Annotated in this window: 46 protein-coding genes and 3 pseudogenes; 26 read left to right on the top strand and 23 right to left on the bottom strand. The window is 71.4% G+C overall.

Features of this window, described 5'->3' with window-relative positions; translation table 11 throughout:
• The first annotated feature begins 63 nt into the window (after window positions 1–63).
• Window positions 64–459 (top strand): SgcJ/EcaC family oxidoreductase, encoded by a 396-nt coding sequence (locus JHN45_RS13095; RefSeq protein ID WP_200710290.1) that lies wholly within the window; start codon window positions 64–66, stop codon window positions 457–459.
• Between the two features lie 59 nt (window positions 460–518).
• Window positions 519–1,607 carry a hypothetical protein gene (locus JHN45_RS13090; protein ID WP_201049145.1) on the top strand — a complete coding sequence of 363 codons (1,089 nt, stop codon included), beginning with the start codon at window positions 519–521 and terminating at the stop codon, window positions 1,605–1,607.
• A gap of 6 nt (window positions 1,608–1,613) precedes the next feature.
• On the opposite strand, the gene JHN45_RS13085 is transcribed toward JHN45_RS13090, so the two are convergent.
• On the bottom strand, window positions 1,614–2,492 hold the full coding sequence (locus JHN45_RS13085) for an LLM class flavin-dependent oxidoreductase (protein WP_201049144.1): 879 nt from the start codon (window positions 2,490–2,492) through the stop codon (window positions 1,614–1,616).
• 196 nt (window positions 2,493–2,688) lie between these two features.
• Between JHN45_RS13085 and JHN45_RS13080 the strand changes: the two genes are divergently transcribed.
• Window positions 2,689–3,279: a TetR/AcrR family transcriptional regulator gene (locus JHN45_RS13080; RefSeq protein ID WP_200710293.1), complete on the top strand. Its 591-nt coding sequence runs from the start codon at window positions 2,689–2,691 to the stop codon at window positions 3,277–3,279.
• 41 nt (window positions 3,280–3,320) lie between these two features.
• Here JHN45_RS13080 and JHN45_RS13075 read toward each other — a convergent pair whose 3' ends face one another.
• Window positions 3,321–4,943, bottom strand: a complete 1,623-nt coding sequence (locus JHN45_RS13075; protein ID WP_201049143.1) for an alpha/beta fold hydrolase — start codon at window positions 4,941–4,943, stop codon at window positions 3,321–3,323.
• Between the two features lie 27 nt (window positions 4,944–4,970).
• On the bottom strand, window positions 4,971–5,354 hold the full coding sequence (locus tag JHN45_RS13070) for a DUF5997 family protein (RefSeq protein WP_201049142.1): 384 nt from the start codon (window positions 5,352–5,354) through the stop codon (window positions 4,971–4,973).
• A gap of 58 nt (window positions 5,355–5,412) precedes the next feature.
• On the opposite strand from JHN45_RS13070, the gene JHN45_RS13065 reads away from it, so the two are divergent.
• Window positions 5,413–6,195, top strand: coding sequence for a LysR family transcriptional regulator substrate-binding protein (locus JHN45_RS13065; RefSeq protein WP_201049141.1), 783 nt, complete (start codon window positions 5,413–5,415; stop codon window positions 6,193–6,195).
• Between the two features lie 93 nt (window positions 6,196–6,288).
• Entirely contained in the window at window positions 6,289–6,504 is a 216-nt protein-coding gene (locus JHN45_RS13060) for a hypothetical protein (RefSeq protein WP_201049140.1), read from the top strand.
• Between the two features lie 132 nt (window positions 6,505–6,636).
• Here the strand turns inward: JHN45_RS13060 and JHN45_RS13055 are convergent, their stop codons facing one another.
• Window positions 6,637–6,783, bottom strand: coding sequence for a hypothetical protein (locus JHN45_RS13055; RefSeq protein WP_200710297.1), 147 nt, complete (start codon window positions 6,781–6,783; stop codon window positions 6,637–6,639).
• 104 nt (window positions 6,784–6,887) lie between these two features.
• On the bottom strand, window positions 6,888–7,271 hold the full coding sequence (locus JHN45_RS13050; protein ID WP_201049139.1) for a BlaI/MecI/CopY family transcriptional regulator: 384 nt from the start codon (window positions 7,269–7,271) through the stop codon (window positions 6,888–6,890).
• 362 nt (window positions 7,272–7,633) lie between these two features.
• On the opposite strand from JHN45_RS13050, the gene JHN45_RS13045 reads away from it, so the two are divergent.
• The 3 genes from JHN45_RS13045 to JHN45_RS13035 all read left to right on the top strand — a co-directional run bounded on the left by JHN45_RS13045 (window position 7,634) and on the right by JHN45_RS13035 (window position 9,173).
• The gene (locus JHN45_RS13045) at window positions 7,634–7,984 is read left to right on the top strand and encodes a hypothetical protein (RefSeq protein ID WP_201049138.1); all 351 of its coding nucleotides are present in this window, start codon (window positions 7,634–7,636) and stop codon (window positions 7,982–7,984) included.
• 65 nt (window positions 7,985–8,049) lie between these two features.
• Entirely contained in the window at window positions 8,050–8,370 is a 321-nt protein-coding gene (locus JHN45_RS13040) for a hypothetical protein (protein WP_236583637.1), read from the top strand.
• Window positions 8,371–8,645: 275 nt separating this feature from the next.
• Entirely contained in the window at window positions 8,646–9,173 is a 528-nt protein-coding gene (locus JHN45_RS13035; protein WP_201049137.1) for a 2'-5' RNA ligase family protein, read from the top strand.
• Between the two features lie 100 nt (window positions 9,174–9,273).
• Here JHN45_RS13035 and JHN45_RS54000 read toward each other — a convergent pair whose 3' ends face one another.
• Window positions 9,274–9,738, bottom strand: coding sequence for an MEKHLA domain-containing protein (locus JHN45_RS54000; RefSeq protein ID WP_200710301.1), 465 nt, complete (start codon window positions 9,736–9,738; stop codon window positions 9,274–9,276).
• A gap of 447 nt (window positions 9,739–10,185) precedes the next feature.
• Between JHN45_RS54000 and JHN45_RS13025 the strand changes: the two genes are divergently transcribed.
• From JHN45_RS13025 to JHN45_RS12995, 7 genes and pseudogenes are all read left to right on the top strand, one after another.
• Window positions 10,186–11,472 carry an RICIN domain-containing protein gene (locus tag JHN45_RS13025; RefSeq protein WP_307783097.1) on the top strand — a complete coding sequence of 429 codons (1,287 nt, stop codon included), beginning with the start codon at window positions 10,186–10,188 and terminating at the stop codon, window positions 11,470–11,472.
• Between the two features lie 357 nt (window positions 11,473–11,829).
• Window positions 11,830–13,320, top strand: coding sequence for a hypothetical protein (locus JHN45_RS13020; RefSeq protein ID WP_200710302.1), 1,491 nt, complete (start codon window positions 11,830–11,832; stop codon window positions 13,318–13,320).
• Window positions 13,317–14,270 carry a lysylphosphatidylglycerol synthase domain-containing protein gene (locus JHN45_RS13015; protein WP_200710303.1) on the top strand — a complete coding sequence of 318 codons (954 nt, stop codon included), beginning with the start codon at window positions 13,317–13,319 and terminating at the stop codon, window positions 14,268–14,270. Before JHN45_RS13020 ends, JHN45_RS13015 begins: the two co-directional genes overlap by 4 nt.
• Before the next feature lie 73 nt (window positions 14,271–14,343).
• Complete coding sequence (prcB, locus tag JHN45_RS13010) at window positions 14,344–15,198, top strand: proteasome subunit beta (RefSeq protein WP_201049136.1); 855 nt, start codon at window positions 14,344–14,346, stop codon at window positions 15,196–15,198.
• Window positions 15,199–15,526: 328 nt separating this feature from the next.
• Window positions 15,527–17,833, top strand: a complete 2,307-nt coding sequence (locus JHN45_RS13005) for a LuxR C-terminal-related transcriptional regulator (protein ID WP_307783096.1) — start codon at window positions 15,527–15,529, stop codon at window positions 17,831–17,833.
• Between the two features lie 24 nt (window positions 17,834–17,857).
• On the top strand, window positions 17,858–18,874 hold the full coding sequence (locus JHN45_RS13000) for an MEDS domain-containing protein (protein ID WP_201049134.1): 1,017 nt from the start codon (window positions 17,858–17,860) through the stop codon (window positions 18,872–18,874).
• 58 nt (window positions 18,875–18,932) lie between these two features.
• A pseudogene (locus JHN45_RS12995) lies at window positions 18,933–19,442 on the top strand (ATP-binding protein); the annotation flags it as partial.
• A 110-nt stretch (window positions 19,443–19,552) separates the two neighbouring features.
• On the opposite strand, the gene JHN45_RS12990 reads toward JHN45_RS12995, so the two are convergent.
• The 3 genes from JHN45_RS12990 to JHN45_RS12980 are packed head-to-tail and all read right to left on the bottom strand — an operon-like array spanning window position 19,553 to window position 21,545.
• Window positions 19,553–20,269: a phosphatase PAP2 family protein gene (locus JHN45_RS12990; protein WP_201049133.1), complete on the bottom strand. Its 717-nt coding sequence runs from the start codon at window positions 20,267–20,269 to the stop codon at window positions 19,553–19,555.
• Window positions 20,266–20,871 carry a phosphatase PAP2 family protein gene (locus tag JHN45_RS12985; protein ID WP_236583636.1) on the bottom strand — a complete coding sequence of 202 codons (606 nt, stop codon included), beginning with the start codon at window positions 20,869–20,871 and terminating at the stop codon, window positions 20,266–20,268. Before JHN45_RS12985 ends, JHN45_RS12990 begins: the two co-directional genes overlap by 4 nt.
• Window positions 20,868–21,545, bottom strand: coding sequence for a DedA family protein (locus tag JHN45_RS12980; protein ID WP_201049132.1), 678 nt, complete (start codon window positions 21,543–21,545; stop codon window positions 20,868–20,870). Before JHN45_RS12980 ends, JHN45_RS12985 begins: the two co-directional genes overlap by 4 nt.
• Before the next feature lie 219 nt (window positions 21,546–21,764).
• Here JHN45_RS12980 and efeU point away from each other — a divergent pair, with 219 nt between their 5' ends.
• The 3 genes from efeU (at window position 21,765) to JHN45_RS12965 (ending at window position 26,418) form a co-directional block, all read left to right on the top strand.
• Complete coding sequence (gene efeU, locus JHN45_RS12975) at window positions 21,765–23,798, top strand: iron uptake transporter permease EfeU (protein ID WP_201049131.1); 2,034 nt, start codon at window positions 21,765–21,767, stop codon at window positions 23,796–23,798.
• A 50-nt stretch (window positions 23,799–23,848) separates the two neighbouring features.
• Complete coding sequence (gene efeB, locus JHN45_RS12970; protein ID WP_201049130.1) at window positions 23,849–25,120, top strand: iron uptake transporter deferrochelatase/peroxidase subunit; 1,272 nt, start codon at window positions 23,849–23,851, stop codon at window positions 25,118–25,120.
• Between the two features lie 134 nt (window positions 25,121–25,254).
• Window positions 25,255–26,418: a HoxN/HupN/NixA family nickel/cobalt transporter gene (locus JHN45_RS12965; RefSeq protein ID WP_200710311.1), complete on the top strand. Its 1,164-nt coding sequence runs from the start codon at window positions 25,255–25,257 to the stop codon at window positions 26,416–26,418.
• A gap of 4 nt (window positions 26,419–26,422) precedes the next feature.
• On the opposite strand, the gene JHN45_RS12960 is transcribed toward JHN45_RS12965, so the two are convergent.
• The 4 genes from JHN45_RS12960 to JHN45_RS12945 all read right to left on the bottom strand — a co-directional run bounded on the left by JHN45_RS12960 (window position 26,423) and on the right by JHN45_RS12945 (window position 30,781).
• Window positions 26,423–27,382 (bottom strand): hypothetical protein, encoded by a 960-nt coding sequence (locus JHN45_RS12960; RefSeq protein ID WP_200710312.1) that lies wholly within the window; start codon window positions 27,380–27,382, stop codon window positions 26,423–26,425.
• An 11-nt stretch (window positions 27,383–27,393) separates the two neighbouring features.
• Window positions 27,394–28,866: an APC family permease gene (locus JHN45_RS12955; RefSeq protein WP_201049129.1), complete on the bottom strand. Its 1,473-nt coding sequence runs from the start codon at window positions 28,864–28,866 to the stop codon at window positions 27,394–27,396.
• A gap of 223 nt (window positions 28,867–29,089) precedes the next feature.
• Window positions 29,090–30,493 carry a Si-specific NAD(P)(+) transhydrogenase gene (gene sthA / locus JHN45_RS12950; protein ID WP_019067933.1) on the bottom strand — a complete coding sequence of 468 codons (1,404 nt, stop codon included), beginning with the start codon at window positions 30,491–30,493 and terminating at the stop codon, window positions 29,090–29,092.
• 99 nt (window positions 30,494–30,592) lie between these two features.
• Window positions 30,593–30,781, bottom strand: coding sequence for a hypothetical protein (locus tag JHN45_RS12945; protein WP_201049128.1), 189 nt, complete (start codon window positions 30,779–30,781; stop codon window positions 30,593–30,595).
• 155 nt (window positions 30,782–30,936) lie between these two features.
• Here JHN45_RS12945 and JHN45_RS12940 point away from each other — a divergent pair, with 155 nt between their 5' ends.
• The 3 genes from JHN45_RS12940 to JHN45_RS12930 all read left to right on the top strand — a co-directional run bounded on the left by JHN45_RS12940 (window position 30,937) and on the right by JHN45_RS12930 (window position 34,845).
• Complete coding sequence (locus JHN45_RS12940; protein ID WP_200710316.1) at window positions 30,937–32,772, top strand: glycoside hydrolase family 15 protein; 1,836 nt, start codon at window positions 30,937–30,939, stop codon at window positions 32,770–32,772.
• A gap of 134 nt (window positions 32,773–32,906) precedes the next feature.
• The gene (locus JHN45_RS12935; protein WP_201049127.1) at window positions 32,907–34,394 is read left to right on the top strand and encodes an FG-GAP-like repeat-containing protein; all 1,488 of its coding nucleotides are present in this window, start codon (window positions 32,907–32,909) and stop codon (window positions 34,392–34,394) included.
• Between the two features lie 61 nt (window positions 34,395–34,455).
• Window positions 34,456–34,845 carry a hypothetical protein gene (locus JHN45_RS12930; RefSeq protein ID WP_201049126.1) on the top strand — a complete coding sequence of 130 codons (390 nt, stop codon included), beginning with the start codon at window positions 34,456–34,458 and terminating at the stop codon, window positions 34,843–34,845.
• A 2-nt stretch (window positions 34,846–34,847) separates the two neighbouring features.
• Here JHN45_RS12930 and JHN45_RS12925 read toward each other — a convergent pair whose 3' ends face one another.
• Both JHN45_RS12925 and JHN45_RS12920 read right to left on the bottom strand, forming a co-directional pair.
• Window positions 34,848–37,574 carry a SpoIIE family protein phosphatase/ATP-binding protein gene (locus tag JHN45_RS12925; protein ID WP_201049125.1) on the bottom strand — a complete coding sequence of 909 codons (2,727 nt, stop codon included), beginning with the start codon at window positions 37,572–37,574 and terminating at the stop codon, window positions 34,848–34,850.
• 76 nt (window positions 37,575–37,650) lie between these two features.
• Complete coding sequence (locus tag JHN45_RS12920; RefSeq protein ID WP_201049124.1) at window positions 37,651–40,194, bottom strand: SpoIIE family protein phosphatase; 2,544 nt, start codon at window positions 40,192–40,194, stop codon at window positions 37,651–37,653.
• A gap of 507 nt (window positions 40,195–40,701) precedes the next feature.
• On the opposite strand from JHN45_RS12920, the gene JHN45_RS12915 reads away from it, so the two are divergent.
• Entirely contained in the window at window positions 40,702–41,880 is a 1,179-nt protein-coding gene (locus JHN45_RS12915; protein WP_201049123.1) for a cytochrome P450, read from the top strand.
• Window positions 41,881–41,897: 17 nt separating this feature from the next.
• On the opposite strand, the gene JHN45_RS12910 is transcribed toward JHN45_RS12915, so the two are convergent.
• The gene (locus JHN45_RS12910) at window positions 41,898–42,392 is read right to left on the bottom strand and encodes a MarR family winged helix-turn-helix transcriptional regulator (protein WP_200710321.1); all 495 of its coding nucleotides are present in this window, start codon (window positions 42,390–42,392) and stop codon (window positions 41,898–41,900) included.
• A 97-nt stretch (window positions 42,393–42,489) separates the two neighbouring features.
• Here JHN45_RS12910 and JHN45_RS12905 point away from each other — a divergent pair, with 97 nt between their 5' ends.
• Window positions 42,490–43,761, top strand: coding sequence for a multidrug effflux MFS transporter (locus tag JHN45_RS12905; protein WP_201049122.1), 1,272 nt, complete (start codon window positions 42,490–42,492; stop codon window positions 43,759–43,761).
• Between the two features lie 99 nt (window positions 43,762–43,860).
• Window positions 43,861–44,517, top strand: a complete 657-nt coding sequence (locus JHN45_RS12900; RefSeq protein ID WP_201049121.1) for a GNAT family N-acetyltransferase — start codon at window positions 43,861–43,863, stop codon at window positions 44,515–44,517.
• A 32-nt stretch (window positions 44,518–44,549) separates the two neighbouring features.
• On the opposite strand, the gene JHN45_RS12895 is transcribed toward JHN45_RS12900, so the two are convergent.
• From JHN45_RS12895 to JHN45_RS12885, 3 genes and pseudogenes are all read right to left on the bottom strand, one after another.
• Window positions 44,550–44,906, bottom strand: coding sequence for a hypothetical protein (locus JHN45_RS12895; RefSeq protein WP_201049120.1), 357 nt, complete (start codon window positions 44,904–44,906; stop codon window positions 44,550–44,552).
• Window positions 44,903–45,508 (bottom strand): annotated as a pseudogene (locus JHN45_RS12890) (DUF6232 family protein). Before JHN45_RS12890 ends, JHN45_RS12895 begins: the two are co-directional and overlap by 4 nt.
• A gap of 120 nt (window positions 45,509–45,628) precedes the next feature.
• Window positions 45,629–46,849 carry a transposase gene (locus JHN45_RS12885; RefSeq protein WP_201049119.1) on the bottom strand — a complete coding sequence of 407 codons (1,221 nt, stop codon included), beginning with the start codon at window positions 46,847–46,849 and terminating at the stop codon, window positions 45,629–45,631.
• Window positions 46,850–47,113: 264 nt separating this feature from the next.
• On the opposite strand from JHN45_RS12885, the gene JHN45_RS12880 reads away from it, so the two are divergent.
• The gene (locus JHN45_RS12880; protein ID WP_201049118.1) at window positions 47,114–47,962 is read left to right on the top strand and encodes an SDR family oxidoreductase; all 849 of its coding nucleotides are present in this window, start codon (window positions 47,114–47,116) and stop codon (window positions 47,960–47,962) included.
• Between the two features lie 10 nt (window positions 47,963–47,972).
• Here JHN45_RS12880 and JHN45_RS12875 read toward each other — a convergent pair whose 3' ends face one another.
• The 4 genes and pseudogenes from JHN45_RS12875 to ccrA all read right to left on the bottom strand — a co-directional run bounded on the left by JHN45_RS12875 (window position 47,973) and on the right by ccrA (window position 52,238).
• Entirely contained in the window at window positions 47,973–49,010 is a 1,038-nt protein-coding gene (locus JHN45_RS12875; protein ID WP_201049117.1) for a beta-ketoacyl-ACP synthase III, read from the bottom strand.
• Complete coding sequence (locus JHN45_RS12870; RefSeq protein WP_307783094.1) at window positions 49,007–50,194, bottom strand: fatty acyl-AMP ligase; 1,188 nt, start codon at window positions 50,192–50,194, stop codon at window positions 49,007–49,009. The genes JHN45_RS12875 and JHN45_RS12870 overlap by 4 nt, the downstream gene beginning before the upstream one ends.
• Before the next feature lie 79 nt (window positions 50,195–50,273).
• Window positions 50,274–50,789, bottom strand: a pseudogene (locus tag JHN45_RS53995) (AMP-binding protein); the annotation flags it as partial.
• A 99-nt stretch (window positions 50,790–50,888) separates the two neighbouring features.
• Window positions 50,889–52,238, bottom strand: coding sequence for a crotonyl-CoA carboxylase/reductase (gene ccrA / locus JHN45_RS12865; protein ID WP_200710391.1), 1,350 nt, complete (start codon window positions 52,236–52,238; stop codon window positions 50,889–50,891).
• A gap of 306 nt (window positions 52,239–52,544) precedes the next feature.
• Between ccrA and JHN45_RS12860 the strand changes: the two genes are divergently transcribed.
• Window positions 52,545–57,025: type I polyketide synthase (locus JHN45_RS12860; RefSeq protein ID WP_201049116.1), on the top strand; the 4,481-nt coding region annotated here is incomplete at its 3' end.

Genomic DNA, 57,025 nt, shown 5'->3' with positions numbered 1-57,025 from the left:
CGAAGATCGGGGATTCGGTCAGCAGAGAGACCATGGAGTGGGGGACAGGAACAGGAGCCGCCCATGTCCGACGACGCGACACAGATCCGAGCCCTCATCACCGACTGGGCCGCGGCCGTCCACCGCGGCGACCTCGACGGCGTACTGGCGGACCACACGGACGACCTCGTCATGTACGACGTCCCGCCGCCCCACGCCGGCATCCATGGTCTCGCCGCCTACAGCGCCAGCTGGCCGCCGTTCTTCGCATGGCAGGCACAGGGCGCCCGATTCGACATCGACACCCTCGACATCACGGCCGGTACGGATGTCGCCTACGCCCATGCCCTGCTCCGCTGCGGCACCCCGGAGGAGCTCGCCGAAGACCCCACCCTGCGCCTGCGGCTCACCTTCGGCCTGCGCAAGGAGCACGGCCGTTGGCGGGTCGCGCACGAGCACCACTCGTTCCCGCACGACTGATCCTTTCAGGACGCTTCGGGATCTACCGGCCGTTACCTGGGCCCGACACAATCGCCCGTATGACGATCACCACGGGCCCGCCGCCCAAGGCCAACACTCCCGTCGCCCTCGCGCGGGGGTTTCTGACGGGCGGTGTCATCGGGACGTCGCTGACCGCCTTCGTCGCCGGCTGCGTCATCGAGAGTGTGCCGCTGTGTGTCGCGGGTGTGGGCCTGCCCGTGGTCCACAGTCTGCTGTTGTTCCTCACCGGTGCGCCGAGGCGGGCCCGGGAGGCGGCTGTCCCCATGCGCACGGCCCTCGCGATGATCGAGAGTCTGCGGGCCGTCGGGGGTGAGTCGAGCGATGTACCGGTGCGGTTCGGTCTCACGGTCGCGCCGGACGACGCGCCGGCGTTCCGCGTCGGAATCACCCAGGACATCAACCTCGTCGACCTGCCCGAGTACCGGCCGCGCCGCATCGTGGTGGTCCAGTACCCGCAGGACCGGCCGTGGCGGGCGAAGATCGTGCACCGGCCGACGACGGATTGGAGGGACCGGGCCGCCGCGGCCGGCGTCGACTCGGCGCCCCTGTCCACCATGGTGAGCAAACCGTCCGGCGGCTGTGTGGTCGGCTTCGTCGGGCTCCTCGGTCTGCTGCTCGGCACGGCCGGTGTGCTCCTGCTGTTCCGCGCCGACCTGTTCGACCGGGACACGACAGCGCGGCAGCCCGCCGCCGGGCCCTCCGTCTCCTCCACGTCGTCGACCACGGTCGTGTCGTCGGCGTCCGGCACGGTCGCCCTCGGCCCCGGCCAGTCGTTTCTCGACAAGGGCGAACTGCGCCGCGCCGTCGACTCACTCACCAAGGGCAGGACCACGGACCAGGCCCTCACCGTCGTCGTACGGGAACGCCTGCTGTCGGTGGTGTTCGCCCCCACCGGGACGGAGGCCCTGCGGTTCGACCCGGGCTCCCTGCCCTACGAACGCTTTCCCGCCCTGGTCGAGGAGGCCAGAACCTCCCTCGGCGTCCGCTCCCCACAGAGCTGGCAGATCACGGCCGAACGGCTCACCGGTTCCGTCACCGTCCGGGTCGGCGTGACCGGCACCGAAGGCGCCGCCTCATTGGAGGCGAACGGCGACGGCGAGGTCGTGCGGCGCACCCCGGCCCACTGACCGACCTCACCGCAGGGGGATCTGCGTCAACTCGTCGGCGACCCAGCGTGCGACACCGGCGGGGTAGGGCGCCGAAAGGCCGAGCACGATGTGCTGGAAGCCCGCGTCGACGGCCTCGCGGATCGCGTCCCGGGTGAGTTCGGGCCTGTCGTAGGACACGGAGAGGTGGATCGAGCGCGTGACGGACGCGGGGTCGCGGCCGATGTCGGCGCAGTAGCGGTCGAGGAGCGCGCTGCGGGCGACGGCGTCCTCGATGTCGCCGCCGGGGATGTTCCACAGGTCGGCGTGCTCGGCGACCACGCGGAGTGTCGCGGCCGAGCGTCCGCCGATGAGGATCGGCGGGTGGGGCCGCTGGACGGGTTTGGGGTTGCCGAACGCTCCGGTGAGGTGGTGGTGGGTGCCCTGGAAGTCGAAGGGCTGCTCCTCGGTCCACAGCCGCCGGATCACCGTGCAGGCCTCGGCGAGGCTCGCCACCGCGTGGGCGGAGTCGTGGAAGGGGAGACCGTGGGCCGCGTACTCGCGCCGGGCCAGCGGATGGTCCGGGCGTGAGCCGACACCGATGCCGAAGTCGAGCCGGCCGCCGGAGACGATGTCGACGGTGGTGGCGATCTTGGCCAGCAGTGCGGGCGGCCGGAAACGGTTGCTGGTCACCATCACACCGAGCCGCAGCCGGCGGGTCTGCGCGGCGAGCGCCGAGAGGAGTGTCCAGCCCTCGTAGGCCGGTCCGTCCGGATCGCCGCCGATCGGCATGAGGTGGTCGAACAGCCAGGCGTGCTCGATCTCCGGGACGGTGTCCGCCTCGCGCCAGACGCGCAGGAGGTCGGGATAGTCGACCTGCATGGGGGCGGTCATGATGCCGAAGCTGGGTCGCGGGGTGTGGGGCATGGTGCCGTCCGTCCTTCGACAAGGCGTGGTGGTGGGATGGGGGCGCGGCTTGGTCGCCCGGCCGGGCTCCGGCATGACATCATGACCAAACGGAACCTCGTTCCGGAACGATACGGAACGGCGTTCCGTTTAGCAAGCCCTGCTTGGCCGCGGTCGGCCTCGCTCGGTGAGTCCTGAGGTGTGGAGGAAGAGCGCGGTGAGTGAGAACGGCGCGAATGCCGGAAGTGCGGGCCAGCCCAAGCGGGCGGACGCCCGGCGCAACAAGGAGACCCTGCTCGACGCCGCCGCCAAGGTCTTCGTCGCGTCGGGCGTGGACGCTCCGGTACGCGACATCGCGCGCGAGGCCGGCGTCGGACTCGGCACGATCTACCGCCACTTCCCGACCCGGGCGGACCTCGTCATCGCCGTCTATCGGCACCAGGTCGAGGCCTGCGCCGAGGCGGGTCCGACGCTGCTGGCGAGCAGCGCCACCCCGTACGCCGCGCTACGGGAGTGGGTCGGCCTCTTCGTCGACTTCCTGGTCACCAAGCACGGACTCGCCGCGGTGCTGAGGTCCGACAGCGCCGGTTTCGAGTCGCTGCACTCCTACTTCCTCGACCGCCTCCTGCCCGTGTGCGCCGAACTGTTCGACGCGGCGGCCGCGGCCGGTGAGGTCCGGTCCGACCTCACCGCCTACGAACTCATGCGCGGCGTCGGCAACTTGTGCGCCGGCGCGGAGGGCGACGACCGCTACGACGCGCTCCGGCTGGTCGACGTCCTCGTCGAGGGCCTGCGCCTGCCGCGCTGAGGGCGGTCCGGTTCCCACGCGGCCACGTTCCCCGTGTCCGATCAGCTGTATCGCTGCAACAGGCCGTCCACGTACGCCTCCAGCCGTGCCCCGAGCACCCCGGACGTCAGATCGTCCCGCCCCAAGTCACGCCAGGGACCGGCCAGTTTCGCCCCGTCGGGGCAGTAGTGCAGGGCGTCCAGCAGCCGCCAGTACAGATGATCGGGGTCGTCGGCGAGGGCGCGACCGCCGTGTGCCTCGTACCGCTCACGGAAGTCCAGCCCGTACGCCGGCCCGTGCAACAGCGCGAGCGCGGTCGAGCAGTGCGCCACATCCAGGTCGGCGGGCCCCCACGAGGTCTCGACCCAGTCGACGACACCGGTGATCCGCAGCCCCGGCCCGGCTCCGGTGAAGAGCACGTTCCCGGGGTGGAAGTCCCGGTGCAGGAAGCGGCCTTCGTACGACGGCGGATCGCGGCGGATCACCTCCACGGCGCGCTCCCACAGCGGTCCGCCCGGGGTCCGGACGCGCTCCGGGGACGTCCACGCCTGGTACGTGCGTGGCCTCTCGGCCGGTACGACGTCATGGACGCGGACGAGTTGGGCCGCGAGCAGATCCAGGCGCCGGTCGAGGTCGTCCCCGTCCACGCGGACGCGGCCGGGCAACGCGGACATCAACAGAGTCGGGTGGTCACAGTGTTCGGCCGTTGCGTCCACGGCGACGAGCCCGGGAGCCGGGATGCCCTCCTGCCCGGCGAGCAGCGCCAGGACCGACGCCTCACGGGCCAGCAGTCCGGGCCCGTGATGCCGGAAGAACGGCTTCACGAAGGTCCGTTGCACCAGCTCCGCGCCGTCGTCGAGCGTGAGCCGACGCATCTGGGAACTCCAACCACCGGCCAGCAGGCGCGCGTTGGCCACCGAGCGGCCGTCGCCGAGCTGCTTGGCCACCCACTCGCGCGTGGCCGTCCAGCCGCGATCGTCGACGCCGGTCAGCACCGCCGCCACGAACTCCCGCCGGTCCGCGCCATGTTCGCGGAACCACATTCCCAACTGGTGCTGCGCGTCCGGAAGATCGAACCGCGTGTACTGGGCGCGCGCGGCCAGCGCATCCTGCACGGCCTCGGTCACGGCCGACGGGATCACCGCGTCCGTGCCCGGCACGGCGAGCACCGCCCTGCCCTCGTAGGCCCGCAGCACCTCGAGCGCGGGCGCCTGCCGCCAGCTGTCCGGTTGCCGGATGATCTCGCTGAACCGGCCGTTCCCGTCCCCGAAGGGCACGTCCCAGGCCTCGGCCGTGTACACGGCGGGCGCGCACAGCCCCAGCGCCGCCACCCGGTCCCCATAGTGCCGGACGAGATCCGCCACCGTCTGCCCGCTCATGCTGAAGCCCACCAGGACCAGCGGCCCGTCCGCCGCCGCGTACGCGTCGATCACCGCGACGGCCTGCTCGAACCGTCGCCGCAGGCTCAACTCGCCCAGTTCGCCGGTGCTTCGGCCGTGCCCGGAGAAGTCCAGGGCGACCGCTCGACAACCGTGGGTGACGAACTCCCGTACCAGCGGAAGCAATCGCTCCGTGCTGCTGGTGCCCGCGCCGTGCAGCACTACGGCGGTGACCCCGGACCGATCACCGCCGTACACACCGCTGAGCCGTTCACCGTCGTGGTCGTGCGTGAAGTCGGAGAGCATGCCCTCCATTCACTCACGCCACGGCCGTCAGTCGTTGTCGGCGTTCTTCTTGTTCTTGATCCGGTCGGCTTCCTTGCGGACCTCGGCCTGGGTGGCGCGCTCCTTCTCCAGCCACTCGGGGCCGTCCTTCTTCAGCGCGTCGATCTGCTCGGTGGTGAGGGGCTCGGTGACCCCGCCGCGGGCGAGACCGGCGATGGAGACCCCGAGCTTGGCCGCGACGACCGGACGCGGGTGCGGACCGTTGGCGCGCAGCTCGCGCAGCCACTCGGGCGGATCGGCCTGCAACTCGTTCAGCTCGGCGCGGGAGACGTCACCCTCCTGGAACTCGGCGGGCGTGGCCTCTAGGTACACACCCAGCTTCTTCGCCGCCGTGGCGGGCTTCATGGTCTGGGTGGTCTGGTGCGACTTCATACCGTCAAGAGTATCGACCGCGTTCGAGCCCGCCGACCACGGCGGGTAACCTTGCGGGGTGACAGGCTCGGAAGCATCCCCCACGTTCCGGCTCGCGTACGTCCCCGGGGTGACGCCCGCCAAGTGGGTGCGGATCTGGAACGAGCGCCGGCCCGACGTTCCCCTGACCCTCGTACCGGTCCAGGCCGCGGAGGCGTCCGACGTCCTGCGGCGCGGCGAGGCCGACGCGGGACTGGTCCGGCTGCCGGTCGACCGTACGGTCCTCAGCGCGATCCCCCTCTACACCGAGGCGACCGTGGTCGTGGCCCCCAAGGACCACGTCGTGACGGCGGCGGAAGAGGTGTCCCTCGACGAACTCGCCGACGAGGTGGTCCTGCACCCCCTCGACGACGTCCTCGGCTGGGAGCAGCCGCCCGGGGAGCCCGCGTTCGAGCGCCCCGCGACCACCGAGGACGCGATCGACCACGTGGCGTCGGGCATCGGCATCCTCTACGTCCCCCAGTCCCTGGCCCGGCTGCACCACCGCAAGGACCTCACCTACCGGACCGTCCTGGACGCCCCCCAGTCGGACGTCGCCCTCTCCTGGCCCGAGGACGCGACCACCGACTTCGTGGAGGACTTCATCGGCATCGTCCGGGGCCGTACGGTCAACAGCACCCGGGGCCGTACCCCGCCACCGGCCCAGCCGAAGACGAAGGGGAAGCGCACCGAAGCGGCTTCGGCACGCCGCAAGCCTGTCGCCGGCAAGGCGACCGGCAAGACGGGCGCGACGGGCAAGAACCCGCGCGGCTCCTCCGGCGGGGCCAAGGGCACGAAGCGGGGCAAGCCCCGAGGCCGCTGACGCCGACGACCTCCTGTTCGGACCGAGGCAGGCACCTGGCTGCCGCCGCGTGACCGCACAGTCGGTGACGCCCAACGCGCAGGCGGGGCGCGGGTGTTCGGCGCTCAGGACGGCACGGGCCAGGGCGCGGGCCGTGGTGGCACGGCCGCCGACTGCGCCCGCCGCCCGCTCGTCGGCCCACCGTTCCACCGGGAACGCGACCGTGCCCCGTACGGTCCGCAGCAGCGGGTCGGCCGCGCGCGGACGGTGACCAGGATCCGGCCCGGTGCGCCGGGGATGGCGAAGGCCTGCGGCTCGGGGAGACGGTGACGATCAGCTCGGTGTCCGTCGCGTGGCCCGCGCACAGTCGCCGCAGCGCGCGTCGCGTACGACGGTCGGCGCTCACGGTGTCGTGGCCGGACACGAGGAGCACGGTGAGGGCGACACCGGCCGCGATCCCGATCACCGCGGGTACGGGTTCGGCCGGCGGTACCCGTCCTGCCGGGCCTCGGCGACGACCGGCGGAGCGTCACCGACGAGCGTCGCCGTCAGCAGGAACAGGGACCAGCAGGTGGCCGCCGCGGTGACCACGGCGGCGGCCATCAGCACCCGTCAGCATCCGTGTGTCCGGCGCCGTAGCCACCCGGCTGCCGATCGCCGGGCTGATCACCGCGAGCAGCACCGACAGCGGCAAGGCGTGTGGACGTCGAACCTCATTCCGCGCCCCCGGCCAGCAGGTCGCGCAGCGCCTGCTCCTCCTCCGGCTGCAGACCGCTCACGAACTGCTGGAGCGCGGCGATCGGATCCGGGCCCCGGTCCAGCGCCTCGTGCATCGCCTCGGCGGTCAACTCGGCCGCGTTCTTCGCCGGCCGGTACGCCCCACGCCGCCCGTCCGCGTCGCGCAGGACGAGCCCCTTGTCGTAGAGCCGCTTCAGGATGGTGTGCACGGTGTTGTAGGCGAGCGGGCCGTCGATCTCGGCCTGGATCTCGGCCGGTGTGAGGGGTCGGTCGGTCGCCCAGAGCGCGGCAAGGACGGCGCTCTCCAGCTCACCGGCGCTGCGCCGTTCCGCCCGGGCCCGCGGGCCTGTGCCAGCCATGGCCGCCACCTTACAGCGTGTAGGGCGTAGCTTGCCTACCGTTGCCGCGCTGACCTGGCTCTTTCGGCTGCGGTGAAGCCGTCGGGAGGGGAGACTATGTCGTCGAAGGCGCCGGACGGCTTTTGCGGGGTGCCGGGCATGCAGGGCGCTGCGGAGCAAAGACGGCTATTCCGGGTATGTCAACTCCAACTCGAAGTGGCGCGGCTACGTCGCCCCGGGTACCTACTTCGGGCTGGTGAAGGGCAACACCCAGAACGAATCAGGTGGCGTGGCCGTCCGGGGCGTCGGACTCAAGGGGACCTCCACGTGGTTTCCCCCACGCGCAGGTCGGAAAGTCGTACCGATTCGCGTTCCCGCCGTTCGTGAACGGCACGGGCACAGAACCCGTCGCCGAGAGCGTGAGGCTCACCCAAGTACCCAAAGGCGCCCGGGTGATCGGCTACCCGGTCTATTCCGTCGACGAAACCGACGGATACATGCTGGACAGTCAGGTCGGGCTCAAGTACCCGCGCGACATGACCAAAGTGCCCGATCACGCGGGCAAGCCCATGACGGTCGAACCGCACAAGAGAAGCGACTTCTACGCCATGGTCGAGGTCCACGTGACAGGCCGGGTCCAACACCACCTGGGAGGCTGCCAGATCACCTCTTCACAGAAAGGGAAGAAATACCGGCAGACCCTGCGCTGCGACGTCGCACTCGACATGAAGTGACCACGAACCCAGTCTTCGGGCACTGGCACTGGTCACGGACATGGCCCGTGCAGGACCCTGGGCGCATGCCTCGTCGTCTCATGTTCGTGCAGTTGAAGTCCGGTTACAGCACCGACCTAGGACCCTCGTGGATCGGGTGGGTGGACTTCTCGAAGACCTGGAGCACCGCGTATTTCCACGGGAGGACACTGCGTCGGGCAGGAGGGATGCCCGATGCGAACTTCTACGACGTGCAGACCGACGAGGAGTTCTGGGTCTCCGGACCGAAGCGGGACCGCACCGACACTCGCTACGGCCCGTCCAACGCCGTAGTCGAGCCGGACGCCGCCGAGACTTATCACGCCTTCCTGAAGGGCGCGCCCTTGCCGGGCCGCGAAAACGGCTGACCTCGCGCGGTCGTACGCGTCGGTCCGCGTCCCGGGCGGTGGCGCTGCGGTCGTCTCGCAGGCCGCCGGGGTGCTGCTGATGGAGAAGGCCGTCCGTAGAGCGGGGTTGGACGCGGCGGTATCGGCGGCGTTGACAGCACCGAACTCATCGCCCAGGTCCGGCAGTCGGCCGAGCGGTTGCTGACACAGCCCCACCTACGCGCACGACGGGCTCTTGACCAGTGCTGCCACGATGCCTGTGCCTGCGCACACCTGGGGAAGGACACCGCCACGGGATGACTCCGCTACTGACACCGCACCCGGACGCATTTCCCACGAGCCCTCCTCCCGACCTTGACGACCCGCGCGTCATCGCCGAGCGCGACTGGGCGGCGTTCGGCGCTGTCAGCGAGATGCGTGATCACTGGCAACGTCCGGGATCGTCGGCCAACACCCGCGCGTACTACTGGCTGTTGGAAATCGCCGACCCGCTCACCGGGTCCCGCGGTGCCCTGCGCTACAGCGTGGCACCCTGGACCCCCATCGTCGATCTCCACCAACGGCTCGTTGCCGCGTCCGTGGCATCCGGACTGCCCGCGATGAAGCCGAGCAGCCGCCTCCGGCCCCACATCGGCATCGGATACTGCAACCGACCGACCCCGACTGGCCCAATGCGGGCCGCTGTTGAGTCACTACGACTGCTCGCCTCCCTCCAACTGCGTGTCGACCGCGTCCAATTGGCCGAGCTGAGGCGTGAGGCCGCCGCCTACACCTGGCGGGTCATCCACGCAATTCACCTCCCCACCACGGGAGTCGGCCGGTGAAGGTGGACACGTGGTCGATTGCCGTGCGGCAAGCGTGAGTTGAGCGGGTGGGTGTGCCGAAGCCTGGCGTACGCGGAAAGTGCCTTCCTGTTGAGGTGACCTAGAGGTCGTACCAGGACGGGAAGACGGCGGCCTGTCCATGGCGGGTTCCGTGGGAGTCGATCAGGTCCCACATCGTCACGTCCGTTATCCAGAACCTGCGGCCGGACTTGGCGATGCGGACCCCGCGGTAACCGGTGGCGTAGCCGTCGCGCGTGACCGACCGTATGAAGGCGTCCCGGTTCGGCTGGGCGTCGGGTGCGGCGGACAGGCGGGAGGGGAGGGCGACGAACTCGTCCCAGGTGTACTCGAAGCATCTCTGGGCGGTCCGGTTGGCGTAGATGAAGGTCGGGTCGTCCGTGGTGTCGTGGGCGAGAAGGCCGAAGGGCGCGTCCTCGTAGAGCCATTCGGCCGCCGCGTCCGCGGAGGTGAGGAGCGGTGGGCCCAACTCCTTTCCCGTCAGGCGGTGGTGGCTGTCGAGGAGGAGGGCGCAGAACTGTCGGCTGAGGGGCTGGAGGGTTGTCACGGTGCTCGCTCCGTTACGCGACGAAGACGTCGGTCTCGAAGGTGAGGGCGGTGGTTTCCATACCGAGGTCGCTCCTGAAGTGCGAGGTGTACAAGGGGAGTTGGCCTGTCTGGCCGACACCGGGTGCGGCCAGGTTAGGTCCAGTGTTGCCGGTGTGACGCACGAGACGGTGGCCGACCCGGCTTCCTCGTTCCGTCCACGGTCTTCGAGGGCATCCCATGCGACAGGTTCCGGATGGTTCCGGATGATTCAGGGATGTGCTGCTCGTGGACGCGGTCGCCGGCAATACCAGGCTGTCGGCGACCGCGAAGGGTCCTTGGCGGTGTCGACGCCACCGGGCACCGACGATGTCTCGCCCTCAACGGCGTTGGCGTGACTGGCAGTTGGGTGACCGAGTCGTCGGTGTCACCGAGTCGGCACCGCGTGTCGCCCTTTGCCTAGGCGGTCGTGCGCACGACACAATCGCCCTCGGGTGCGAGGACGGCGATCGCCGGCGCGCGCACAAAGCCGTCGCCGACCACCGCAGGCGACACCGGCGACCACGGACGACCACGACGTCTTCGACACTTCGACGTCGTACCGGCCGCGCAGGAATCCACCACCCCGTACCGGAAGGACGACATGACGGCCTCCTCCGAGGATCCGACGGCGGAGGCCGCCACGGCCCGGACCGACCAGCCCGACGCCACCTCGCAGCCCCGGCCCCTGCCTGTGTCCCGGCCTCTGCCCCGCCGGTCGAGGGGGCCCTCCGCGATCGCCGAGGCCGCTGCCGCGCTGGGACCCGCTCCCGCTCCCGTCTCCGACCCCGGGTCCGACTCCGTGTCCCCGCCGCCCATGTCCGCGGCGGCGGCCGAGTTCGCGGCCTTCACCGAACGCGCGCCGGACACCGGCAGGTTAGGCGGGCGTACCGAAGCCCCCGCCGGGCACGGAACCGGCCACCCCGTCGACATCACGGCCGCTCCGAGCCGGTCCGTACCCGGACCCGCACAGCGGCGCCGCAGGATGCTGCTCGCCGCAGCCGCTGCCGGCGTCGTCCTGCTGGCCGGCTCCCTGCTCCTCATGGACGGCGACGACGGCAAGGGACGCTCGGCGGCCGGCACCGGATCGGACACCGTCCGGAGCGGCGGACAGAACGAGGACACGACCGGTTCGTCCGACTCCGCCTCGCCGTCGGGTGAATCCTCCGCACTCGAAGCCGACTCCACCCGGCAGCCGACCCCGAAGGCCGGTTCATCGGCATCCGGCAAGAACACCGGTGACGCCAAGGCCACGGCGAAGGCCGGCACGAAGAACGGTGGGGCGCCGTCCGGGAGTTCCTCTCCGTCCGCCGATTCCGCCGCCGCCGCGGCCAAGGGCGTGCTGATCCGTGGGCACGGCTCCGGCCGCTGTGTCGACGTGACCGGAGGCAACCCGGTGGACCACACCCGCCTGCAGATCTGGGACTGCTCGGGCGCCGCCCGGCAGCAGTGGCGGTTCGCGTCGGACGGAACGGTCCGCGCCCTGGGCAAGTGCATGGACGTCGACGGCGGTTCGCGCACGGACGGCGCATGGATCAAGCTTGTCACCTGCAACGGCACCGGAGCCCAGCGGTTCCGGCTCACCGCCGCGGACGATCTGGTCAACATCCAGGCCGACAAGTGCGTCGACGTCACCGACGCGGGGACGGCCAACGGCGCGGAGCTGCAACTCTGGAGCTGCACCGGCGGGGACAACCAGAAATGGAGCACGGGCTGACGGCACGCCCCCTCGGCGCGCCTCCCTGGCTGATCCGTCGGCCGTCGCCCTGCGGAGTGAGTTCCACTGGAACGCGAGCGTGCCGCCGGACGAAGCATGGCTCGTTCGCCCGATCGGGCCTGCCCTGCCACACGGACCCGAGTCTCCGTCCGACGCCGAGGCGGCCCACCGTTGCGCGGTGAAACGCCCCCGCGTCCGCCCGGTCCACCCGCGGTCGTTGCGAGAAGGAGGTGAATTCCAGACCCCGACCACACCTGCGGCGGGATAGTTTGTCCATGTTTCCCCCGGCCCCCGTCTTCAGTCCTACAGGCTGTAGGGTGCCAGTAACCCTACAAACTGTAGGGGGGAGGGTGGGCCATGTCCGGCAGCACGTACGCCACACTCGCCGGGATCCGACGGCTCGGCGCGCCGACCGCGTCCGGCCGCTCGGCGTACCCCCTCGCGCTGGTGGCCGGTGCCTTCACCCTGGCCCAACTGGTGCTCGTACGCCCCGGGTTGGGCCTCGGCTGGGACGAGACCGTGTACGTCAGCCAGATCAGCGCGCACGCCCCCGCCGCCTTCTTCAGCGCACCCCGGGCCCGTGGCATCTCCCTCCTGGTCGCACCGATCACCTCCTGGTCCTCGTCCACCGCCCTGCTGCGCGTCTACCTCGCCGCCCTCTCCGGCCTCGCCCTCTTCCTCGCGCTCCGCACCTGGCGCACCCTGTTCCCCGTCCGCGTCCTGGCCCTGGCGGGCGCCCTCTTCGCCTCCCTCTGGGTGACGCTCTTCTACGGTCCGCAGGCCATGCCCAACTACTGGGTCGCCGTGGCCGCCCTGGCCGCGACGGGCTGCTTCCTGCGGGCTCGCGCCGACGGGACCGACCACGCCGGCCGTTCAACCCTGTGGGGCCTGGCGGCGAGCGCGTCCCTCATGGCGTGGATGCGGCCGACCGACGCGGTGTGGGCGACCCTGCCCCTCCTCGCCCTCTGTCTCGTCGCACGCCACTGGCGGCTGCTCGCCGTTCTCCTCGCCGGGCTCGCGTCCGGTGCCGTGGAGTGGGTGGTCGAGGCGTACGTCAGCTACGGCGGTCTGACGCAGCGGCTGCACGACGCCTCGGCGATCGAGGGCGGACTCGGCTGGCACCTCGCGATCACCGACCAGCTGCGCAGCCTGGGCGGACGCACCCTGTGCCGCCCGTGCACGAGTGCCATGCCCAACCCGGCGGTCGACGTGTGGTGGCTCGTGCTGCCCGTGCTCGCCGTCGCCGGACTGGTCGTCGCGGTCCGCGCCCGGCGCACCGTACTCACCCTCGTGCCGCTCGCCTGCGCCGCGACAGCCGCCTTCCCGTACCTCTTCATGATCGGCTACGCGGCCCCGCGCTTCCTGCTGCCCGCCTACGCGCTGGTGGCGATCCCGGTCGCCGACGCGCTGGTCCAGCTGGTCACCAGGCCGACCGGAGCGTGGCGGCGGGTCGCGGTGACCCTGCTCGTGGTCGGACTCGCCGGGCATCTGGCGGTCCAACTCGCCGTCCTGGAAGGCACGGTGAGCCGCGCGAACGTCCAGCACCGCGACTGGTCCCGCACCGCCGCCGAACTCCACCGCCTCGGTGTGCGCGCACCCTGCCTGCTCACCGGGCAGGACGCCATCCCGATCGCCTTCTACACGGGCTGCGCCTCCGGCGCGACCGGGGGCCACAACGCCGACACCAGCCGGACCGCCATCGACCAGACCGCCCGCCGTATGCCCGTCGCCGACATCGCGCCGGCCGGCAGCCGCCCACCCGCCTACGCCCACGACTGGCCCGTACACCGCTACGGCACACTGGATCTGCGCGTCGCCCCGACCACGGAGAAGGACGGAGGCGTATGACGGCACCTCCCGAACTCACCACGACGACCGGCACCCGGCGCCGACATGCCTACTGGCAGGGCGCGTCGACGCTCTGTGTGCTCGTGGCCGTGGTCTGTCTCCTCCGCCGGCACTGGCCGGTGCTCGAGAACGGCGCCGGGCGGCTCGCCGTCGCCGATCAGGGGTGGCTGCTGGTGGCCGGGACGGCCGCGTTCGGGACCTGGGTGTCCTCGGCGCTCGCACAGCAGGGCGCGGTGCCCCAACGGCTGCCCGGCGGACGGCTGGTGGCCGCCCAGTTCGCCGCGTCGGCCGCCAACCACGTACTGCCCGCCGGGCTCGGCGCCGGTGCCGTCAACCTGCGTTTCCTGATGCGCTGCGGGCTGCCGGTCGGCCGCTCGGCCAGCGCTCTCGCCGTGAAGGCGACCGCCGGTGTGGTCGTCCGGATCGTGCTCATCGGCGTCCTCGCCATCGCCTGCCCGGGAGTGCTGCGCGTCCCGCACGTCTCCGTGGGCGTGGTGGGCGTCGTGCTCGCGGTCGCCGTGCTGGTGGCCGTACTGCTCAACTGCCCACTGTGGCCCCGGTGTCGGCGTGCCCTCGCGGCCGTGCTGGCCGACATCCGGGCCGTGCACGCCAGGCCGCAGCGGGCGGTGGCCCTGTGGGGAGGCTCGCTGGCCTTCGCCGCGCTGCACTCCCTGGTGCTGATCTGCGTCACACAGGCCGTCGAACTGCCGCTGTCCCCGGCCCGGGTGGCACTGCTGTATCTCGCCGCGAGCAGCGCCGCCGCCCTGCTGCCCACCCCGGGCGGTATCGGTTCCCTCGACGCCGCCCTGGTCTTCGCCCTCACCGCCTCGGGCACCACGGCGTCGGCCGCCGCGTCCGTCGTCCTCGGCTACCGACTGCTCACCGTGTGGCTGCCGCTGATCCCCGGCCTGTTGGTGCTCGGGGTACTGGTCCGCCGCAAGGATCTCTGACGCCGAACGGCGTTTCCCGTCCCGCCGGTTCAGGTAGGAGACCGTTGTCGACCCACGGGCGAGGGGGAGTTGCATGGCAGGGAACGAGAACGACGGCCGACTTGCGGAGGAGTTCTTCACCCCCGGAACCTCGTCCTTCACCGAGTTCCTGGCCGCGCACCGGCCCGCGCTGCTGCCCACCCGCCGCCCCTTCCCGGACGGCGTCCGCGCGGCCGACGGCCAATTCCCGCACGGCACCACGGTGTTGGCGCTCACCTACCGCGACGGCGTGCTGATCGCCGGCGACCGCAGGGCCACCATGGGCAACGTCATCGCGCAACGCGACCTGGAGAAGGTCCACCCGGCGGACGACTACACGGCGGTCGCGTTCGCCGGCACGGTCGGGCTCGCCGTCGACATGGTGAAGCTGTACCAGGTCGAGCTGACGCACTTCGAGAAGATCGAGGGCATCCCGATGACCCTCAACGCCAAGGCCACCCGCCTCGCCGGCCTGATCCGCCAGAACCTCGGCCAGGCCATGCAGGGCCTCGCCGTCGTACCGCTCCTCGTCGGCTACGACCCCGCCGCCCCCGAAGGCGCCAAGGGCCGTATCTTCACCTTCGACGTCGTCGGCGGCACCTACGAGAAGCCGGACTTCCACGCCGAGGGCTCCGGCTCCCCGTACGCCAGGGGCGCCCTGAAGAAGCTGTTCCAGCAGGGCATGTCCCGGCGCGACGCGGCCCTGACCGCGCTGCAGGCCCTCTACGACGCGGCCGACGACGACTCGGCCACCGGCGGCCCCGACATCAACCGCCGTATCTTCCCCATCGTTTCGGTCATCACCGAGGACGGCTTCGAGCGGCTGCCGGAGCCGGAGACCGAGGCACTGACCCGCGAGATGATCGCACAGCGCCAGAGTCACCCGGACGGGCCGACCGTCGCACCCTGAGCGAAACTGTCCGGTGGAAGCGGGGAACGCGTTGCCCAGTGCCGTAGGAACGGCCGAGCCGTCGCGCGTCTGTTCCGACGTTCTCGTTCGGCTGGGCGGCAGTTGACCCGACGGGCCGTCGTGGCACGGATGATCCATTGGTGATCGTCGGGGAACAGACTCCGTGCGTATTCCGTCGGAAAGGCGCCTTCAACCGGCAATGCCGGGCTGTGGGCGCTTCGTCCGCTTCTCGCCCCTAGAGTTTCCTGAAGCCCCTGCGCGACGAGGCCATGGCGGGCGGGCACCGGGCGTACCACTTTCGGAGGCGGGACCGAATGCGCAGGTATCCGTGACAGGGGAGTACACCGGACAGCCCGTCAGGACGACGAGCTTCGTCGGCAGGCGCCAGGAGACCGCCGAGGTCAGACGCCTGGTGGCCGCCCATCGACTGGTGACTCTGACCGGTACGGCCGGAGTCGGCAAGACCCGGCTGGTGCTGCACGCGGTGCCCCGGCTGGCACGGGCGTTCGCCGACGGGGTGCACCTCGTCCACCTGGCCGGTGTGCGGGACGCGTCACTAGTGCCGCTCGCCCTGATCGAGGCGTTCAACATCCGTGACGTGTCCGGCCGTTCGCCCGAGCGCGTCCTCGTCGACCACCTCCAGGACCGGGAGTCGCTGCTCGTCCTCGACAACTGCGAACACCTCGCGGACGCGTGCGCCCGGCTCGTCGACACGCTCCTCGCGGAGACGAAGACCGTGCGCGTGCTGGCCACCAGCAGACATCCGCTGGACGTCCGGGCCCAACACGTCCTGGAAGTACAGCCGTTGCCGACTCCCTCGGCGGACGAGCCGCTGTCTCCCAAGCCCGCGCTGGAGTACCCGTCACTGGCCCTGTTCGCCGACCGGGCCGCCGCCGTACTGCCCGGGTTCTCGCTCACGCCGGCCAACCAGGACGCGGTGGCCGCCCTGTGCCGCCGCCTCGACGGACTGCCGCTCGCGATCGAATTGGCCGCCGTACGGATGCGCGCCCTGGGCGTACAGCAGTTGCTCGAACGCCTCGACCGCCGCCACCGGCTGCTGACCGCCGACGAGGACGCCCTGCCCCGGCACCGCACCCTGCGCGCGGCCGTCGACTGGAGCCACGACCTGTGCACCCCCGACGAACAGGTGGTGTGGGCCCGCGCATCGGTCTTCCCCGGGAGCTTCGACCTGGGCGCCGCGGAGGAGGTCTGCGCCGAACCCGGCCTGGACCGTGACGAGTTGGTGGACGCCGTGGCCGGTCTGGTCGACAAGTCGCTGCTGGTCCGGGACGGCGACGCCGTCCACGCCCGGTACCGGATGCTGGAGTCGATCCGGCAGTACGGCCTCGACCGGCTCCGCGAGAGCGGCGCCGACGCGGAGGAGGCGGCCCGGCGCCGGGTCCGGGACTGGTGCCTGGACTTCGTCGAGGACTGCGAGCACCGCTGGTTCGGCCCCGAACAGCCGGAGCTGGTACGGCGGTTGCACGCGGAGTCGGACACGATCCGCTCCGCGCTGGAGTACTGCCTCACCACACCCGGTGAGGTGCGAGCAGGGCTGAAGCTGGCCGGACATCTGTGGTTCTTCTGGTTCGCGACCGGAGGCATGATGGAGGGCAGGTACTGGCTGGAACGGCTGCTCGCCACCGCCCCCGAGCCGACCGTCGCCCGCGCCCGGGCCCTGTGGTCGCTGGCCCTGATGCTGCTCAGCCAGGGCGACGCCGCCCGGGCCGCGCCCCTTGTGGAGGAGTCCCGTGAACTGGCCCTGCGGCTCGGCGCCGAGGCCGAGGTGGCCCACACCTTCTTCGGCCGGGGCGGCGCCTGCCTGATCAGCGGTGACTACGACCGGGCCCGGGCCGTCTACGAGGAGGCGCTGTCGCGGCCACCGCGCGAGGGCGAGTCGATGAGCCTGGTCGGCTTCAAGTACGTCGAACTGGCCCATGTCCTCGCCATCCAGGGCGAGTTCGACGATGCGATGGCCCTGTGCGAGGAGTTCCGGCCGATCTGCCTCAGCCACGGCGAACAGTGGATCCACTCCTACCTGCTGCGCATTCTCGCCTTCGCCGAATGGGCCAAGGGGGACCAGACGTCGGCCGGGGCGCACGCCCGGGAGTGCCTGCGGCTCAAACGGGTGGTCGGTGACGTGTTCGGCATCGGCATGACGCTGGAACTGCTCGCCGCGGTCCACGCGCGCGACGGGGACGGCCGGTCGGCCGCGGTGCTGCTGGGCGCGGCCAAGCGGATCTGGCAGGACGCCCATGTCGCCCTCGACCGAACTCCGTCCCACGGCCCGGTGCGCACCGAGGCCGAGGAAGGCGCCCGAGCGCTGCTGGGCGCCGCCTTCGACCACGCCTACCGCGAGGGCCTCGCACTCACCCCGGACGACGCCGTGCGCCACGCACTGGGCGAACGGGAGTCACCCGCCCGGCAGTCGGCCGACACCCCGCTCACCCGCCGGGAGACCGAGGTCGCCGAACTGGTCGCGGAAGGACTGACCAACCAGCAGATCGCCGACCGGCTGGTGGTCGCACTGCGGACGGCGGAGGGCCATGTGGAGCGCATCCTCAGCAAGTTGGGCTTCACCTCCCGCAGCCAGGTCGCCGTCTGGGCCGATGCACGCAGAGCCGTACGGCCGTGAAGCGAGCGAGAGAAGGGCACACCGATGGAACACGGAGAACCCACGACCACCACCCCACCTGCCCCACCCATCAAGCACCACGCCGGAATCCACTCGTCCGACGAGGAGTTCCTCGCGGTGGTGGTGCCGTTCCTCAGGGAGGCCGTCGCCGCCGAGGACGAACCGGACCCGGTGGCCATCACCACCACACGCAAACTCGACCTGCTGCGGAACGCGCTCGGCCCCGACGCCCACCACGTCGACTTCCGCGACTCCGCGCGCTGGTACCGCGGAAGCCCCGCGAACAGCATGGCCACCGCCCTCGACTACTACGTCACCCACGCGAGCCCGGACGGCCGCCTCCACATGGCGGGCGAGCCGGTCTGGGAGGGCCGTACACCGCGCCAGATCCCCGAGTGGAAGCGGTACGAGGCCCTGGCCACCGAGCTGTTCACCGGAGCCCCGCCCGACCTGATGTGCCTCTACGACACCCGGACCGCACCGCCCGACGTCGTCGACGCCGCCCGGCACACCCATCCGACGGAACTGGACCGGCACGGCGTCCGCCCCAGCCCGCTGTTCATGGCGCCCGCCGAGTACGCGACCCTGGGTCTCGGCCCGTTGCCCGCGCCGCCCGGGGACGCGGTCGTCGTCGGCCTCGACGGTGACCTGACCGCCGGTCACCGGTTCGCGGTGGACCAGGCGCGGGTCCGTGGCATGGCGTCCGACGCGGCGGCCCGCTTCGGGCGGGCCGTGTCCGGTGCCACGGGCTACGCGGCGGCCCAGGGCTGCGACCGCGCGCTGTTGCGGTTGTGGTCTACCACTCGGCGGATCGTCTGCGAAGTGCGCACCTCGCGCGGCCGGATCACCGACCCGTTCCTCGGCTTCAGGCCGCCGGGCCCCGAGACCCGGCCGGAGGACGGGCTCTGGGAGACCCGCCAGGTCTGCGAGTTCGTGGACATGAGGTCCGACTACGGGGCGACGGGCGGCTGGACGATCCGCATGGAGACGGACCTCGTGGGGACGGACCTCGTGGGGACGGACCTTGTGGCGTCGGGTTGACGAACCGCCGCGCGGATTCGGGTAGTTCCCCCCGAGACCGGACGGTCACGGTGGACGCATGGTGGACCCGAGGCCGGGCCCGGTCCCGGACCCGGCCTCGCACCGTACGCGCCGAACGCCCCCGGGGGCCGAACGTCCTCGGGGCCGAAGGGAAACGACCATGCCGAACGACCGTCCGCGCGGCCTGCCGACCGTGGGCGAGGGCCGCACCACGATCCTCGGCCCGGGAAGATCCTCGGTCCGCCAGGCCCGGGAAGCCGTCCGCAAATGGCTGGTCGAGTACGGTCTCCCGGACCTGACGGACCTCACGGAACTGCTGGTCAGCGAACTCGCCACCAACGCGGTCGTGCACGCCGGCGGCCGTTACCGCCTCACCCTGTCCCTGGGCGTCGGCACCCTGCACTGCGAGGTCGCGGACGAGCACCGGTATCTTCCCCGGCCGTCGCACCGGCAGCCGGAGAGCGCCCTGCTCCCCGAAGCCGACGCCGACAGCGAGAACGGCCGGGGTCTCCTCCTCGTCGACGCACTCGCCCACCGCTGGGGCAGCCGTCTCGTCGAGGAGGGCAAGGAGGTCTGGTTCGAGCTCGAACTCGCCCCACCGGACGGCCCGGAGAACACGGAGAGCGCGAGCACCGGCCACCCAGCACCGCCCCCGCCCCGACCCGAGACGCCGACCGGCTACGACACCGGACCCCGGGACGCATGCTCCTCCCGGGGTGGTGGCGGTACGGCTCCGTCCGGCGAGTCCGCGAGCAGCCGCGCTGGCAGCCACCGGGCCGCAGCGCACAGGCACACACCGAGCCAGCCGACGGCGAACAGCCAGCCGCCGACCACATCGGTGAACCAGTGCACGCCCAGATACACCCGGGTCAGTCCGACCAGCGCGCCCCAGCAGCCGACGGCCAGACAGAGCGCGGTCCGTCCGTGCGGGGCGCGCACGCCTATCGCGAGGATCACCAGCCCGGCGGTGACCGCCGCCGTGACAGTGTGGCCGGAGGGGAACGACCACCCCGAGGCGTGTCCGGCCCAGTCGGCGCGCAGCGGGCGGGGCCGCGCGACCCGCGTCATCACGCCGTAGCGCAGTCCCTGCCCGGCGGCGAGGCAGGCCGTGGCCAGAGCCGCGGCGAGCAGGCGTCGGCGTATGGTGCGGCCGGTGAGGAGTCCGGCGAGGACGACGAGGGCGTACGGGACGACGCCCGTGCCGGTCGCGCTCACACCGCGTGCCACCGCCACCGCCACGTCCGGGCGGTGGGCGACGGACCACGACAGCAGATCCTCGTCGGTGAACAGCGGAACGCCCTCGCGCCCGATCACGACCATGCTCAGCACACCGAACGCGGTCCAGGCACCCACCCCCACGCTGCCCGCCAGTTCGGCGACGTCCTTGCGGTTCATGACACCACCAGCGGTCGCAGCCGCCCGGCCGTGATCCGCCGTGCCAGGGACTCCGGCCGGCGCCGTACCAGGACCATCGCGCCGAACGCGAGGAGCGTACCGACCAGTACGCCCGCCACGACGTCGTGCGGATAGTGCACCCCGACCCACACCCGGGACACCGCCATCGCGAGGGCGGCCACCGCCGCGAGCGCACCCAGCCGGCGGGAGACGAAGAACAGGGCGGCCGCCGCGGCCGCCGCGATCGTCGCGTGATTGCTGGGGAAGGACCAGTCGCCCCGCGCGGGACACGCCTCCAGGGTGACCACCCGCAGGCTCTGGCAGGGGCGGTTCTCCCGCACCAGCGACTTCAGCAGGGTGTCGATCCCGTACACGGCCACCACGACCAGCGGCACGGCCAGCGCCGTCAGCGCCGCCTCGGCACCCACCCGGCGCGCCCGCCACCAGCCCACGAGCATCAGCGCGGCGAACACCACGAGCCCGTACGTGGACCAGGCCGTGACCGTGTCGTCCAGCCAACCGGGCGCCCGCTGCGCCGAGTTGACCACGTCCTCGTAGGCCGAGCCGTCGATCGAGGACCCCTGGAAGGCGACGAGGATCATCCGTGCGCCTCCCCGGCCTTCGTCGCCCGGGCCGCCCGGCGGGAGCGGCGCACCTCGACGACGAGGGGGAGCAGCGACACGACGACGATCACGGCGACCATGGGCAGCAGGTACTTGTCGACGTTCGGGACCGAGGAGCCGAGCGCGTAACCGGCGAGCGTCAGTCCCAGGCTCCACACCAGGCCGCCGATCACCTGCCACACGGTGAACGTCCGGACGGGCACCCCGAGCGCGCCCGCCATCGGATTCAGCACCGTCCGCACCACGGGCACGAAGCGAGCCAGCACGACCGCCTTCGCGTGGCCGTATCTGTCGAGCAACTCCTCTGCCCGCCGGGCGCCTTCGTGCAGGCGGGTCGAGCGGCTGCGGGTGAGCAGCGCGCCGCCCGCCTTCCGGCCGAGCAGATAGCCGCACTGCGCTCCGGCGAGCGCGCCCACCGCCGCCGCGACCAGGAGGGGCGGGAGCGACAGCTTCACGGCTCTGTCCGCGCCGCCCGTGCAGAGCAGGCCCGCCGTGAACAGGAGGGAGTCGCCGGGCAGGAAGAACCCGATCAGCAGCCCCGTCTCGGCGAACATCACCACGCCGACCCCCAGCACACCGAAGGCGGCGAGCAGCGACTTGGCGTCCAGCACGTTGACGGCGAGCTGGGACGCCAGGTCCAAGGGTGTGTTCATCGTCGCGAGCCCCTTCGCCGGTCGGATGTCTCGTACGACATCCATCTCTGACTACAAATCTGTAGACGGTCTACTCAACTGTAGACGATCGCAGCACGCGAGGAGTTCCGCACTTTTGCCCGGTCGTTGCCGATTCATGACTGACGGACTACACGCATGTAGTCATGATGGTCCGCGAAGTAAGGCATGCCTTCACTAACCCAGGAGGGGTCGCACCCAATGTGGGACGACGCGTTTCCGAGCTTTCTGATCGGGCTGCGGGAGGGACTGGAAGCGGGACTCATCGTCTCGATCCTGGTCGCCACCCTCGTCCGCGCCGATGCCAAGTCCCGCCTGCCGCAGGTGTGGACGGGCGTGCTGGCCGCGATCGCCCTCGCGCTGAGCTTCGGCGCCGTGCTCACGTTCACCGCGGCCAACCTCTCGGCCACCGCCCAGGAAGCGTTCGGCGGTGTCCTCAGCGTGATCGCCGTCGCGTTCGTCACCGCGATGGTGTTCTGGATGCGCCGCTCGGCCCGCACCTTCTCCGGCGAGATCAGGGAGAAGGTGACCGGCGCTCTCGGCATGGGCGCGGGCGTGTTGATGCTCACCTCGTTCCTCGCGGTGGGCCGCGAGGGCCTGGAGACGGCCCTGTTCCTGTGGACCACCGCTCGCGCGGCCGGCGAATCCTCCGGCCCCCTCACCGGTGCCGCCATCGGCCTAGTCCTCGCGGCGGGCCTGTGCTGGGGCCTGTACCGCCGGGTCCTCAGGATCAACCTGACGAAGTTCTTCACCGCCACCGGCGTCGTCCTCGTCGTCATCGCCGCGGGTGTCCTCGGCTACGGGCTGCGCGACCTCCAGGAGGGCGGTGTCCTGCCCGGCTTGACGACCTACGCCTTCGACCTCAGCGGCAGCGTCGACGCCGGCTCCTGGTACAGCACCCTCGTCCAGGGCGTGTTCAACCTGATGCCCACGATGACCTGGCTCCAGGTGGTGGGCTACGTCGGCTATCTCGCCGTGGTCCTGCCGCTGTTCCTGGGGGGAGTCCGCGGCGAGCGGGCCAAGGCACCGGAGCCGGAGCCCACGCCCGCACCTGAGCCCGTGTCGTCCCCGCGCCGCCGCCCCGTCTGGGTGGTTCCCGTCGCCGTGGTCGCCGTACCCGCCGTCGTGGCCGGGCTCGTCGTCGCCCTCGCCCGCCCCAAGCCCGCGAGTTCCCAGACGGTCGCCGTCTCCGAGACGGAGTGCGGCAAGGGCTTCACCGCGCCCGACACCGGACGCCAGACCTTCCAGATGCACAACACCGGCGACAAGACGTCCGAGGTGTACCTCATCGACCCGGCCTCGGGCGCGGTCTACGGCGAGGTCGAGGGCATAGCGCCCGGCACCACCCGGGACCTGGTCGCCACCGTCGCGGGCGGCTCGTACGCCTGGCGCTGCGTCCCCACCGGCGCGAAGGCCGTCACCTCCGCCACCGTGCACGTCAGCGGCGGGGGAGGGACGGTGAAGGCGGTCGTCCCCGTCTCCGAGAACGACCTCGCCGCGCCCCTCAAGGCCTACAAGGTGTACGTCGACCAGGGCCTGGCCACCCTCGAGACCCAGACCCGGCAGCTCGGCGCCGACATCGCGGGCAACCACCTCGACAAGGCGCGCACCGACTGGCTGACCGCGCACCGCACCTACTCCTCGCTCGGTGCCGCCTACGGAACCTTCGAGGACTTCGACAAGAAGATCAACGGCCGGGCCGACGGGCTGGCCGGGGGAGTGGACGACAAGGACTTCGCGGGCTTCCACCGTATCGAGTACGGGCTGTGGCACGGGCAGTCGGCGAGCGAGTTGAAGGTGCCGGCGCAGCAACTCGCCACCGCCGTCGTGGGGTTGCGGAAGGCGTTCCCCACCCAGGACTTCGACCCGGGCGACCTCCCGCTGCGGGCCCACGAAATCCTGGAGAACGCCCTGCAGTTCGAGCTCACCGGCGATACCGACGAGGGCAGCGGCACCAACCTCGCGACCGTCGACAGCAACCTCGCCGGCACCCGTGAACTCCTCACCGTACTCAGGCCGTTGCTGACCAAGGAGTCCACGACGCTGCTGCCGACCGTCGACGCCGCCGTGGCCCGGCTGCAGAAGCTGCTCGACTCGGCGCACCACGGCGGCGGTTGGACCCCCGTCGAGCAGCTGAGCCGGCCGGACAGGGCTCGACTCAACGGCGCCACAGGGCAGTTGCTTGAGGATCTGGCCCCGGTGCCGGACCTGCTGGAGATCAGGAAGTCCGCCTGATGAGCGCCGAGAACACGAACAGCACTGGCCGTAGTGAAGGGAACCCTTCGATGTCCACTGCCGAAACCCCGGGCTGCCCGGCCGGAGCCGGCCGCCGCTCCTTCGTCCGGACGGCGCTCGGTGCCGGGGCCGCAGGAGCGGTGCTGGCCGGCGGGGCGTTCGCGCTCGCCGAGACCGGCGGCACGGCCCAGGCGCAGGCCGCGGACACCACCAACGCGGCGAAGGTGCCCTTCCACGGCACCCATCAGGCGGGCATCCTCACCCCCGCACCGGCCGCCGCGACCTTCGTCTCGCTCGACGTGATCGCCGACAACCGCGCCGAACTCGCCGACCTGCTGCGCACGATCACCGAACGGGCCCGCTTCCTCACCTCCGGCGGCACCCCCACAGACCTGGGCGTGGGAGCGCCGCCCGCCGACAACGGCATCCTCGGACCGGAGGTCCCCGCCGACGCCCTCACGGTGACCGTCGGCGTGGGCGCCTCCCTCTTCGACGACCGCTACGGCCTCGCCAAGGCGAAGCCGAGCCGGCTGACCCCGATGAAGACCTTCCCGAACGACAACCTGCGCGCCGCCGAGTGCCACGGCGACCTGTCGCTCCAGGTGTGCGCCGCCCGTCAGGACACGGTGCTGCACGCGCTGCGCGACATCGCCCGGCACACCCGGGGCGGCATGCAGATCAAGTGGCGTATCGACGGCTTCCAGAACACCCCGCGTCCCACGGGCGCCCAGCGCAATCTTCTCGGCTTCAAGGACGGCATCGCCAACCCGGACGTGAAGTCCGCGCGCGAGACCGACCGGCTGATCTGGGTCGGCGACGGACAGGGCGAGCCCGCCTGGGCGAGCGGCGGCAGCTACCAGGTGATCCGGATCATCCGCATGCTCGTCGAGTTCTGGGACCGGGTCTCGCTCAGCGAACAGGAGTTGATGTTCGGCCGCCGCAAGGACACCGGCGCCCCGCTGGACGGCGCCAAGGAGACGGACATCCCGCACTACGCCAAGGACCCCAAGGGCACGGCGATCCCGCTCGACGCCCATATCCGCCTCGCCAACCCGCGCACCGCGGCCACCGACACCTCGCGCATCCTGCGCCGCGGCTACAACTACGACCGGGGCATCGACACCGTCGGCAACCTCGACATGGGTCTGGTCTTCTGCTGCTACCAGCAGGACGTCAAGCGGCAGTTCGAGGCGACCCAGACCCGGCTGATAGACGAACCTCTCGTCGACTACATCTCCCCGACGGGCGGCGGCTACTTCTACGCGCTGCCCGGCGTGCGGGACACCAAGGACTGGCTCGGGAGGGGTCTGCTGGCGTCCTGAACAGGCACTTTCCCTTCCCTTGGCCAAGACCTGCCGTGGGCTTTGCCGACCATTACTGCGAATGGGTTGCAGGTACGGGAGGATGGCACGAGGTTGCAGTCCGCGACCTCGTCCCCGGCAGAAAGACCCCCTCGATGACGGCCGCTCCCGAGTCCGCTCCGACCCTCCCCGTCACGGCCGCGACCTCGCGGCCGTCGGTCTGGTACCGCGTCCGTACGTCCATGACGCGGCAGGAGTGGACCAGGGTCGGCGGGATGGCCGGCTTCATCCTGGCGCTGCACGTGATCGGCTGGTTCACGCTCGTGTGGATCGTCGCGCCCGGGCACTACAGCGTCGGCGAGAAGTCCTTCGGCATCGGCATGGGCGTGACCGCGTACACGCTCGGCATGCGGCACGCGTTCGACGCCGACCACATCGCGGCCATCGACAACACGACCCGCAAGCTGATGAGCGAGGGGAAGCGGCCTCTCTCGGTGGGCTTCTGGTTCTCGCTCGGCCACTCCAGCATCGTCTTCGGCCTGACGCTCCTGCTCTCCCTCGGAGTCAAGGCGCTGGCGGGCCCGGTACGCGACGACAACTCCCAGCTCCACGACGTCACCGGCCTCATCGGTACGACCGTCTCGGGCACGTTCCTCTACGTCATCGCCGCCATCAACCTCGTCATCCTGGTCGGCATCTGGAAGGTGTTCCGTCAGATGCGCTCGGGCGACTTCGACGAGGCCGCCCTGGAGGAGCACCTGAACAACCGGGGCTTCATGAACCGCATCCTGGGCCGCTTCATGAAGTCGATCACCAAGTCCTGGCAGATGTATCCGCTCGGCCTGCTGTTCGGCCTGGGCTTCGACACGGCGACCGAGATCGCGCTGCTGGTCCTGGCGGGTTCGGGCGCCGCGTCCGGCCTGCCCTGGTACGCGATCCTGTGCCTGCCGGTCCTGTTCGCCGCGGGCATGTCGCTGCTGGACACGATCGACGGCACGTTCATGAACTTCGCCTACGGCTGGGCCTTCTCCAAGCCGGTCCGCAAGGTCTACTACAACCTCACGATCACCGGTCTGTCCGTCGCCGTCGCCCTGATCATCGGCACCGTCGAACTCCTGGGCCTGTTCGCCGAGAAGCTCGACCTGCACGGCTTCTTCTGGGACTGGGTCGCGGGCCTCGACCTCAACGTCATCGGCTTCGTCATCGTCGGCCTCTTCTTCGCGACCTGGGCCGTGGCCCTGCTGGTGTGGAAGTTCGGCCGGATCGAGGACAAGTGGACGGCGGGCCTGGCCCAGCCGGCGGAGCGGCCCGCCGAGTAGGCCCTCAGGACCGGACGCCCGACTCCTTCCGCCCCTTCACGATCTGCTTCTCCGCGTCCCCGGTGTACGACCAGGGAGTCGACGTCGCCCGGCGCCCCATCATGCCGAGCACGGCCGCCGCCACGTCCTTGGTCCCCGCGTAACAGGCTGCGTGGGCAAGGTAGTTGAGGTCGCGGAGTTCTCCGGGCGGGATCGGTCCCTCCTCGCGGGCCGCGATCCAGCGCTGCCAGGTGCGGCGTACGTCGCTGACGGCGCCGTCGTGCGTCCAGTGCTGGCCGAGGCCCACGGCGGCCTGCTGGCCCAGGGCCGAGTTGAGGGCGAAGCGGTACTCCTCGACCCGCGCGTACTGCACCAGCACCGGCAGCGCGCAGCCGGCCGGTGCCACGCCCGCAGCGTCGCGGGCGAAGTCGTACATCAGGCCGTGGCTGCCGTGCCAGCGTGAGGAGTAGTAGTGCAGGACCTGGAGGTGGCCCTCGACGCTGTAGGGGTCGCGCCGGTGCAACTCGTCCCACCAGCGGGCGAGTTCCTGCCGCCGTACGCCCGCCGGGTAGAGGCGGGCGACGGAGATCAGGGAGATCCACGGCGTGGGGTCGTCCGGGTACGTCTCGGCGGCCTGGAGGCAGGCCATGACGGCGCCGTCGATGCGGTTGCGGTCGATGGGCACGCCCCGGCCCGCCGCGATGGCCAGGTTGAAGGCCCGGGCCGTCTCCGTGGCCGCCCGCAGGGTGAGCGCGTCGCCGCTGCCGGGCTCGGCGGCGAGCCACGACTCCACCGTCGAACTGCTCGCGCAGGCCTGCGCGAGCGTCCGGACGCGGTGGCCGCGGGCGAGCCAGTGCGCACCGGTGTTCCGCAGCAGGTCCCGCAGTCCCTGCCAGCGGCCGATGACGATGTCCTGTCGGGCCGAACTGAGGGGCGCGTCCCCGCAGTCGGGGTCGAAGTCGGGGGTGAAGCGGTCTCGCGCCATCGGGGTGCCCCTCAGAAGTCGGTCGGGAGACCCTGATGGACCCGCGACTGTTCGGGCACGAAGTCGTCCGGGACGTAGTCCGTCTCGACGGTGTGCGTGGCGTCGAGCCGCGCGGGCCGGTAGTACTCGCTGCCCTGCTTCCAGTACCAGAGCATCGGGATCAGGCCCACGGCGAGGCCGCCGATGCCGATGGTGATCGCGGCGGTGCTCAGGCTGCTCAGCGACTCGACGAAGATCCAGAACATGAACAGGGCGCCGAACAGCGGCCACAGTCCGCCGAAGAGGAAGTTCCCCGCCGACTTGAACAGCATCTTGCGGTAGGCGACGACGACCGCGAGGCCCGCGAGGCCGTAGTACACGGCGATCTGCAGACCGATCGCCGAGATCGCGTCGACGAGGATCTCGCCCACCGAACCGAGCGCGTTGGACGCGATGAACATCGCCAGCGCCACCCCGCCGACCACGACGATCGCCACCCAGGGCGTGTTCCAGGTGCGGTGCACCCGGCCCAGCGCGGCCGGCATCGTACGGTCGCGGCCCATCGCGAACAGCGACCGCGTGACCTGGATGAGCGTGGTCTCCAGGGTGGCGATGGTGGACAGCATCACCGACACGATCAGCAGCTTGCCGCCCCAGCCCGGCCAGATCTCGTCACCGAGCACGGCCAGCACATTGGCCTTGTTGCTCTCGATCTGCCGCGAGGACAGGATGACGTTCACCGCGATGGTGAACACCTCGAACAGCAGGAACACGATGCCGACGCCGATCAGGCCCGCGAGTCCGGTCGTACGACGGCTGTTGCGGGTCTCCTCGCTGAGGTTGCTGGTGACGTCCCAGCCCCAGTAGTAGAACGCGGCGATGAGCGCGCCCGAGGCGAAGCCGGACACCCCGTCGAAGTGGCTGAAGCCCAGCCAGGACCAGTCGAAGACACGGGCGTTGCCGGTGTGGACGAGGGCCAGTGCCGCGAACAGCGCCAGAATGCCCAGCTCGACACCGGACATGACGAGCTGGGCCCGGACCGTGAGCCGGGCGCCGCCGAGCACCACGAGCAGCATGATCACGAACCAGGCCGCGCCGACGACCGTCGACAACGCCGTGTTGTCCGCGAGACCTTGGTCGAACAGGGACAGGGTCATCGACCCGGCGGGCAGCGACCCGGCGACCATGAAGATGGTCGCGGAGATCACCAGCGCCCAGCCGCTGATGAAGCCCAGAAAGGGATGCAGGGTGCGCCCCACCCAGGAGTAGCTGGCGCCCGCGTTCACGTCGATCCGGCCGAGATAGCTGAAGGCCAGCGCGATGCCCAGCATGGGTATCGCGCAGTAGAGGAGGGCGGCCGGACTGGCCAGCCCCACCGCGCCGACGAGGACCGCGGTGGTCGCGGCGATCGAGTACGCCGGGGCGCTGCCCGCCACGGCCATCACCACGGTGTCGAACGTACCGAGGGCGTTGGCCTGTAGCCCTCTGCCCCTGTTGTTGCTCATGGTTGCGCTGCTTTCCGTCTTGCACGACGTGCGGAGTTGAGCGGACCGGCCCCGGACCCGGAGAGAGGTGGCCTCGGGTCCCTGGCCGGTCGGAACAACAAAAGGGAACGGTGGATTCCGTTTAATCGCTGCGTCGGCGGACGGTCACACCGTGTGTGGATGTGATGATAGCCGTAGCTCTTGACCTTTCAAGATTGACCAGCGAGTAATCTCCTGTGAACGATCAGTCGCCGAGTCGGTCGATCTGGCGCAGTTTGTTCGTCGCGTCGAGGGCGGCGACCTTGTAAGACTCCGCCAGCGTCGGGTAGTTGAAGACCGCGTCCACGAGATAGTCGACCGTTCCGCCGCAGCCCATCACCGACTGGCCGATGTGAATGAGCTCCGTCGCACCGGTCCCGAAACAGTGCACGCCGAGCAGGGTGCGGTCGGTGGGGGAGACCAGCAGCTTCAGCATGCCGTGCGAGTCGCCGATGATCTGGCCGCGCGCGAGTTCGCGGTAGCGGGAGATACCGACCTCGAACGGCACGCACTCCTCGGTGAGTTGGTCCTCGGTCTTCCCGATGAAACTGATCTCCGGAATGGTGTAGATGCCGATCGGCTGCCGGTCGTCGATCCGGTGCACCGGCTCACCACAGGCGTGGTACGCGGCCGTACGGCCCTGCTCCATCGAGGTCGCCGCGAGCGCCGGGAAGCCGATGACGTCGCCGACGGCGTAGATGTGCGGGACCGCGGTGCGGTAGTTCTCGTCGACGTCGATCCGGCCGCGCCGGTCGGCGGACAACCCGGCCTTGTCCAGGTCGAGTTCGTCGGTCAGGCCCTGCCGGCCGGCGGAGTACATCACGGCGTCGGCCGGGATCTTCTTGCCGCTCTCCAGGACCGTCAGCGTGCCGTTGGTGTGCCGCTCGACGGCGGCCACGGTCTCCCCGAAGCGGAAGGTGACGGCGAGGTCCCGCAGGTGGTACTTGAGCGACTCGATGACCTCCAGGTCGCAGAAGTCGAGCATGCCGGCGCGCTTCTCCACCACGGTGATCTTGCTGCCGAGCGCGGCGAACATGGAGGCGTACTCCATGCCGATGACACCGGCCCCGACGATGACCATGGACCGGGGGACCTTGGGCAGGTCCAGGACGTTGTCCGAGTCCATGATGGTCCGCCCGTCGAACTCGACGGTGTCCGGCCGCGCGGGACGCGTACCGGTGGCGATGATGATGTTCTCCGCGGTCAACAGCCGTTCGTGGCCTGTGACATCGGTCAGTGCGATGGTGTGCGGGTCGACGAAGCGGCCGGTGCCGGCGAACAGCGAGACCTGGTTGCGGGACAACTGGTTGCGGATGACGTCCACTTCACGGCTGACCACGTGCTGGGTCCGTGCGGTGAGGTCGCCGACGGTGATGTCGTCCTTGAGGCGGTAGCTCTGCCCGTACAGATCGCGCTGGGTGAGGCCGGTGAGGTACAGCACCGCCTCGCGCAGCGTCTTGGAGGGGATGGTCCCGGTATGGATGGAGACCCCGCCGACCATGTCGGGGCGGTCGACGACGGCGACCCGGCGGCCGAGCTTGGCCGCGGCGATGGCGGCCTTCTGGCCACCCGGTCCTGAACCGATGACAAGCATGTCGAAGTCGGGCACCTCCGGAGTCTGTCAGCCGGAGCGCCCTCTCCGAAAGGGTGAACGGGTAACCAGGTGTCGACAAGACGGTCGATCGGCAGCTGGATGCCCGTACGACGGCTAGGGAAGCAGTTTTTCCAGCGCCGCCGCCCCCTCCGCCGCGATCTTCCGCCGGGCCCACTCCAGGCTCTCCGGGGTGACGTCCCGGCCGGCCGCCAGGACCACGTCCTCCGGGGCCACCTCGGTACCGGTGCGGGCGTGCAGCAGGGCGTCCGGGGTGGCGCGATCCTCGGGCTGTGCTGTCGACATGGTGCCTCCTCGCCTGAGACCGGGTGAGTGCCGTGGGTCCCACTCCCACGATTCCTCGCCCGCCCCCAGTGTGCATCCGGAAGAGTGGCCGACGGAGCACGTGAACCTAAGCTTGGAAGCGGCCCGCGCGGGCCCGAACCAGGGAGGCTGCCGCGATGGTCGAGACCCCGCCCGAACAGGACACCCCCACCGGACCCGGATATCTGCCCATCGCCGAGCACGGACTGATCGGCGATCTGCGGAGCGTGGCCCTGGTGGGCACGAACGGCACGATCGACTGGTACTGCTGCCCGTCCTTCGACGCCCCCAGCGTCTTCGCCGCGATCCTGGACGCGGAGCGCGGCGGCTCCTTCGAGCTGGCCGCCGCCGTGCCCGCCCGCACCAAGCAGTTCTACTTCCCCGACACCAACGTCCTGATCACCCGGTTCTTCACCGAGGACGGCGTCGGCGAGGTCCAGGACTTCATGCCGGTCACCGGGGAGTCGGACGAGGCGGCCAGGCACCGGCTGATCCGCCGCGTGGTGTGCGTACGCGGCTCGGTCCCGTTCCGAATCAAGGTCGCGCCCAGGTTCGACTACGGCGCCAGCCCGCACACCGCGCGGATGCTCGGCGACGTGGCCCTCTTCGAGTCCGCCGAGAAATCCCTCGCGCTCACCGCCACCGTCCCCCTGGAGTGCGACGAGGTCGACGTGTGGGCGGACTTCAAACTCGACGAGGGCGAGTCCGAGGTGTTCGCCCTCGACCAGGTCGACGGCGAGGTCTCGCCCCGGAACTGCGCGCGCACGGAGGCCGAGGACGAGTTCAACACGACCGTCGCCTACTGGCGCCGCTGGCTCTCCCAGTCCCGCTACCGGGGCCGCTGGCGCGAGATGGTCCACCGCTCCGCCCTCACCCTCAAGCTGCTGACCTACGCCCCCACGGGAGCGATCGTCGCCGCCCCCACCACCAGCCTCCCCGAACAACTCGGCGGCGAGCGCAACTGGGACTACCGCTACGTCTGGATCCGCGACGCCGCCTTCTGCGTGTACGCCCTCCTGCGCCTCGGCTTCACCGGCGAGGCGAAGGCGTTCATGCAGTTCGTCTCCCGCTACATCAGCCCCGGCGACGGCAACCCCTCAGGACCGCTCCAGATCATGTACGGCATCGACGGCCGCACCGAACTCACCGAACGCGAACTCCCGCACCTCGAAGGCCACCAGAAATCCGCCCCCGTCCGCGTCGGCAACGCCGCCGCCGACCAGCTCCAACTCGACATCTACGGCGCCCTGATCGACTCCATCTACCTCTACGACAAGTGGGCCGAGCCCATCTCCAGCGCTCAGTGGGACGATGTGTGCGCCCTGGTCGACTGGGTCTGCGTCCACTGGGACCAGCCCGACGAGGGCGTCTGGGAGACCCGCGGCGGCCGCAAGAACTTCCTCTACTCACGCCTGATGTGCTGGGTGGCGATCGAGCGCGCGATCCGCCTCGCCAACCGCCGCGGCCTGCCCGCCAACCTGCCCTACTGGGGCGGCTGCCGCGACACCATCTACCGCCGCATCATGGACCGCGGCTGGTCCGAGACCCGCCAGGCCTTCGTCCAGTACGAGGGCAGCGACGTCCTCGACGCCGCGCTGCTGATGATGCCCCTGGCGAAGTTCATCGCCCCCACCGACCCCAAGTGGCTTTCCACGCTTGACGCGTTGACCGAGGAACTGGTCTCCGACTCCCTCGTCTACCGCTACAACCCGCAGGCCAGCCCCGACGGACTCCGCGGCGACGAGGGCACGTTCTCGATCTGCTCGTTCTGGTACGTCGAGGCCCTGGTCCGCGCCGGCCGCGTCGACGAGGCCCGCCTCGCCTTCGAGAAGATGCTCACCTACGCCAACCATCTCGGCCTGTACGCCGAGGAGATCGGCCGCACCGGCGAGCAACAGGGCAACTTCCCGCAGGCGTTCACCCATCTCGCCCTGATCAGCGCCGCGTTCAACCTGGACCGGGCGCTCGGCTGATCCGGCTGATCCGTCTGTGTCGTGCAACAAGCGTCACCGAGGTGTCACAGCACGCGATGGCACCACAACTACCGCCGTACGTCTCGTGTCGAACCCCCTGACCGCAACAAATTTGACCCACGGGGGAACACATCATGACGAACGTGTCACGCAAGAAGGTCTCCGCCGCCGTCGCGTCCGCGACCTTCCTGCTCCTGGCCGGCGCCGGCATCGTCGCCGCCCCGGCCAGCTACGCGGGCGTCCCGGGCGGCACCAGCGCCGTCGACCGCAACAGCGACTTCAACGGGGACGGCTACGACGACGTCCTGATCGGCGCGCCGGGCGGCACCGTCGACGGCAAGGAGGGCGCCGGATACGTCACCGTCCAGTACGGCGCCCCGAACGGCATCGCCACCAACAACACGGTTCCCAAGGGCCGTACGGCCGTCATCAGCCAGTCCACGCCCGGTGTCCCCGGCACCTCCGAGACCTACGACTCCTTCGGCCAGGCGATCGCCACCGGCGACGTGGACGGCGACGGCTACGACGACGCGATCATCGGCGCGCCCGGCGAGGACGAGGGCAGCGTCGAGGACGCGGGCCGCGTCACCGTCCTCTACGGCTCCAAGGCGGGCCTCGGAGCCGAGGCGAACGACTCCTTCACCTCGGCCACCCCGAAGGCGGGCGACCGGTTCGGCCAGTCCGTGGCGGCGGCCCGCTTCACCGGGGCGACCGACACCGACGAGATGGCCGTGCTCGACAACAACGGCGCCCAGATCTTCACCTACCACACCGGCATCCTGCACACGATGGGCGCCCTGAACACGACCACCCACCCCGGCGGCCACCGCCTCCAGCCCGCCTACCTCACCACCGGCGACTACGACCGCAACGGCTTCGCCGACCTGGTCATCTCCGGCTACAGCCCCGACGACGACTACCAGCAGGGCTGGTCGGCCCTCTACGCGGGCGGCGAGACCTCCCTGACATACCGTCAGGACTTCAATGGCGGCCTGGGCACCGCCTCCGGCGACATCAACCACGACGGCTACGACGACCTGGTGCTCGGCCAGCTCAGCAGCGCCGACGACAAGGCAGAGGGCGACGACGGCGGCAAGATCGCTGTCTATTACGGCAGTTCGAAGGGCCCCACCGGCCCCGCGGACTGGTGGTCGCAGAACTCCCCGGGCGTTCCCGGCACTTCGGAGCACGGCGACGCCTGGGGCAACGACCTGTCCGTCGGTGACGTGGACGGCGACGGCTACGCGGACGTGGCCGTCGGCGCGCCCGGCGAGGACGTCGGCACCGTCCAGGACGCGGGCGCCGTCTGGCTGTTGCGCGGTTCGCGCGACGGCGTGACCGCGACCGGCGCCCAGTCCTTCGACCAGAACACCGCGAACATCCCCGGCACCGCCGAGGCCGACGACGCCTGGGGCTCCCAGGTCCGCCTGGCCGACACCAACCGCGACGGCCGCGCCGAGCTGGTGGCCTCCGCGCCCGGTGAGAACTCCGGTGACGGCTATGTGTGGTTGCTGCCGGCGGGCCCGGGCGGCCTGCTCGCGGAAGGCTCTTCGCTCTACGGTGCGGCGGACCTGGGTGGCGCGGCGAAGGCGGCCCGGTTCGGGGCGGCGATCGACGAGTAGGGGAGCGTGGCGGCGCCCGCGACCGGTGCGGGCGCCGCGTGCGACCTGGTTTGATGTGCGCATGGTGGTAGCACTGGTGGTCCTCGTGCTGGGCGGCCTCGTCACCGACCGGATCACGCGCAGGGTGCGACTGTGCCGGGCCGTGACGTCCGGACGAGGACCCGTCTGCATGCTGAAGTGGCCCGAGCGGGACGGCCGTTGGCGACCCGGACGGCTCGCGAAGGATGCGGACGGTCTGCTGACATGGACGCCCGCGCCGCGCGGAACCGAGGTCGCCCGGCCGGCCGGGCTGCGCCGCACCGGGACACGCGAACCCGCCTGGTGGCGCGAGGCGCCGGCGGTCAACCCCTCGTCCCGGATCCTGGAGTACGACGCGGCGGGTGAGCCCCTGCTCATCGCCGTCTTCGTCAACGACTTCGACGTAATGGCGCCGATTCTCGGCGAGGTCTAGGCTCACAAAGCCTGTTCGGCCCAGATGACCTTGCCCGCCGGGGTGTACCGGGTGCCCCAGCGCTCCGACAGCTGGGCCACCAGGAACAGGCCCCGGCCGCCCTCGTCCGTCATCGCCGCGTACCGCAGATGGGGTGACGTGGTGCTGCCGTCGTAGACCTCGCAGATGAGGGTGCGGTCGCGCAACAGGCGGACGCGGACGGGGTCGTTGCCGTAGCGGATGGCGTTGGTGACCAGTTCGCTGAGGATGAGTTCGGTGGTGAACGTGAGCTCGTCCAGGTCCCAGTGGGTCAGTTGGCGGGTGACCGAGGCGCGCATGTCGGCCACGGCTGCGGGGTCGGACGGTACGCGCCATTCGGCGATGCGGTCGGCGCCGAGGGCGCGGGTGCGGGCGACGATGAGGGCGATGTCGTCGCTCGGCCGTACCGACAACTCCGAGTCGAGGACTGCCCGGCAGGTGTCCTCGGGGGAGTCGCCGGCCCGGGTGAGTGCCGTGCGGAGCATCTCCAGGCCCACGTCGATGTCGCGTTCCCGGTCCTCGACCAGTCCGTCCGTGTAGAGGACCAGTCGGCTGCCCTCTTCGAGCTTCAACTCGGCGGTCTCGAAAGGGAGTCCGCCGAGTCCGAGCGGGGGTCCGGCGGGGACGTCGGGGTACTCGACGGTGCCGTCCGGGCGGATCAGCGCGGGGGGCGGATGGCCGGCGCGGGCCACGGTGCAGCGCAGGGTGACCGGGTCGTAGATGGCGTAGAGGCAGGTCGCTCCGGTGACCGGGGCGCCGCTGTCCTCCGTCGTCTCGTCCTGGTCGATGCGGCCGACCAACTCGTCCAGCAGACCGAGGAGTTCGTCCGGCGGCAGGTCCAGCGCGGAGAAGTTGAGGACCGCGGTGCGCAGCCGTCCCATGGTGGCCGCCGCGTGCAGGCCGTGGCCCACGACATCGCCGACGACGAGCGCGACCCGGGCGCCGGACAGGGGCAGTACGTCGAACCAGTCGCCGCCGACCCCGGCCTTCGCGGGCAGATAGCGGTAGGCGACGTCGAGGGCGGTCTGCTCGGGGAGGCGGCGGGGCAGCAGGCTGCGCTGGAGGGTCACCGCCATGCCGTGCTCGCGGGTGTAGCGGCGGGAGTTGTCGATGGAGATGGCGGCGCGGGCGACCAGTTCCTCGGCGAGGGCCAGCTCCTCCGAGTCGAAGGGCTCGGGCTTGTCGGAGCGCCAGAAGTTGACCACGCCCAGGATCAGCGCCCCGGCCCGCAGCGGCACGGTGATCAGCGAGTGGATGCCGTACTCCACGACCTGCGCGGTGCGTTCCGGATCCTGGGTGAGCCAGCCGGGGGCCTCGCCGAGCCGGGGTTCGACGACGGCGTCCCCGGTGTCGAGGCTGCGGGCCTGCGGGGCGGACTCCACGAACTGGATCTGCTTGCCGACCGGATAGAGCGGTGCGTCGTCCCGGACCCCGCTGTAGGCCGTGCGGCGCAGCTCGGTGCCGGGCTGGGGTTCCTCGCCGCTCAGGACGGCGTCGTAGAGGTCGACCGTGACGAAGTCGGCGAAGCGGGGGACGGCCAGTTCGGCGAGTTCCTCGGCGGTGCGGGTGACGTCCAGGCTGGTGCCGATGCCCACTCCGGCGTCGTAGAGCATGTTGAGGCGTTCGCGGGCGACCTCGGCGCGGCCGGAGAGGGCGCGCAGTTCGGTGGAGTCGCGGAGCGTGGTGACGCTGCCGGGCGGGCCGCCCTCCAGGTCGGTGGGGCGCTGGTTGACGGCGAGGAGCCGGCCGCCGACGCGGTGCACCTCGTCCGTCGCGACCCGGGCGGAGGCCAGCAGGGCGGTCATCTCGGCGTCGAGCCCGAGGTCGAGGATCAGGCGTCCCTCGCCGTTCTCGGGGAGGTCGAGCAGCTGGCGTGCCTCGTCGTTGGCGAGGAGGAGTCGGCCCTCGCCGCTGACGATGATCACGCCCTCCCGCACGGCGTGCAGGACGGCGTCGTGGTGCTCGTACATCCGGGTCATCTCGTGCGGGCCCAGCCCATGGGTCTGGTGCTGCAGCCGTCTGCTGACCAGGGCGGTGCCGCCGGTGGCAAGGACGAGCGCCACGCCCGCGGCGATCAGCAGGAGCGGCAGCTGCTGGTCGGCGGTGCCGCCGACGTTCGCCTTCGTCACCCCGGCCGACACCAGGCCCACGACCTTGCCGCCGGGACCCCTGACCGGCACCACGGCCTGCACCAGCGGTCCGATGGTGCCGGTGATCTCCTCGGTGACGACATGCCCGGCCAGCGCGGGCGCGATGTCCCCGACGAACTTCTTGCCGATGCGGTCCGTCTTGGGGTGCGTGTAGCGGATGCCGTCGGTGTTCATGACGACGATGAAGTCGACCTTGGACGTCTTGCGGGCGGCCTCGGCGCTCGGCTGGAGGATCGCCGTCGGGTCGGCGCTCTTCAGGGCCGCGACCGTGCCGGGCGCGTTGGCGAAGGTCTCGGCGACGGCCACCGACCGGTTGCGGGCCTCCTGCGTGCTGTCGTGCCGCACCTGGAGGACCTGTGCCACCACGGCCGACACGACCAGCAGCAGCACGATCACCACCTGCAGCATGAACACCTGCCCGGCGACGCTGCGCGCGGCCAGACCGGACCGCCGGTGCCGGTGTTCGCGCGCCCGACGAGCACGGTCGTACGGGCGCTGCGCGCGCAGACCGTCGGGGCGGTGGGTCGACCGGGCCCTTGGCCGACCCGTCAGGCGGACCATGAGCCCATGTCTACACTGCCCGACCTCAGGAGGCGAGGGGCGTCACACCCGGTGACAGGCCGGAGCCGAACCGGGATCAAGGGTGCCTGCCGGGCTTGGCGCGCCGGGCCGCGAGCAGCAGCGCGATGTCGTCGGGGCGGTCGGCCGCGTGCCGGGCGGCCGTGGTGAGCCGGTCGGCGACACCGGCCAGGGAACGCCCGCCCGGCCGTGCGGCGGGCCCGCCCGCCTTCGCCAGGGCGACCCGCAGGGCGGCGATGCCGTCGTCGATGTCGACGCCGGGCCGCTCGACGAGGCCGTCGGTGTAGAGCGCCAGGATGGAGTCGGGCTCCAGCTGGAGTTCCGTCACGGGGTACTGGGCGTGCGGGTCCACCCCGAGTACTACGCCCCCGGGGATGTCCCAGACCCTGGTTCGGCCGTCCGGGGTACGGATCAGCGGGGGCGGATGCCCGGCCCTGGCGACCTGGACCAGTCCGCTCGCCGGGTCGAGACGGAGGTAGCAGCAGCTCGCGAACTGGCCGGGGTCGAGGTCGATGAGTAGATGGTTGGTGCCGCTCATCACCTCGTCGGGCGGACGGTCGCCGAGCGCGAACGCCCTTACCGCGCTGCGGAGTTGACCCATGGTGGCGGCGGCCTGGACGCCGTGCCCCTGGACGTCGCCGATCACCAGCGCCAGACCGTCCCCGGACTCGACGACGTCGTACCAGTCGCCGCCCACCTCCATGCCCTGGGTGCCCGGCAGATAGCGGCCCGCGGTCTCCACCTGCGGGTGGGCCGACAGCCGGCGGGGGAGCAGGGCCTGCTGGAGGCCGCGGGCGAGGGCGGCCTCCGAGTCGTAGCGCTGGGCCTTCTCCATCGCGTGGGCGATCAGTCCGGCGAGGGCGGTGAGCACCGCGCGCTCCTCGGAGCCGAAGCTGCGGGACCGGTCGAAGCCCAGGATGGCCGAGCCGACCGGGCGCCCGGACGCGATCAGCGGCAGGAACGCGCGGGCGCCCTCCTCCGCGTCCAGCGGAATGCCCGGGTAGGCCTCCGCGAGCTGCTGCATGGAGTCGAAGAAGAGCGGGCGTCCGGTGGTGAGGGTCTCGACTCCGGGCAGTCGCGCGTCGAGTCCGACCCCGTCGAAGGGAGCGAGGAAGCCCTGCGGGAATCCGGTCTCCCAGGCCAGGTACAGATGGCGCTCCTGGAGCAGGTAGATCGCGAGGCGCCGGCCGCCGAACGCGGGCAGCAGCTCCTTCATGACCACCGCCGACACCTGGCGGGCGGTCACCGCCTCCGTCAGCGCGATGGCGAGCACGATCGGCCGGTACAGCGGGGCCAGCGAGGTGACGCCGTTCCCCGGCGCGTCGGCGCCCTCGGGGTGCACCGGCACCAGTGGGATCGGCGGGCCCGACACCCGGGTGGACGGCGCGACCGTGCAGGTCAGCTGGTCGTGGCCGGGATGGACCGCCAGCGCCAGCCAGTCGCCCTCGTACGGCTCCGGCGGCTGCTTCTGTCCCTCCGGGCGCCGGACGTGGAAGTTCACCGACCCCAGCGACAGCAGGGCGCCGCGCAGCTGGTCCTCGCAGCCGATCTGGTTCAGCCAGGGCACGCCCTCCCACAACGGACGCCCGAGCAGCTCCTCGCGCGGGCTGCCCAGCAGCTGGGCGGCGCGCGGATTGGCGTAGGTGACCAGCCCCAGCCGGTCCAGGCAGAACACGCCGTCGGGCAGCAGATCGGCCGCGCTGTCGGCGACCGGGGCGGGACCCGGGTCCAGGACGACACCGCTGACCGGATGTCCGCCGCCGGGCGGGACGGGCCCGGTGGCGGGCGTCCACAGGTCCAGCAGCCGGACCGAGCCGTCCGCCGCCCGCACCCGCAGGGGCAGCGGCGGAGGATTCCCGGCGGCCGTCGCCCGCAGCGCCGCCATGACCTGGTACGTGTCGCCCGGTGCCAGGGCGTCCGCGATGGCCCGGGCGGTACCGGGGGACTCGTCGGGGCCGACGCCCAACAGGGTGTGCAGCGCGCTGTCCCCGGTCACGACGGCCGTCGCCGGGTCCCAGGAGAACCGGGCCAGCCGGCCCTCGGGGCGGTGTGTGGCCGCCGTCCGGACGCACACCGGCTCGCCGTCCCAGGCGACGCACGGCCCGTCCTCGTCCTTGTGCTCGTCCTCCAGGTCGCGCAGCGCCGCGCCCAGCTCCTCGGCCAGCCGCGTCATACGGTCCAGGCCGGACAGCACCTCGGTGGTGTCCGCGGCGGACGGCCGCAACACGGTGAGCACGCCGTACGTCGTCGACCCGCCCATGATCGGCACGTACTGCGAGCCGAACTGGAAGGGCAGACTCGCGGCGAACTGGGGGTAGCGGCGCATGCACTCCGCGGCGTTCGGCAGGACCACCTGGACGCCGAGCCGGAAGGCGTCCGCGACGGGGAACTTGTTGTCGACGCTCAGCCGGTTCCAGGGGCGGAACAGCGGCCCGGGCAGCCCCGCCAGCACGGCGAGACGCAGCAGTCCGGGCGTGCTCGACCGCAGGTAGACGCCCCCGGAGTGGCCGCCGGCCGCGTCGATCGCCTCCGTCGAGGCGTCGATGAGCAGCTCGGCGAGCCGTCCGGGCGTCCCCTTCTCGCGCTGGGCACTCCCAGTCATCGGGGCTCTACCTCGTCCCTGTGGCGCCGGGTGGGTGACACAGCAAGAATGCGCCAGGACGCGGCCGGGGTCACCTGGGCGGACGGGATGGGCTGCAGGGGCACGGGTATCGCCGGTCCGTCGGTGTCTGATGAAGTGATCAAGAGTGACTCAAGTGTCGGTGTCGGGTACTGGGCGGGGTGCGGTCTCGTCGGGTCGGCCTGAGGAGACCGGACCGGCGCGTTAAATGGGCAGTCGGGACAGAGGAGTTGAGGCCCGACGTGCTTCTGTGACCGGGTCCGCGTCTCGTGGCGTTCAGGATGGCGCAAACTCCGCCCCGCGCGGGGCGAATTCGATCTGTTGCCCGTATTCGTCGGCGGTGACGGACGCGACGACGGAACACATGGTGACCGAAATCTTCCGTACGGTGACAGCTGTCCCGCCGGACAGCCCCTGCCCTCGGTCGGACGCGCCCGAATTGTTAGCCTCGGCCATGGCCAGTTTCCCTCTGCACCGACCTGGAGCGCGATGAGTACGGTCGCCGCCGCCTACCCGCTCGGCGCCGGGACCACGCTCGCCGAACTCGCCCACGACCCGCACCCACGGCTGGCGCTTCTGCGCGAGAGCGAACCCGTCTCCTGGCTGCCCGAGTTGGACGGCTGGTTGGTCACCCGGCGCGACCTCGCGCTCGCCGTGATGCGGGACGCGACCACCTTCACGGTGGACGACCCCCGCTTCTCCACCGCCCAGGTCGTCGGCCCGAGCATGCTCTCCCTCGACGGGGAGCGGCACACCCGCCACCGCGAACCCTTCACCGCGCCCTTCCGCCCGCGCGAAGTACGGGACGGCTTCGCCTCGTTCATCGAGCGGGAGACCGACCGGCTCGTCACCGCACTGCGACCGGCGGGCGCCGGCGAACTGCGCCGCGCCTTCGCGGGACCGCTGGCGGTCGCCGTCGTGACCCACGCACTCGGACTGACCGGCACCACCCCGACCACCGTGCTCTCCTGGTACGACGCCATCGTGCAGTCGGTCTCGGACATCACCGCCGGACACACGGCCGGAGCCGCCGGCACTGCCGCCTACGCCGAACTGCGCGCGGCCGTCGAGGCAACCGTCACCGACCGGGACGCGGCCTCACTCCTGGTCTCCGCCGCCGGACAGCTGACGGTGCCCGAAGTCGCCTCCAACGCCGCCGTGTTGATGTTCGGCGGCATCGAGACCACCGAAGCGATGATCACCAACGCGCTGCTGCACCTGCTCCAACACCCCGACCAACTCGCCCTCGTCCGCGCCGACATGGGCCTCCTCGACGGCGCGATCGAGGAATCACTGCGCCTCGAACCCGGCGCGGCCGTCGTGGACCGCTACGCCACCCGCGACACCGCCCTCGGCCCGGCCACGATCCGCGAGGGCGACCTGGTGACCGTCTCCCTCACCGGCGCCAACCGCGACCCGGCGGTCTTCCCCGACCCCGACCGCTTCGACGTCCGCCGCGAGAACGCCCGCCTCCAACTCGCCTTCGCCCACGGCCCGCACTACTGCCTCGCCGCACACCTCGCCCGCCTGGAAACCCGTATCGCCCTCCACCACCTCCTCGACCGCCTCCCGTCCCTGCGCCTCGACCCGGACCACCCGACGGCCCCGCACGGACTGGTCTTCCGCAAGCCGCCGACGCTTCATGTGCGGTGGGGCGCTGTTTCCTGACGGACCCTCAGGATCCTTCACTCGCGGCCGACTTGGCGCTCCATGGCCTCCACGAGGCGCTCCAGTGCGTTCAGCACCTGGTCCCGGTTCTCGCCGAGACCCGCCAACAGGTTCACTTCGGCGGCGAGTTGGCGGGGGAAGAGATCGTCCACGGCCTTGGCCCCGGCCGGGGTGATGGTCACCAGCGCGGCCCGCCGGTCGGCCGGATTCGGCGTACGGGCGATGAAACCGCGCTTCTCCAGCTTGCCCAGGGCCTTGCTGACCCCGGCACGGGACAGGCCCAGCCATTCGGCGAGACGGCGGGCGATCACGGGTTCGGTCGCGTGACGCAGCGGGACCAGCATGTCGACCTCGGGGGCGGTGAGCGCGGCGCCCGCGTAGAGGGGTTCCACCGCCCGGTTCAGCAGCCCGCCGGCATGCTTGAGCAGGCTGATCAGCTCCATGGGGGAGGTGTCGAGGCCAGGGTTGTGCTCGGTCCACTGCGTGCGGACGAAGAGGGGGGAGAGGGACATGCGGCTCGTCTTCTCGCTTCCGGGGCTGCGGGGAGTCGATCGGGGCTTACGGCATCCATCATTGTTAACCGGTGAACCATCGGTTACCGTTACGGTCATGGTATCGCCGTCCCCCTCCCCTTCCGCTGCCGCGCGCGCCGCCGCACCGGCCGCCGTCGACCCGACCCGGCGCGCCGCCGTCGCCCTGGTCGCGGTCCTCGCCGCGCTGACGGCGGTCGCCCCGCTCGCGACAGACATGTACGTCCCCGGGTTCCCCGCCATGGGGGACGCGCTCGGCGCGAGCAGCTCGGCCGTACAGCTGACGATGACCGCGTTCCTGGCCGGACTCGTCGTCGGACAACTCCTCATCGGCCCGATCAGCGACAGCCTCGGCCGCCGCGGACTGCTGCTGTCCGGGACGGCCGCGTTCACAGTCTTCTCCGTCGCCTGCGCCCTCGCGCCCAACGTCGGCCTGCTCGCCGGCGCCCGCTTCCTCCAGGGCCTGGCGGGCGCGGCCGGCATGGTGCTGGCCCGCGCCGTGCTCACCGACCGCTTCCACGGCGCCGAACTGCCGCGCTACTTCGCGGTGCTCTCCCAGATCATGGGCGTCGCGCCGGTCGCCGCACCGGTCCTCGGCGGAGCGGTGCTGGCCGTGTCGACCTGGCGCGCGGTGTTCGTCGTACTCACCGTGCTGGGCGGGCTGTTGCTGCTCGGCGTCCTCCGCAAGGTCCCGGAGACCCTGCCGCCGGAGCGGCGGCACGCAGGCGGGATCGCGCAGACCTTCCGCGCGATGGGCGCGCTGCTCGGCCGCCGTACGTTCATGGGGTACGTCCTCGTCCTCGCGTTCATCTCGGCGGCGCTGTTCGCCTACATCAGCGGCTCCAGCTTCGTCTTCGAGAACCTGCACGGCGTGTCGGCCACGACGTACTCCCTCATCTTCGCGAGCAACGCCGTCGCCATGCTGATCGCCGGCGCGACCTTCTCCCGACTGGCCGGACGCGTACGGCTGAACACCCTTCTCGCCGCGGCGGTCGGTGTCGCCGGGGTCGGTGCCCTCGCGCAGGTCGTGCTGGTGCTGACCGTGGGGGAGACCCTCGCCGGTACCTGGATCAGCCTGTTCGTCACGGCCGGCGGCATCGGCATGGTCTTCCCGTCGACCCTCAGCATCGGCCAGGCCCTCGGCCGCGCCGCCCCCGGCGCGGCCTCCGCCCTCCTCGGCGGTCTGCAGTTCCTGTTCGGCGCCCTCACCGCGCCCCTGGTCGGACTGTTCGGGGAGGACAGCTCGCTGCCGATGGCGGTGATCATGCTGATCGCCGTGGCGGCGGCGGGAGTTGCGCTGGTGGGGATGGCCAGACCTTGGGAGGGGCAGGGGGAGCCGACGGCGGGGTAGCGGACGGCACCCCGCGCCGCACGAGGCGGACTGCCCTGTCGCCCTCGCCTCTGATGTAATGGGTGACATAGGGAAGTGTTGCTTACGTGGGGAGGGGCTTTGTCTTTCAGGAACACGGCCGAAGCCGTAGAAGCATGGGTCGAAGGCTGGGCCGTCTCGCGGGGCGCGGCCGAACCGGCGCCCTGCTCCTGGGGTTTCACCATCGATGTCGGCCTGTCCAAGCACGTCATGCGCCACGTCCTGACCGCCGCCGACGAGGCGACCGTCCGCAAGATCACCGAGAGCGCCACCGCTCCGGACGTCTGGCTGAAGGCGTTCGTACCACCGGAAACCCTCACGCCCTGGCTGGCCTCCGGCTGGTCCGTGTCGGGTGGTCCCAGTTTCCTGATGTCCGCCCCGCTGCGTGCCTCCCGGGCCGAGGTCCCCGACGGATACCGGCTGCGCACCTGGAACCGCGCGGGTGTGACCCGCGCCCTGGTGCGCACCGCGGACGGCGCCTTCGCCGCGCGCGGTCAGATCGCCGCCACGGGCTTCACGGCCGTCGTCGACCAGGTGGAGACCGACCCGGCCCACCAGCGCCGCGGTCTGGGACGCCTGGTGATGGGCGCGCTCGCCAGTGCCGCGGCCGAACAGGGGGCAACAGTCGGTGTGTTGGGCGCGACGCTGGAGGGGCGGGCCCTCTACGAGACGGTGGGATGGCGCGTCGTGGCCCCGCTGACCAGCGCGGTGCGAGGCCCGGACCCGGTCGAGGCTTGACCGGAGGGAAGAAGCCCGGTTGTCCCAGAAGGCTACTGACCGCCGAGCAGTCCCAGGATCCGGTTCACCGCCTCCAACGCCGGCTGGCCCACCGCGCCGACCGTCGCCGCGATTCCCGCGACGGCCATCAGCGCGCGGTGCCGCTCCTGCGGGGCGGCGCCCGGGTCCGTGGTGAGTGCCGGCAGGGCGTCGTCGATGGTCTGCGCGCTCGCGGCCGGGATCTGCTCGCGCAGGGTTTCGACCAGTCGGCGGAGTTCCTCGACGGCGGCCTGGAGGGCGGGGTCGGCGACGGGCGGCCCGGCCGGTGTCCGGTGCTTGACGATGCCGGTGTTCCCGGTGCCGCCGTGCATGGTCACGTTGTCGCCGAAGTAGAAGGTGTCGCCGCTCATGCGTGTTCCACTCCCACGTTGCCGATGCCGCCGTACATGTTGACGTTGTCGCCGAAGTAGTAGCTCTTCGGGTTGACCATGAGACGGTCCACCGTGACGTGGAACTCCGTCTCCGGGTGCTCGATCGCGTACACGATGGAGCCCACCAACTGGTCGAGCCGGTGCGGGTCCGGGCTCGTCACCACGGCCATGGGCGGGCCGGACGTCTCCACGGCGAGGACGTACAGCGGCGCCGCCGTCACCACCTGCAGCCACTCCACCGCGCAGAAGAGCAGTGTGGCCGAGAAGCCGAGTCACACCCACATGACGAGCTTGCTGGCCGTGTCCTGGCCGGCGATCCCGGTGACGCCGCCGAGGATGGTCAGTGCGAACGCCACCGACAGGATGAGCCCGAGACGCTTCAGGAATTGCCTCGTGGCGTCCCAGCGCCTCGGTGTCAGCATGTACGTGTGCACCCTGGCGATGTTCTCCAGCGGGTACGCGGCCCCACCGACCCATAACAGCCGCTTGCCGACCCGCAGTTCGATCGCGCTCGATGCCTGCGGCGGGGTGGCGGGCGGCGGCGGGACGTCCGGGAAGCCGGACGCTTCGGTTCTCTCCATGAGTCCCCCTGAGCTCACTGGCAGGCGCTCATTAACTACGTCAAGTGGCTACCTGTGCAAGTCGATATCGGGGTCAACTGTGTTGCTGTTGTGGAGAGTTGATAGCGGCCATGCATATCCTCAGCGGTGCGTCGCGACTCTGTCGCGGAGGCGCCGTTCCTCGTCGACGGCCTTCTCCAAAGCGGCCAACTCCCGTGCGATCGGCTCGGAGGCCGCCGCGGTGAGCACCTGGAAGGTGCCGGCCAGCGCCCACTGGCGGAATCGGTGATGGACCGTCTGCCAAGCCCCGTAGCGCGAGGGCATGGTGCGCCACGGGCTGCCGGTGCGGAACCGCCACATCACGCCGTCGAACTGCCTGCGCAGAGCTTCCGGGTACGGGCCCCGCTCCCCGAGCGGAAGCAATGGCTCCACCGCTTTCCACTCGTCGTCGGTGAGGTCACCGGACGGCGGGTCGGGATGTCCGGCCGGGTCCGGTCGGGTCTCGGGGCGGGACGAGTCCAGTTCGACGAGCAGCGAACGGACCGCCTCGACGACGTTCGTGACCAGGGTCGGATCGGCGCCCGGACGGGCGTGGGCGCTCATCCGGATCGGGGGCGCCTGCGGCAGGCCGGTGCAGGCGGTCAGGCCGTCCGGGCCGCGGCCGGTGTCCGCCAGCAGGGCCACCCCGAGCCCGGCGCGGGCGGCGTCCAGCACCCCGGCCAGATAACCGGCGTCACAGACGACCGCGGCCGGGACACCGTGCGCGGAGAGCACCTCCAGAGCGCGTCGGCGGACCGCGCACGGCTCCTCGATCGCCACCAGCGGCAGCGCCGTCGGCGACGGGGTCCAGCCCGGGGCGGCGTACCACTTCAGGGGGAGTCCGCCCACCGGCACTCCCTCGACGCCCGCCGCCTCCGTCACGTACACCGCCAGATCCACCGAGCGGCGGTCGACGGCCTCGACGAGCCGGGCGGAGCGGTCGATGCGGAAGCGGACCTGGCAGAACGGGCGCGTCCGGTGGATGGCCTCGGTGATCCTCGGGATCATCTGGTCGGCGGCGTGCTCGGCGCACCCCACGGTGACGATCGCGGGTTCGGAGCCGAGCAGTCGGCGCGCGGCCTCGTCGTGCACGTTGAGGATCCAGCGGGCCTCGTCGAGGAGAAGGGCGCCCGCCGCGGTGAACCGGGTGGCCCGGCCCGCCCGTTCGACCACCGGCCGCCCGAGTGTCTTCTCCAGCCGCCGCACATGCTGACTGACCGCGGACTGGCTGAGCGTCAGTGACTCGGCGGCCCGGTGAAACCCGCCCTTGTCCGCGACGGCCACCAGACTGCGCAGCGCGATGATGTCGAAGACCGGTCCCATGCGGCGCACGCTAACACCGGGCAACGGGCCTTCCGGATCGCTCGGACCTGCTGTTTCCTGTCCGGACAAGTGGGGCCGCGGGCGACCGCCGCGCGTCTGTGACCTGCGGTGTCGGTGTACGGCGCCCGTGGGCCGACGCACTGTCAAGTGACCGGCGGACAGCGGGAGAAGGTAGGGGTGGGGGAGCCGGAAGATAGGGGTTGGCCGGTCCCGGGAGCGATGACACGGTGGGCGCAACGTCCGCGCTGACCGGAAGAGACGCCCATGACCGCCGCCCTGCGTACCGTCCTGATCACCGGCACCTCGTCCGGCATCGGCCTGGCCACCGCGGTCCAGGCGGCCGAGGCCGGCTGGACCGTCGTCGCCACCCTCCGGGACACCGGCCGGGCCGACGCCCTCCGCGCGGCCGTCGCGGCGGCCGGTGTCACCGAGCGGGTCCGTGTCGAGCGGCTCGACGTGACCGACCCCGCGTCCGTCGCCGCGGCCGTGACCGGTGTGATCTCCGAGTACGGCCGTCTCGACGCCGTGATCAACAACGCTGGGGTCGGACAGCTCGGCACCGTCGAGCAGACCGGCGTCGAGGCCTTCAGGGCCGTACTGGAGACGAACTTCTTCGGAGTCGTCGAGCTGACCCGGGTCGCGCTGCCGCACCTGCGGGCCAGCGGCGGACGGGTCATCACGGTCTCCAGCCTCGGCGGACTGATCGGGCAGCCGTTCAACGAGGCCTACTGCGCGGCCAAGTTCGCCGTCGAAGGGTTCCTGGAGTCGCTGGCCCCGGTCGCGGCGACCACCGGAGTACAGGTCTCCGTCGTCGAACCCGGGCCGGTGGCAAGCGAGTTCGTCACCCACCTCGTGCCGTCCGTGCCCGGGCTGATCGAGAACGCGGGGCCCTACGAGGCCGCCTTCAAGGCCTACTTCGAGACCACGGCCGCGCTCTTCGAGCAGGCGCAGAGCTCCGCCGACGCGGCGGCGGTCGTCGTCGCCACCCTCACCGCCGAGCGACCGCCCTTCCGGGTGCAGACCTCCGACCTGGCGCGGGAACTCGCCGGGATCAAACTGAGCGACCTGGACGGATCCGCCGTCCAGGCCGTCACCGGTCCCTGGCTCACCTGAGCCCCGTCCCTCAGGGCAGGACCACCACTTGCGCCGCGTGACTGAGCCCCGCGCCGAAACCCACCAGCAGTGCGCGACCGCCCCGGGGCACCGCGCCCCGGGCGAGCAACTCCTCCACCGCGAGCGGGACGGACGCCGCCGAGGTGTTGGCCGTATGGACGACGTCCCGGGCCACCACCACATGGGGCGGCAGCCGCAGCGCGTCGGCCGCCGTGTCGATGATGCGCAGGTTGGCCTGGTGCGGCACGAACGCGGCCAGGTCGGCGACCGTCAGCCCGGCGGCGGTCAGGGCCGCTCGGGCCGCCCTCGGTACGGTGGCCACCGCCCAGCGGAACACGGCGGGCCCGTCCATGCGGAGCGTCGGCGTCACCTCGGCCGCCGCCCCCTGCGCCGGCCAGGGCGCGGAGTGCGCGATGGCCTCGTGCCGGTCGCCCTCGGAGCCCCAGACCACCGGCCCGATACCCGGATCGTCGGCCGGCCCGACGACCATCGCACCGGCACCGTCCCCGAAGAGGAAGGCGGTACCCCGGTCGTAGGGGTCCACGATGTCGGTCATCCGCTCCGAGCCCACCACCACGACATACCGGCTGTTGCCGGACCTGACCAGGGAGTCGGCCGTCGCGAGCGCATGGCAGAAACCCGCGCAGGCGGCCCCCACGTCCATCGCGCCCGCCGCGACCGCGCCCATTCCGTGGGCGACCCGGGGTGCCGCCGGCGGCGACTGTTCCCGGTACGACATGGAGGCGAGCAGCACCGTGTCGACCGTCCCGGGCGCGATGCCCGCCTGGGCCAGCGCCTTCACCGAGGCCGCCACCGCCATGCTCACGACGGTGTCGTCCGGGGCGGCGAAGCGCCTGCCGGCGATGCCCGAACGGCGCCGTATCCACTCGTCGCCGGAGTCGATCGCCTCCGCCACCTCGGAGTTGGGCACCACACGGGCGGGCCGGTAGGCGCCGACACCGAGAATGCGGGAACCGGGGACGGCCGCCGGAGCGCTCAGCCCGCGTACGGCTTCCGGCACCTCTGTCACTTCGCTCGCGCCGGTCATCGTGTCGCCGCCCGCGCGACCGTGACCGTACGGGGCCCGAACTCGCCCTCCAGATAACGCCGTCGGGTCTCCCGGCGCTGCACCTTGCCGCTGGAGGTCTTCGGCAGCGCGCCCCTTCTGACGAGCAGGATCTCGTCCGGGGCCAGCCGCTGGCCGTCCAGCACCGCGTCCCGGACCCGCTCGCGCAGGCCCACCGGGCCACCGTCGCGCAGCGCGCGCCCGTCTGCCTCGACCACCAGCACCAGCCGTTCCGCCGAGCCGTCGTCCACCGAGAACGCCGCCGCGCAGTTCGGGCGCAGCGCGGCGTCCGCGCTCTCGGCGGACACCTCGATGTCCTGCGGATAGTGGTTGCGGCCCTTGCGGATGATCACGTCCTTGAGCCGGCCCGTCACGAACAGCTCGCCGACGTGGACGAAGCCCAGATCGCCGGTACGCAGCCAGGTGCCCCGGTCCTCCGCACCCGCGAGGCGGGCCCCGAAGGTCTCCGCGCTCTCCTCGGGCCGACCGTGGTAACCGTCCGCCACGCAGGGGCCGTTGACCCAGATCTCGCCGACCGTGTCGTCCGGCAGAGCGGCCGTCGTTCCGGGGTCGGCGATCCGGACCGCGGTCGCGCCCACCGTCGTACCGCAGCCGACCGCGTCGACGACATGGCCCAGGATGTCCGCCGGGGAGTCCGGCGCGTGCTCGACGCGGCCCTCGCGCAGCGCTTCGGCGGAGAGCCGCAGCACCGTGGGCTCCCGGTCTTCCGGGGAACCCGTGACCTTGAGGGTGTTCTCGGCCAGCCCGTAGCCGGGGCACATGGCCCGGGACCGGAACCCTGCCGCCGCGAACGTCTCGGCGAAGGCGCGAACAGTCGTCCACCGCACGGGCTCGGCGCCGTTGGCCGCCACCCGGAGGGAGGAGAGGTCCAGTCCGCCGGAGGTGCCGTTGTCGGTCGCGTCCCGCACACACAGTTCGTACGCGAAACTCGGCGCGGCGGTGTGGCTGCCGCGGAACCGGGAGATCGCCTCCAGCCAGCGGGCCGGACGGCGGATGAAGGCCTCGGGGGCCATGAGGTACGCCGGGATCCCCGCCCACAGCGGCAGGACGACACCGAACAGCATCCCCATGTCGTGGAAGAGCGGCAGCCAGTTGACCACGGCGCTGTCGGGGCGGCAGGGCCACAGCTGGTCCGTCTCGGCCACGTTGGCACGGAAGTTGGCGTTGCGTGACCCGCACGCCCTTGGGGTTTCCGGTGGAGCCGGACGTGTACTGGAGCAGCGCGATGTCGTCGGGACCGACCTCGGGACCGGTCCACTCCCCGGCCGGCGGTCGCTCCAGCGAGCCGACGTCCACCAGGGTGAGCCCGGCCAACTCCGGTGTGTCGCCGAAGCGTTGCTCCAGATCCTGTTTGACAGCCGCCGTGGTGAGCGCGGTGCTCGTCCCCGCGTCGTCGGCGATGCGCCGCAACCGCGTCAGGCCGCCGCGCCGGGTCGGCACCTGCACCGGAGCGCCCGCGACCCCCGCGGACATGCAGGCGAGGAGCGTGGAGACGAACTCCAGGCCGGACGGGAAGAGCAGCACGACGGCGCTGCCCCGGAGCCCCCTGGCATGCAGAACGGTGGCCAAGGAGCATGCGGTGTCGTCGAGTTGACGGTACGTCAGTGACTGGTCCGGGTGTTCGCCGTCACGCAGGAAGACATAGGCGATGTCGTCGGGCCGGGTCCTGCCGCGCAGCCGCAGTACGTCGGGAAGGGAGGGCAGCGCGGTCGTCGGCGGGCCGAAGGCCGTGGCGGTCATGGGTGTCGGGCCTTTCCTCGCTGTGGCGTGGTGCGTCCGGTACGTATCCCGCGCGGCGAGCAAGGCACGGGCGGGCGGCGTGAGGTGAGGGCGGGCCGGCTATCCGACGAGTGCCGGACTCGGCGCGGACCGCAGGGGATTGAGCCGCTCCTCGCCGATCGCGGCACGCAGCCCGGGATCCGTCACACCGAGGCCGGGCGCGGGCGCCAGGGCGAGGACACCGACCTTGCCGGTGTGGCCGTTGTTCTGCACCAGCCGGGCCGCCTCGCCGACCTCGGCCAGCGGGAACACCTCGGACAGGATCGGCGCGACACTGCCGAGCTTGAGCAGCCGCATCATCTCCGCGGCCTCGTTGAGATTCATGCCGTGGCTGCCGACGATGCGCTTGAGGTTCATCCAGAAATACCGGTTGTCGAAGGTGTGTTGATACCCGGTGCTCGATCCGCAGGTCACGACCGTGCCGCCGCGCCGGGCCACGATGACCGAGATCCCGAAGGTGGCCTGGCCGACGTAGTCGAAGACGACGTGCGGGTCCTCGCCGACCTCCTTCCGGACCGCCCGGCCGAGCCGCTTGGCCAGCTCCACCGTCTCGGCACCCGGCGCCGGGACACCGCCGATGCCGATCTCCTCGCGGTTGATCACCACGTCGCAGCCCAGCTTCGCCAACAGCTTCGCCTTCGCCTCGGAGTTGACCACCCCGACCGGAATACCGCCGCCGTTCTTGACCAACTGCACCGCGAACGCGCCGAGTCCACCGGTCGCGCCCCAGATGAGGACGATGTCGCCCTGCTTGATCCGGGCACCCCGGTCACTGACCAGCATCCGGTACGCCGTGCCACCGCACAGCGGGACGCAGGCCGTCTCCTCCCAGGTCAAGTGGCCCGGTTTGGGGAGCAGTTGACTGGCCCGTACGACGGTGTAGTGCGCGAGGCCGCCGTAGTTGGTCTCGTATCCCCACGCCTTCTGGTCGGCGCCGAGCATGCCGTCCGAGTGGGTCACCGGGTCCTGGTCGTCCACGACCGCCGCGTTGACGGCCACATGGTCGCCCACCTTCCAGCGGCGTACCCCGACACCGACGCGCACGACCACCCCGGCCGCGTCCGAACCGACGACCTGGAACGGCTGGTCGTGCCGGGCCGCGTAACCGCCGGCCCTCGCGAAGCGCTTCAGCGCGTCGAACGTCGAGATCGGCTTGAAGGTCGCCGACCAGACGGTGTTGAAGTTGACGGAGCTGGCCATGACGGCCACCAGCACCTCGTCCGGGGCGAGTTCGGGCATCGGCACCCGGCCCACCTTGAGCGAGCGCCGTACGTCGCGGTCGGCGGCGCCGTCGAAGATGCCGACGTCCTCCTGCCGGATGTGGGCGGCGACGAAGTCCGCCGGAACGGGAGCGCGTTCCAGCTCCTCCGCGGAGGCTCCGCGGAGCACCGCCTCGGTCAGTGAATCCATCTGTCATTCTCCTCGGGGTGAAAAGGAAATGCCGGTGCCGAATTATGTGGCCGACGCTATGGCGGTCCATTTCTGAATGTGAACCCCTAATTCTCGCGGTAGGGGTCGTGGCGGCCGACCCTGCTTCCGGTCTCACCGGACGTCGTCAAATCCGCAGCGCCTGGCGGTTGTTCGGGTGTTAGGGGGAGGTTAGGGGTGGGCGTGGAATGGGGTGTTCGGAGAAAATGGGACAGGTAATGGAGCGGGTTCGTGAAACCAGTCCCGGAATTTTCCGCGCAGCCTGAGAGAAGGGTTCGGCGAGAAACGATGAGCAGGCAGGCTGACACCCCTACGGTCCGGGCGGGCCACGGCACGGCCGCCCCCGTCGCCGTGATCGGACTGGCGTGTCGGCTGCCCGGAGCACCGGATCCGGACGCCTTCTGGAACCTGCTGCGCGAGGGCGGGAGCGCGATCGGCCCACCGCCCGGCGGCCGTTGGGCACCCGGGACGCACGGTGAGCCGCGCGACACGGAGTTCCCCGGCGGATTCATCGACGACGTCGACCACTTCGACGCGGACTTCTTCGGAGTCTCACCGCGCGAGGCCGCCGAGACCGACCCCCAGCAACGGCTCGTCCTCGAACTGGCCTGGGAGGCGCTGGAGGAAGCCGGAATCGTCCCCGCCACCCTCGCCGGCAGCTCCGTGGGCGTCTACATGGGCGCCATGGCGTACGACTACGCGACGCTCCGCCACCGCCCGGACGCCGCCCCCCTCACCCGCCACACCCTGACCGGCCTGAGCCGCGGCCTCCTCGCCAACCGGGTGTCGTACACCCTCGGCCTGCGCGGCCCCAGCCTCACCGTCGACTCCGCCCAGTCGTCGGCCCTGGTCTCCCTCCACCTGGCCTACCGGGCGGTGCGCGACGGCGACTGCGCGCTCGCGCTGGCCGGCGGGGTCAACCTCAACCTGGCCCCCGACAGCACCTCGGCCGCCGCCCGCTTCGGCGGCCTTTCGCCGGACGGCCGTTCCTTCACCTTCGACGCCCGCGCGAACGGCTACGTACGCGGTGAGGGCGGCGCCGTCGTGCTCCTCAAGCCCCTGGCAGCGGCCCTCGCCGACGGCGACCGCGTGCACAGCGTGATCCTCGGCAGCGCCGTCAACAACGACGGAGCCTCCGACGGACTGACCGTACCGAGCGCCGACGCCCAGCGGGACCTGCTGCGCCAGGCGGCCCGGGACGCCGGGATCGACCCCCACGAGGTGCAGTACGTCGAACTGCACGGCACCGGCACACCAGTTGGCGATCCCGTGGAGGCCGCCGCACTCGGCGCCGCCTACGGCACCGGCCGCCCCGGAGACCAGCACCTGCGGGTCGGGTCGGTGAAGACCAACATCGGCCACCTGGAGGGCGCGGCCGGTATCGCGGGCCTGCTCAAGACGGTGCTCAGCATCCGCCACCGACGGCTCCCCGCGACCCTCAACCACGAGACACCGAACCCGCGGATCACCCTGGACGAGCTGCGCCTGCGCGTACAGCGGGACGCGGGCCCGTGGCCCCGCCCCGACCGGCGCCTGATCGCCGGGGTCAGCTCCTTCGGCATGGGCGGCACCAACTGCCATGTGCTGCTGGGGGAGTCGCCCGCACGTGCGGAGGCCACCGGTTCCCCGAGCGGCGCACGCGACGACGCCGAACTCGTCGTCCCCTGGCCGCTGTCCGGGGCGACCTCCACCGCACTGCGGGCGCAGGCCGAGCGGCTCGCCGGTCATGTCCGGGCCCGGCCCGGTCTCGCAACCGGCGACCTCGGGCACTCGCTCGCGACGACCCGCACCCGGTTCGCCCACCGCGCGGTGGCGCTCGGCCACGACCGGGACAGCCTGCTGAGCGCGCTGGACGCGCTGGCGGCCGGCGCCCCTCACCCGGGCGCCGTGGTCGGCGCCGCACCCGCGCGCACGGACGGCCCCGTCGCCTTCCTCTTCCCCGGCCAGGGCAGCCAGTTGCCCGGCGCGGGCCGCCAACTGCACGACACCACACCGGCGTTCGCCAAGGCCCTCGACGAGGTGTGCGAGCACTTCGACGGCCAACTCGCCCGCCCGCTACGGGACATCCTCTTCGCCGCACCCGGCACACCCGACGCTGCGCTCCTCGACCGCACCCAGTACACCCAGGCGGCCCTGTTCGTACTGGGTACGGCGCTGCACCGCCTGCTCGAACACCGCTTGCCCGCACCGGACTTCGTCCTCGGCCACTCCATCGGCGGCCTCACCGCCGCCCATACGGCAGGGGTGTGGTCGCTCGCCGACGCGGCCACCCTCGTCGCGGCCAGAGGCCGCCTGATGGAGCGGGCCCGCTCGGGCGGAGCGATGATCGCGGTGGAGGCCACCGCCGACGAGATCGAACCGGCGCTCGCGGAGTACGCCGGCCGACTGGCGCTCGCCGCCGTCAACGGCCCCCGGGCGACGGTGATTTCGGGCGACGCCGACGCCGCCGACGAGATCGCCGCGCGGTTCGCCGCGCTCGGCCGCAGGACCCGACGGCTGCGCGTCAGCCATGCCTTCCACTCACCGCACATGGACGACGCCGTCGACGAGTTCCGCCGTATCGCCGCCACGCTCGACTTCCGCCCCCCGACCCGCACCGTGATCTCCGACGTCACCGGGAGGCCCGCCGACCCGGCCGAGCTGACCTCACCCGACTACTGGGCCGAGCACATCCGCAGGCCGGTGCGATTCCACGACGGCGTACGGCAGTTGGGCGATCTGGGTGTCACCGCCTATGTGGAGCTGGGGCCCGGCAACGTGCTCACCGCGCTCACCCGAGGCAGCCTGGAGGCTTCCCCCGCGACCGTCGTCGTCCCGCTGCTGCGCCCCGGAGTGCCCGAGCGGCTCTCCCTGCTCAGCGGGCTCGCCGAACTCGATGTCACGGGCGTCGACACGGACTGGTCCGGCTTCTTCGAGGGGAGTGACGGGCGTAGGCGAGAACGCGTGGCCCTGCCCACGTACGCCTTCCGGCGTCGGCCGTTCCGGTTCGCGACGTCGTCCCCTGCTCCGCAGGAGCCCCCGGCTCCCCAAGCTTCTCCGGCACCTGTGGCTTCCCGGACGGCGCCCACTCTGTACCCCACCCTGCACGCCGACCTCCTTCCCCTCGTCCTCGCTGCCGCGGCGGACGTCCTCGGCGCCGCTCCGGGCCAGGATCTAGACCCGGACCGGACGTTCAAGTCGCTCGGACTGGACTCGCTGGGCGCCGTGGAGTTCGCGGACCGGCTGTCCCGGGCGACCGGGCTTCGGCTGTCGCCGACCCTGACCTACGACCGCCCCACGCCCCGCGCCCTCGCCCGGCACCTGGCCGAACAGGCCGCCGACACCGCCGTAGAGGCACCCGAGTACGCAGGGGCAACCGCTGACGCGGGCAGCACAGATGGTGCGGACGACGATCCCATAGCCATCGTCTCCACCGCCGGTCGTTGGCCGGGAGGTGCCGACACCCCCGAGCAGCTCTGGGACCTGCTCGTGTCGGGGACGGACGCGACGAGCGGTTTTCCGGTCGGGCGTGGGTGGGACGAGAACCTGTACGACCCCGACCCGGAACGGCCCGGCACCTCGTATGTGCGCCGAGGGGGATTTCTGCACGACGCGGACCGGTTCGACGCGGAGTTCTTCGGGCTCTCGCCCCGCGAGGCCGACGCGGCGGACCCGCAGCAGCGACTGCTCCTCGAAACGTCCTGGGAGCTGTTGGAGCGGGCCGACATCGATCCCGCCGAGCTGCGCGGCAGCGGGACCGGGGTCTTCGTGGGCGCCACGCAGCAGGAGTACGGCCCCCGGCTGCACGACGGAACGGACGAGGGAGCCGGCTACCGGCTGACCGGCGCGAGTGCGAGCGTCGCCTCGGGCCGGATCGCCTACACGCTCGGCTTCGAGGGGCCGGCGCTCACGGTGGACACCGCGTGCTCCTCTTCGCTGGTGGCGCTCCACCTGGCGGTGCGGGCGCTCAGGTCGGGTGAGTGTGCCCTCGCGGTGGCCGGCGGGGTGACCGTGATGTCCACACCGGGCATGTTCACCGAGTTCAGCAGGCAGCGCGGTCTGGCCCCGGACGGGCTGTGCAAGCCGTTCGCCGCCGCGGCCGACGGTACCGGCTGGTCGGAGGGGGTCGGTCTGGTCCTGCTGGAGCGGCTGTCCGACGCCCGCCGGGCCGGCCGCCGGGTGCTCGCCCTGATCCGGGGCAGCGCGGTCAACTCGGACGGCGCAAGCAACGGCCTGACCGCACCGAACGGCCCCTCCCAGGAACGGGTCGTCCAACAGGCGCTCGCGGACGCCCGGTTGACCACCGGTGACATCGACGCCGTGGAGGCCCACGGCACCGGCACCACGCTCGGCGACCCCATCGAGGCGCAGGCGCTGATCAACACCTACGGGCAACACCGTCCGGCCGGGCAGCCGCTCCACCTCGGTTCCCTGAAGTCCAACCTCGGGCACACCCAGGCGGCGGCCGGTGTCACCTCGGTCATCAAGATGACCCAGGCGCTGCACCACGGCCTGCTGCCCGCGACCCTCCACATCGACCGGCCCACCCCGCACGTCGACTGGAGCGCCGGCACGGTCGAACTCCTCATCCGCAACACCCCCTGGCCGGACACGGGGCGCCCTCGTCGCGCGGGGGTCTCCGCGTTCGGTATCAGCGGAACCAACGCCCATCTCGTCCTTGAAGCGGCGCCCCCGGATCCGACCCCGGCCCCGGCCCCGACCCCGGCGGAGCCCACGCGTCCCGTCCCGGATGGCGGGCTTCCGGTCCCGTGGGTTCTCTCGGGCCGCAC

Source organism: Streptomyces sp. MBT53 (assembly GCF_016654115.1).
Lineage (GTDB): Bacteria > Actinomycetota > Actinomycetes > Streptomycetales > Streptomycetaceae > Streptomyces.
Note: the sequence above shows the minus strand (reverse complement) of the source record. Positions and strands in the feature narration are given on the sequence as shown.

Excerpts from the sequence above, each read along its gene's own strand:
- JHN45_RS13095 (WP_200710290.1), top strand. The coding sequence starts at position 64 with ATGTCCGACGACGCGACACAGATCCGAGCCCTCATCACCGACTGGGCC.
- JHN45_RS13090 (WP_201049145.1), top strand. The coding sequence starts at position 519 with ATGACGATCACCACGGGCCCGCCGCCCAAGGCCAACACTCCCGTCGCC.
- JHN45_RS13085 (WP_201049144.1), bottom strand. The coding sequence starts at position 2,492 with ATGCCCCACACCCCGCGACCCAGCTTCGGCATCATGACCGCCCCCATG.
- JHN45_RS13075 (WP_201049143.1), bottom strand. The coding sequence starts at position 4,943 with ATGCTCTCCGACTTCACGCACGACCACGACGGTGAACGGCTCAGCGGT.
- JHN45_RS13070 (WP_201049142.1), bottom strand. The coding sequence starts at position 5,354 with ATGAAGTCGCACCAGACCACCCAGACCATGAAGCCCGCCACGGCGGCG.
- JHN45_RS13050 (WP_201049139.1), bottom strand. The coding sequence starts at position 7,271 with ATGGCTGGCACAGGCCCGCGGGCCCGGGCGGAACGGCGCAGCGCCGGT.
- JHN45_RS13040 (WP_236583637.1), top strand. The coding sequence starts at position 8,050 with ATGCCTCGTCGTCTCATGTTCGTGCAGTTGAAGTCCGGTTACAGCACC.
- JHN45_RS13035 (WP_201049137.1), top strand. The coding sequence starts at position 8,646 with ATGACTCCGCTACTGACACCGCACCCGGACGCATTTCCCACGAGCCCT.
- JHN45_RS13020 (WP_200710302.1), top strand. The coding sequence starts at position 11,830 with ATGTCCGGCAGCACGTACGCCACACTCGCCGGGATCCGACGGCTCGGC.
- JHN45_RS13015 (WP_200710303.1), top strand. The coding sequence starts at position 13,317 with ATGACGGCACCTCCCGAACTCACCACGACGACCGGCACCCGGCGCCGA.
- prcB (WP_201049136.1), top strand. The coding sequence starts at position 14,344 with ATGGCAGGGAACGAGAACGACGGCCGACTTGCGGAGGAGTTCTTCACC.
- JHN45_RS13000 (WP_201049134.1), top strand. The coding sequence starts at position 17,858 with ATGGAACACGGAGAACCCACGACCACCACCCCACCTGCCCCACCCATC.
- JHN45_RS12990 (WP_201049133.1), bottom strand. The coding sequence starts at position 20,269 with ATGAACCGCAAGGACGTCGCCGAACTGGCGGGCAGCGTGGGGGTGGGT.
- JHN45_RS12985 (WP_236583636.1), bottom strand. The coding sequence starts at position 20,871 with ATGATCCTCGTCGCCTTCCAGGGGTCCTCGATCGACGGCTCGGCCTAC.
- JHN45_RS12980 (WP_201049132.1), bottom strand. The coding sequence starts at position 21,545 with ATGAACACACCCTTGGACCTGGCGTCCCAGCTCGCCGTCAACGTGCTG.
- efeU (WP_201049131.1), top strand. The coding sequence starts at position 21,765 with ATGTGGGACGACGCGTTTCCGAGCTTTCTGATCGGGCTGCGGGAGGGA.
- efeB (WP_201049130.1), top strand. The coding sequence starts at position 23,849 with ATGTCCACTGCCGAAACCCCGGGCTGCCCGGCCGGAGCCGGCCGCCGC.
- JHN45_RS12965 (WP_200710311.1), top strand. The coding sequence starts at position 25,255 with ATGACGGCCGCTCCCGAGTCCGCTCCGACCCTCCCCGTCACGGCCGCG.
- JHN45_RS12960 (WP_200710312.1), bottom strand. The coding sequence starts at position 27,382 with ATGGCGCGAGACCGCTTCACCCCCGACTTCGACCCCGACTGCGGGGAC.
- JHN45_RS12955 (WP_201049129.1), bottom strand. The coding sequence starts at position 28,866 with ATGAGCAACAACAGGGGCAGAGGGCTACAGGCCAACGCCCTCGGTACG.
- JHN45_RS12945 (WP_201049128.1), bottom strand. The coding sequence starts at position 30,781 with ATGTCGACAGCACAGCCCGAGGATCGCGCCACCCCGGACGCCCTGCTG.
- JHN45_RS12940 (WP_200710316.1), top strand. The coding sequence starts at position 30,937 with ATGGTCGAGACCCCGCCCGAACAGGACACCCCCACCGGACCCGGATAT.
- JHN45_RS12935 (WP_201049127.1), top strand. The coding sequence starts at position 32,907 with ATGACGAACGTGTCACGCAAGAAGGTCTCCGCCGCCGTCGCGTCCGCG.
- JHN45_RS12930 (WP_201049126.1), top strand. The coding sequence starts at position 34,456 with ATGGTGGTAGCACTGGTGGTCCTCGTGCTGGGCGGCCTCGTCACCGAC.
- JHN45_RS12925 (WP_201049125.1), bottom strand. The coding sequence starts at position 37,574 with ATGGTCCGCCTGACGGGTCGGCCAAGGGCCCGGTCGACCCACCGCCCC.
- JHN45_RS12920 (WP_201049124.1), bottom strand. The coding sequence starts at position 40,194 with ATGACTGGGAGTGCCCAGCGCGAGAAGGGGACGCCCGGACGGCTCGCC.
- JHN45_RS12915 (WP_201049123.1), top strand. The coding sequence starts at position 40,702 with ATGAGTACGGTCGCCGCCGCCTACCCGCTCGGCGCCGGGACCACGCTC.
- JHN45_RS12910 (WP_200710321.1), bottom strand. The coding sequence starts at position 42,392 with ATGTCCCTCTCCCCCCTCTTCGTCCGCACGCAGTGGACCGAGCACAAC.
- JHN45_RS12905 (WP_201049122.1), top strand. The coding sequence starts at position 42,490 with ATGGTATCGCCGTCCCCCTCCCCTTCCGCTGCCGCGCGCGCCGCCGCA.
- JHN45_RS12895 (WP_201049120.1), bottom strand. The coding sequence starts at position 44,906 with ATGAGCGGCGACACCTTCTACTTCGGCGACAACGTGACCATGCACGGC.
- JHN45_RS12885 (WP_201049119.1), bottom strand. The coding sequence starts at position 46,849 with ATGGGACCGGTCTTCGACATCATCGCGCTGCGCAGTCTGGTGGCCGTC.
- JHN45_RS12880 (WP_201049118.1), top strand. The coding sequence starts at position 47,114 with ATGACCGCCGCCCTGCGTACCGTCCTGATCACCGGCACCTCGTCCGGC.
- JHN45_RS12875 (WP_201049117.1), bottom strand. The coding sequence starts at position 49,010 with ATGACCGGCGCGAGCGAAGTGACAGAGGTGCCGGAAGCCGTACGCGGG.
- ccrA (WP_200710391.1), bottom strand. The coding sequence starts at position 52,238 with ATGGATTCACTGACCGAGGCGGTGCTCCGCGGAGCCTCCGCGGAGGAG.